This window comes from Microcoleus sp. A003_D6, from assembly GCF_036702825.1.
Taxonomy (GTDB): domain Bacteria; phylum Cyanobacteriota; class Cyanobacteriia; order Cyanobacteriales; family Microcoleaceae; genus Microcoleus.
This window is the reverse complement of record NZ_JAUBWA010000060.1, coordinates 1-43,055: the sequence shown is the minus strand read 5'-3', so window position 1 is coordinate 43,055 and position 43,055 is coordinate 1. Positions and strand designations below refer to the sequence as shown.

The following is a 43,055-nucleotide window of genomic DNA, read 5'->3' as shown; positions in this document are numbered from 1 at the left end:
GGCATACCCAAACTCTAGATAAATATTCTAGTACGCTTTTGGAGATAGACCCGCTGGGCTGTTTCTGAATTGGACTCGTCAATTGGTGGTACTCCACGGTTGAAAAGTTTAAGTATTGCCGTGAGGACAGAACATTTTAAGGTCAGTCGCTGAATTAAGAATCCCCTCGGCTTCAGCCAGGGGAGTGTCAATAGACAGTAGGTTGGGCCCGTGCAACTAAACCCAAACAAAATGTTCGTAGCAATACTTTTGAAAAGTGGTATGACTAATGATTGCTGAAGCTTTCGCTTTTATGATATACAGCACTTTTGCGCTTGTTTGTAAGGTACATAGCCCTTGTAGGGACACCGCACTCCCGCCGTGTCCCTACGGGGATCGATCTTAGTTGTACTTCATAAACTTGCAATCTGCTATATTTTTGTGAACCCGCCCCGACAAAATTTATGACTCGACGATCGAACTGCTAACTAATGACTCATGACTAATAACTAATGACTAATTCAGCCGCATAAATATTGTAGCTTTGCGAATTCCTGTTATTTCTCCGGTACTGGTGACGGTGAGCGATCGCAAGTGGTCGAACAATGGTCTTGCCGAAAGTTCAATTAACCTCAACAGCGGGATTTGTTTTTCCCAAATTGCCCTGCTGGAGGGCCAGTCTAAATAAAAATAGCCGTCGTTAGATGGCGGTAGCGGTTCGATGCTGGTTTGAAAATCTTGATTGGCAACTAAAGAGCCTGTTTCGGCTGCTTTGAGTGCTGCGTCCATCGCTTCTACTGAGGTGGTGAAAATTTCGTATTTACCAACCGTGGCTCGGACTCCTTTTGCCTCGGTTTCGATCGCACTTTTTCTATTATTTTCTGTACCATAATTCTGGTTAGTTGTCAACTGCGTCCAAGCGGTAATTTTCTGGTTTCTGAGAGTGAAGCTGCCGATGCTGTATTCTTTGCTGCGGGCAATTTCATCGAGTTTGTCGATCGCCTGTTGGGAATCGGCAGATTTTTCGGCGGCAAAAATCCAGTCAGCACGATTTGACGAATTCGGAAGCACTGCTAAAGCGTATTCTCCTTGTACCCAGTTAAATATATCCTGCGGCAGGTTGACTCCCCAACCTTGCTGAATATCTGCCAGGGTGCGATCGACTAATTTTGAGACTTCTGCATTGCTGGACACCGCCGATGACAAATCACCCCAAAAATTCCTTAAATCGGTGCTGGCGACGGCGAAAGGACTGGCTGAGGGAATGTACTGCAAGGCTTGCACAGGTTCGGAGAGTGTTGGAGAAGCTGTGTTTTCTCGCGATGTCACTAAAGCAGTTTGAGCCAGCAATCCCCGTCGGTTGACTCCGACAGCAACTGCGAGGGAATTAAGAGAAACTGGGGGATTTTGCTCGGTTGCTGATTGCGGGAGATTAACAAATGCTAAAGCTATTCTGCCTTGAGTTAACTGCTGGAAAGCTTTTTGATAGTTAGGACTATTGTTGAGATTTAGGTTGGCTGCTTCAACATTGTTAATTGCATCTCGAATCACATTTGGGCTGTTGGCAAATAAAACAAAACTGGGGTTATTTCCTGAATCAGAACTGCCGCCGATTGCCGCTGTTGCGAAGCTGGGCGGCAAACTTGAAATCGGCAGAGAAAGCGGGTTGAAAGGCGAAATTGCAGCGGATTTTGGGTTAGCTGTAAATGATTTTTTGTAAGTTAGTTGGATGCCTTTATAGAGTTCCGACTGCACTGTTTTATCGATCCGAGATTGTTTTCGCCAGTAGGAGTCGAGAAATTGTTGGCTGCGATCGGCATTTTGGGAGGAAACGGCCAGCAAAAACCCGGTTTGTTGGTCGTTTTTGCTGTCGCGATCGAAATCTATATCTGTGACGGCGAGGGTAATTTCGTCACCTATCCAAGGTTGGATATCTCGACTGTAATTCAGGCCTGTATTTGCGAGGAGGCTTTTTTTGATTTGCTCGAATTCAGCGTGCGATCGACTTCTTTCTTCGGGAGACGCAAAGACTTGCCGCAGGGCTTCGAGGCGATCGGGATTTACCAGCATTGAAGCTAACAAAGGTGCTTGTTTCGAGACAAACACAGCCGCAGCCGGAGTAGTTGTCGGCCCGCCGGCGAGCAAATTCAGGGGAGTTTGAGTTGTCAGCCAGTAAAAACCACCGGCACTCAGGGCTAAAAGTGCCAACACCCCAGCAATGAGGAAAGAAAAGAACGATCGCAACTTCATCGGCAAATGACAAATTACCACAGTCTCTTATTATACACCCAGAACCCGGACTTGTTTAAAAAGTCCGGGTTCAAGCCACATTATTAATTTTCAACTCGCTCGTTGTGACAATCTAGTTGTCAGATTGTCCAGCGATAATTCAGGCAATTCTGACAGCAGTAATGATAACTTTTCTGGAGATAAGGCGAGCAAATTGGGGATGAGATTAACCGGGAGTTCTGCTGATGGTGCTGAAGCGCTGAAACGGTTGTTTAAAACACTTGCTGCTAGCACATTGTGGACTGGTTGGCGATCGGTTTGTGCGATCGGCAGCATAGACAATTGTACTAACAACATCGTAAACTCGGCAGTAGGCAGAGCCGAGATCGGGCGCACAAAAGTGAGAGTTAGGGGGTCTAGCTCCCCAAATCTTACCTGCAAGAAATTCTCTAAAATCAACCGCTGTCCTTGTTCTCTTCCTTGTTCAATTCCTTGTTCTCTTCCTTGCTCAAGACCTTGTACAATACCTTGTACAAGACCTTGTTCTCGTGCTTCTTGTAAATGTTGTTGAAAAAGGGGTACGATCGCCATAACTAACTCCTGATCTTCATCATCCCCTGCGGGATTAGTTGGTGTATTCGCTTGCAAATTTTCCTGCAAGGTGTAAAGTAATTGTAGCGCATTAGCTCGGAGCGGATCGTTGACGGAAAATGCTGTTAATTCTGCGATCGCCCCTTGCTGCACCCTGCCCCTACCCAACATCCGCAACCACATAGTCTCTGGAGTCTTCGGTAGCTGGTGAATGGCGATTAAGCCAACTCTCCAAACCTCCGATAAAAAATAAACTCCCCTCCCCCAGCCCTCAGACTCTTCGGGAGTCCGAAAACCAAAACTATTTAATAAAGCTTCCGAAGCAGTGGGAGTGAGAATCCACAACATCAACATCGGCAATTGTCTTTCATCGAAACGTTGATTTTCTCGATTAGCCCGCCGCCCCAGTTCTGCCCTACTATTTAATAACTTAACAACACAGCTAAAAATTCCCTCAGCAGTCACAGGATTGCGAAACGGTTCAATTATCGCCGCTGTCGCAGCCATTTTACCTAACAAACCCAAACTTTGGACATATTCGCCCTCAAAAGAAGTCGGTTGAAACCAAACATCAATTTCTCTAACTTCAGCAGTGACATTTTTGCTCGTTTCTACTTCTCCAAGAGGCGACAATAACTCTTGCAGGTATTCTTTCGCAAACTGATCGTGGGGAAACTTAGTCATCCGATTTTAAATGGTATATTTTAGATTTTAGATTGGAGAATCAGCTTGTTTACCAAGGCACTCCTCGCGCATCGGAAAAATCTGCATCGAGAACCGCCCCCGCATCGAATACAGCATCAGTCAAATCAGCCTTTCTAAACGAAGTTACCGACAATTTTTCTATTTCCTCAACAGCGATAAAAAAGCCGATCGCAGTTAACCCAAGAATTACCCCAGAAACCAAAAATAAGACAATTCCCCTGATAGTATCTCCGCCAAAAAATGTCACAATACCGCTAGCCCCGATCGCAGCAGCAGCCCCAGCCACAGCCCCCGCCACAATTCCCGCCTCGCCCCGAGTCGCAGCAATCGCCGTAGCAGCCGTTCCGGCCACAGCCACAGCCCCCGCATCCGCCCCGCCAATCAGTCCAGTCAAAGCCCCAGCCGCCGTCACTGTCACCGCCGTTACCCCAGCCCTAGCAATCAAATTTCTCACCCGCCTGCGGCTTTGTCCGGTTCTGACACCCTGAAAATTTGCCCCCCTCAAAATCGCCCCGGTGAAATTGCAGCCTCGAATGTCGGAACCGCTGAAATTCGCGCCTGACAAGTCAAGCCCTTTAAAAGAACGGTTCCGCAAGTTTTGGTTAGCAAAATTGAGATTTCGAGGTAAAGTCATTCGATTTTAGATTTTAGATTTTAGATTTTAAATTAGCAAACCAAAAGCTTGGGATTATAGATTTTAGATTATAGATTGTAGATTAAGCAACCGCAGGGCATTTAGAATATAGCCTGTGGTTTATAACGAGTTTCCATGTCTCCCATCTCCGAATCCCCATTTTCCCCCGAACAAATTGCCGGTGAAAGACTCACACCTGAAGAATATGAAGAAATCGTTCAGCGTCTCGGTCGCCATCCTAATAAAGCTGAATTGGGAATGTTCGGCGTCATGTGGAGCGAACACTGCTGTTACAAAAATTCGCGGCCGCTATTAAAACAGTTTCCCACAGAGGGCGATCGAATTCTCGTCGGGCCCGGAGAAAATGCCGGCGTTGTAGACTTGGGATACGGCTTGCAACTCGCCTTCAAAATTGAATCGCACAACCACCCGTCAGCAGTCGAACCCTTCCAAGGTGCGGCAACCGGTGTCGGCGGGATTCTCCGCGATATCTTCACAATGGGTGCTCGCCCGATCGCACTTTTAAATTCCCTGCGTTTTGGCAACTTAGACGACGCTAAAACTCAGAGATTGTTCAAAGGCGTAGTATCGGGAATTTCCCATTATGGAAATTGCATCGGCGTGCCCACAGTTGGCGGCGAAGTTTACTTCGACCCCGCCTATTCCGGCAACCCATTAGTTAACGTCATGGCCTTGGGTTTAATGGAAACTCAAGAAATCGTCAAATCCGGGGCATCCGGCATCGGAAATCCCGTGCTTTATGTCGGTTCCACTACTGGCAGAGATGGCATGGGAGGAGCAAGTTTTGCCAGTGCAGAATTGACCGACAAATCAATGGACGATCGCCCCGCAGTCCAAGTAGGAGATCCGTTTTTAGAAAAATCCTTAATTGAAGCTTGTTTAGAAGCATTCAAAACCGGTGCAGTCGTCGCCGCCCAAGACATGGGTGCGGCCGGAATCACCTGTTCCACATCAGAAATGGCAGCCAAAGGCGGCGTCGGCATTGAATTCGATTTAGACAAAGTTCCCGTTCGAGAAAGCGGTATGGTTCCCTACGAATACCTGCTTTCGGAATCCCAAGAACGGATGTTGTTTGTTGCCCAAAAAGGACGCGAACAAGAATTAATCGATATTTTCCACAGATGGGGATTGCACGCGGTAGTAGCGGGGACAGTTATCGAAAAGCCGATCGTCCGAATTCTCTTTAAAGGCGAAATCGCTGCCGAAATTACCGCAACTGCTTTGGCAGATAACACGCCAATTTATCACCGAGAACTATTGACAGAGCCGCCAGAATATGCTAAAAAAGCATGGGAATGGACGGCGGATTCGCTGCCGCAATCCACAGTTACAGGTATCGAAATTAACGGTAATTTCCAAACTTGGAATCAGATTTTGCTGACGCTTTTAGATACTCCCACCATCGCTTCTAAACGCTGGGTTTATCGCCAATATGACCATCAAGTGCAAAACAATACTGTTGTTTTGCCGGGAGGCGCTGATGCTGCGGTTATCAGATTGCGTCCGCTAGAACCCTGCCAATCTTCCCTTGGTAATGGGCTAGAAGTACACCCCCTTGCTAAGGGGGATCTACTGAGAGGAAATGCTGTTTCTCTAGCTTCCGAAAGCAAACAAGAAGAAGAGGTAATTCCTCTATTTACAAAGGCACAAGGTAGGGAAACTCCAAAACTTTCTCCCCCCCTTAGCAAGAAGGAAGCGCCCCTGGGGATGATTCCTGGAGTTGCTGCAACGGTTGATTGCAATTCTCGTTATGTTTATCTCGATCCTTATGAAGGTGCAAAAGCAGTCGTAGCGGAAGCAGCGAGAAATTTAAGCTGTGTGGGGGCTGAACCTCTGGCAGTTACGGATAATTTGAATTTTGGCAGTCCCGAAAAGCCGATCGGATATTGGCAGTTAGCGTCAGCTTGTCGCGGGATTGCTGAGGCTTGTCGGGAGTTGGGAACGCCTGTTACTGGTGGCAATGTTTCTCTTTACAATGAAACGGTTGATGCTGAGGGAAATCCTCAACCAATTTATCCGACTCCAGTAATCGGAATGGTGGGGTTAATTCCCGATTTGAAGAAGATTGCTGGCCAAGCTTGGCTAAAGAAAGGTGATTTAATTTATGTGCTGGGAATGGGGCGGCACGACACGGATGATGACACTGATACACGGATAAATTTGGGTGAATCTTCGTTATCTGAAAATTCCCAAACGCACGACGACACGGATGATGACACTAATACACGGATAAATTTGGGTGAATCTTTGTTATCTGAAAGCTCAAAAATCGCAAGTTCTCCTACTTTGGGAGGTTCGGAATATTTAGCGGCAATTCACGGGATTGTAGCTGGGAAACCGCCCAGGATAGATTTTGAGTTGGAAAGAAAAGTGCAATCGGTTTGTCGCGATGGAATTCGGCAAGGTTGGGTAGGTTCTGCCCATGATTGTGCGGAAGGTGGAATGGCGATCGCCCTCGCGGAATCTTGTATTTCTGCTAAAATGGGTGCGGAAATTCATCTCAGTTGTAATTCGGCAAATGTCAGTCGCTGGGATGAAATTTTGTTTGGTGAAATGGGCAACTGCATTGTAGTTTCAGTCGCACCGAAAAATCAAAAAATTTGGGAGTCTTACCTGCAAGAACATTTGACCAAAATGTGGCAGAAAATTGGTTTAGTTTGCTGTGCTGAATCACCTTTGCGGGTTGTGAGTGCTGACAATCAAGTGTTAATTGAGGTGGCGATGGCTGATATGGGCGATCGATTCTATAATGCGATCGAGCGTCGGATTGCATCTGTCTAATTAGCCGTAGGGTGCGTCGCATCGACAATCTGCAAATAAAAGCGACAATTTCACAGCGACGCACCACACAATAGTAAGGTGCGTCGCATTAAAAATCTGCAAATTGCCTAGAAAATTCACAGCGACGCACCCTACAAATTAGGCTAATTTTTTCAATCGGCCTATCAATCGTCGATTCAATCGCCCAGTCGATCTATACAATATAAACAATATCATTCCTAAAACAAATGATTTGCTGTATCAATCCCGACTGTCAAAAACCTGAAAACCCGGACGGACAAACATATTGCATCAGTTGTGGCCTGGAACTCGTACCCATCCTGCGAAATCGTTTCCGCACGATCGAACTCCTCGGTCAAGGTGGCTTCGGCAGAACCTATTTAGCAGAAGATATTGATAAACTAAATCAACGCTGTGTGGTTAAACAATTAGCCCCAAATGTCCAGGGAACTTGGGCGATTAACAAAGCGGTAGAATTATTTCAGCAAGAAGCCAGACAACTGCAACAGCTAGGACAACATCCCCAAATTCCATCACTAGATGCGTACTTTGAACAAGACAAATATTTGTATCTCGTACAGCAGTTTGTGGATGGAGATAATTTGTTGATGCTTTTCCACAATCAGGGAATTTGGCAAGAAAACCAAGTTAAGCAACTCTTACTCGAACTTCTACCTGTTCTCAAGTTTATTCACGAACAAAAAATTATTCACCGAGATATCAAGCCTGAGAATATTATGCGCCGTCGCAGCGACGGTTTGTTAATGCTGATTGATTTCGGAGTTTCCAAACAGTTGTCGGGAACAGTGATATCGCGACAGGGAACGCAAATTGGTTCGCATGGTTATGCACCGCTTGAACAAATGCAAGGGGGTGAAGCTTATGCAGCCAGCGATTTGTTTAGCTTGGGGGCGACGGCTTTTCATCTACTGACGGGGGTACATCCTTATGGTTTGTGGACGGAACACGGTTATAGCTGGACTGGAAATTGGCAGCAACATTTGAAAAAGCCCATTGACAAGAGATTGGAGTTGATTTTATCTAAGTTGTTGGCAAAAGATATCCAGCAGCGCTATCAATCAGCAGAGGAAGTTTTAATAGATTTTCAACGTCAGTCAATACCCAATCCCGCACCGATATCAAATCCGACAATTCCTGTGATTCCACAACACAGTTTGCCGTTACCGACTAACACAACAAGGCGAGGTTTATTGCAATTAGCGGGTTTTGCTGGGGGAGGATTTGCATTAGCTTTGCTGGGTCAAAGTTTGTTGAACAACAAATCTTCTTCAACTTCACCAAATCTTCCACCTTCATCCAACAAGGCGACCCCATCTCCTAAATCATCAGCTCAAAAATCATCTCCAAAAACTACAGCCAAAAGTTCATCGCCAAAACCATCTCCACAATCTGTAGCAGAAAGTCCATCGCCAAAACTATCTCCAAAACCATCTCCAAAACCCGCACCAGAAACTCCAAAACCTCAGCCATATTCCAATGCTTTAAAAAGCTTGACTTTTGAAACAGTGACAGTCAACTCAACGGGGCAAATTGCCAACCGCAGTCAAGGAAAAGCCCAGGCTTTTATAGAAAATATTGGGAATGGTATTACTCTAGATATGGTAGCAATTCCTGGCGGCAGTTTTGTGATGGGTTCCCCCGATACGGAAGCCGGACGAAGTAGTTATGAAGGGCCGCAGCGTACGGTGAATATCCCGGCTTTTTTTATGGGTAAATATGAGATAACTCAAGAACAATACCAAGCGGTGATGGGAAATAACCCTTCGGAGTTCAAAGGTGCGAAACTTCCTGTTGAAAAAGTAAGCTGGAATGATGCTGTGGAATTCTGCAAGCGGCTTTCTAAAAAAACAGGCAAGATTTATCGCTTACCTTCAGAAGCGGAATGGGAATATGCTTGCCGCGCCGGAACTAAAACACCTTTCTATTTTGGTGAAACAATTACCCCGGATTTAGTTAATTATAATGGCAATAATCCCTACGCTGGGGCATCGAAGGGACTTTTCCGCAAACAAACAACGGATGTCGGGAATTTTTCACCCAATGCTTTTGGACTTTATGATATGCACGGGAATGTTTGGGAATGGTGCAGCGATCCCGACAACAATCGCAACGATCGCCCGGTGCGGTGTGGCGGTTCATGGAACCACAGTGCGGTGAATTGTCGCAGTGCGTATCGTCTTAGCAATTCGGCGGGCGATCGTTTCTCGGACATCGGTTTTCGCGTGGCTGTGGTGTCCGGGTAGTAGTAGTAGTAGGGTGCGTCGCCCGAAACAATCTGCAAATCAAATCGACAATCTCGCAGCGACGCACCGCGAGAGTAAGTCAGGTGCGTCGCCATCTCAAACCTGCAAATTTTATCAAAAATCTCACAGCGACGCACCCTACAAAAACTGCGGCGCGGCGGTTCGTGGCTCAACATTCCGTGGCTTTGCCGATCGGCTATTCGCTACTACGTTGCGGCGGACAATGACTACATCAGCGTCGGTTTTCGTGTTGTGTGTGTGGCTGCGTGGGCTCCTTAGCCCTTGACATTTTTGTCCTTTTGTGCTATGCACTTCTTTTCTTTACACTTGGGTTGTCGCCTCTGACAACTCGATTTATTTTCAATTAAATAAATGTTGAGACTGCTAATTTATCGCCCACATTCCGCACCTCCCACTGGCACATAATACATCTTGTAATTATATTATAGTGACAGAAGCAATGAATTTAGCATCTCAGCAGTTGCCTGATTTAACGGCAAAAAATAAGTCAGAAGCACTAGAAACTATAGCAGACAGGGGCTTTGTCTTCAAAACTAAAACAGAGGGTGGATATGAAACATTCGAGCATCCTGATGGCAGTTTAATTCATATTAGACCCGCTGGTGAAATTGTCCGAACCGGGCCTAAAATAAAAAACGATCGCGGTAAAAGTTACCGCCCCCGATACGACCAGTTTGGCAATCATATTCAATTCATGCCAGGTTCAAACACCCACAGTACCGGAGAAAATATAATTATATGACTCTTACAGCCGATCGCCCTTTAAAACATTTTTGCATAGAAGACTTGAAAAGTGCCGACCTCGCAGGCATTACCCTAATCCCCCAACCTTTAACCTTGCGCTTAGACTTTACATTCGGAACCGGGATTTATGACACTTCCATCGAATTCTATCAACTCGTTCATCAGGTAATCTCTCAACCAGTCAACTCCGACTCCGAAGAGTCTTGTTTCTGGGTGGGTAACGCAGAATTAAGACAATTGACAGAAGATAAGAGTCAAATTTTATCTACTTTGTCCTATCCTTTTCAAAATCAAGCAGGTTTGGTTGAGACAGGTTCGTCGCCCCTTTTCTACTTTCGACTGGAAGGGGATATTTGTATCGAAGTAGTTTGCGGTAGTTACAAAATTTTTCAAGAATTGGAATCGGCGGTTTAAACCGCGTCTACACCAACGAAAACGTGATGGTGCGCGGGTTGAATCAGTAGGGTGCGTCGCCATCTACAATCTCCAAGTAAGATCCCAAATCTTATAGCGACGCACCTACAAAATACGACATTACTTAATACTCGATCGCGCCCAAGATGACTTTATATGGGACTTTACATGGCCGCACAGATTCCCATGATGGTATAGTAGGTCAATTACCTGAAAAAGTCAAGCTCGATCGCCCTTAAATCCTAATATTTGAAAAAGCCCATCAAGCAAGTTTATAATTTATTTTCTATTGCACGATCGCCGATCTCTTCAGTCTCGCGTTGCGCGGACTTCGTTTGACAATCGCTGCATCCCTCGCCACATCCCTCGACAAATCCCTCGCCCGTCCTTAATCAAGGTTAGTATAGGATGTGGGGGCGATCGATACTACAATGCCATTAAACGCCCCATCGCTTCTGTCTGAAATGCTACACGAGTTGAAAATAATGACAGATCCGTGGCAAGATTAAGGGAATGTTAAGTTATGCGACGCTTTCGCAAACAAGATTTCCCGCTGAAACTGTCCCCCTAACCCACCATCCCCATTAGGAACCCACCCATCTATGATTCCCAACCATTCCTTCGCGGCTGACGAGCATTCTAGCAAACCCGACAAGCCCGAGGAAGCTTGTGGCGTTTTCGGTATCTACGCACCGGGTGAAGATGTCGCCAAATTGACCTACTTCGGTTTGTATGCTTTGCAGCACCGCGGTCAGGAATCAGCAGGGATTGCTACCTTTGACGGTAACAAAGTACACCTGCACAAAGATATGGGACTGGTTTCCCAAGTCTTCAACGAATCGAGTTTAGGTCACTTGCCCGGTAACTTAGCCGTAGGCCACACTCGCTACTCTACTACCGGCTCGTCGCGCGCGGTCAACGCTCAGCCTGTGGTTGTCGAAACTCGTTTGGGAAGTCTGGCTTTAGCACATAACGGGAATCTTGTCAATACAAAACAATTGCGAGAAGAATTGCTGTCTCGGAAGTGCGAGTTTGTCAGCACGACGGATTCAGAGGCGATCGCGGTGGCGATCGGTTCCGAGGTAGACAAGGGCAAAGACTGGCTAGAAGGAGCGATCAGTGCCTTTGGTATGTGCCAAGGAGCCTTTAGTTTGACGATCGCCACCCCCCAAGGCGTGATGGGAGTCCGAGACCCGCACGGCGTCCGACCGCTGGTAATTGGCATCCTTCCCACAACTCCGGTACGATACGTTTTAGCATCGGAAACTTGCGGCTTGGATATAATCGGTGCTGAATTTTTGCGGGACGTAGAACCGGGAGAATTAGTTTGGATTACAGAGGAAGGTATGGCTTCCTTCCACTGGAGTCAGCAGCAGAAGCGGAAACTTTGCATCTTTGAAATGATCTATTTTGCTCGGCCAGACAGCCAGATGGAAGGTGAAAGTTTGTACAGCTACCGACTGCGGATCGGGCGTTTGTTGGCAGCAGAATCTCCGGCTGATGCTGATATAGTCATCGGCGTTCCCGATTCTGGAATCCCGGCGGCGATCGGCTTTTCTCAAGCTTCCGGCATTCCTTACGCCGAAGGATTGATTAAAAACCGCTACGTCGGGCGCACTTTTATTCAACCGACTCAGACAATGCGGGAGTCAGGAATTCGCATGAAACTCAACCCTCTCAAAGATGTGTTGGAAGGAAAGCGAGTAATTATTATCGACGATTCGATCGTGCGCGGCACTACCAGCCGCAAAATCGTCAAAGCCTTGCGGGATGCGGGCGCAACCGCAGTTCACATGAGAATTTCCTCGCCGCCGGTGACACATCCTTGTTTCTACGGGATCGACACCGACAATCAAGATCAGTTGATTGCTGCTACTAAGTCAGTCGCAGAAATCGGCGCCCAAATTGGGGTAGATTCTTTGGCTTTCTTGAGTTGGGATGGAATGCTGAAGGCGACTAACGAAGACCCGATGAGTTTTTGTTCGGCCTGTTTCACCGGTGATTATCCGATCGACGTTCCAGAAGTGGTAAAACGGTCTAAGCTCATATTAGAAAAGGCTGCCACCTAGAAAATCAAAAAGCGAGAAAGCGATCGCCCATCACTTTCCGCGATTTAGGGATTTTAAAAATTTTCTGGTAAGTCATTGCCAGAATGTGTGTAGAAATGTTACATTAACTTAGCTTTAGCAATTCTTGCAGAATTTGTGAACTGTAGTGAACAATCGGTTGGGTAGAACTTGCGTGAAACCCAACACTCCGATTTGAGATTTGAGATTTGTGCTTGAATCTAAAATCGATGGGTTTTTCCCTACACTGTCGTTCACAATTCCTGCTCGAAACGCTGTATGCTACTTGCAGACTGGAGGTAGTTCCTCCAGATTTCCAGTCTCAGATTGAAGTCGCATTTCGCACCAACAACGGGCACATGAGATTTTTTCAGATAACAGGGTCGATCGCACTAAATTTTCCCACACAAGTATTCCACAAGCCAACTTGCTTGAGAATCGAGGACGGGCTGTTCATGCGAACTAAAGAACTTTAGGAACCCTTGCAAAGTAAAAAACATGGCTCCTTGCGGGCCGAAAGTGACTGTTAAAAGGCGGAATGCGGTTTCTCAAGTCACCTTAAATCGGAAACTTCGTGCAATCAAATACTGTTCTCAATCACCCGATCGATCGAGGCTCGTCCTCTCGTACAGCAGAGTTACCTTTTACTCTTCAAGATATCAAGGCAGCCATTCCAGCCCACTGTTTTGAACCCTCGCCCTGGAAATCTCTGGCTTACTTCTTTTTAGATATTGGCATCATCGCAGGTTTGTATGCGATCGCCTATACCCTCGATTCCTGGCTTTTTTACCCAATCTTTTGGTTGATGCAGGGAACCATGTTTTGGGCATTGTTTGTAGTCGGCCACGACTGCGGGCACGGTTCATTTTCTAAGAGCAAATGGCTCAACAACCTGATCGGACACCTCTCCCACGCTCCAATTCTCGTGCCCTTCCACGGTTGGCGGATCAGTCACAGAACCCACCACGCCAATACAGGCAGCTTAGATAACGATGAAAGCTGGTATCCCGTGTCGGAGAGTCATTACGAACAAATGCGCTGGTACGAAAAGCTGGGACGCTTCTATTTGATGTTATTTGCCTACCCAATTTATCTGTTTCGCGGATCGGGCGATCGGGTAAGTTCTCACTTCATGCCCGGTAACCCGCTTTTCCGTCCTTCCGAAAAATGGGATGTGTTGACGAGTTCCGCATCCTTGGTACTGATGGTAGGCTTTTTAGGCGCGCTAACCTATCAGTTTGGTTGGCTGTTTTTGCTGAAATTCTACTTAGTTCCCTACGTCGTGTTCGTGATGTGGTTGGATTTGGTAACATTTATGCACCACACAGAAGCCGATATTCCTTGGTATCGCGGTAATGATTGGTATTTCTTGAAAGGTGCATTGTCTACGATCGATCGCGACTACGGAATCATCAATTCCATCCATCACGACATCGGTACTCACGTAGCCCACCACATTTTCTCGACCATGCCGCACTATCACTTGAAGGAAGCAACGGAAGCCATCAAGCCAGTATTGGGCGATTATTATCGCAAGTCAACCGATCCAATTTGGAAGAGCTTTATTCGCTCTTACTGGGATTGTCATTTTGTCTCCGATACAGGCTCTAAAGTGTACTACGAATCGCCTCGCAGCCGGCGATCTGCTGAAGTTAAGTAGCTTAAATAAACAATAGAATATGCAAAAACCCGGCTTCTTAAAGAAACCGGGTTTTTCATTATTTTTGCGCGTGTTTCATCAGATGTTCCACATCTGGAGGGGTGACAAGCCGCCCCAAACCCAGAGGTCTCTTCTTTGTGGAACAGGCATCTTGCCTGTCCCGAAAAAATATATCAGCCACTGCTTTTTACCCCAAACATCCGGGATAGCCGACAGTTTTTTAATTTAAGGCTGCGATTTTTCCAAAGCTTGTATTACTACTTCAGCCTTTGCAGTCCAACCAATAATACCGCCTTGGGCGCGAATCATATCGATCGCGCTCTGTTTAAACTGTGGAAAGTAGCTAGCTGTAGCATCCTCAACGAGTAAACATTCAAACCCCCGATCGTTAGCCTCGCGCATAGTTGTTTGAACGCAAACCTCAGTCGTGACTCCAGTAAAAATTAGGTGAGTAATCGCTTTTTCACGGAGTATTAATTCCAAATTAGTGTGATAAAAAGCGCCCTTACCTGGTTTATTAATTACTATTTCATCAGGCTTAGGTGTCAATTCTGAGATAATTGAATTGCCCGGTTCACCCAAAATTAAAATTCGTCCCATTGGGCCTCGATCGCCAATTTTCAGTTTACTTTGACCCCGCTTTTGCTTAGATGGAGGACAATCAGAAAGGTCGGGTTGATGACCTTCAATAGTGTGAACAATCGGGAGATGGCGATCGCGAAATACCTCTAACAACTGCTTTACCGTTGGCACGATCGCCTGTAGTTGGCTGACATCATTGCCTAAAGCTTCACCAAATCCCCCAAGCTCCAAAAAATCTCGCTGCATATCGATGATAACCAAAGCCACACCGCCAGATACTGGCAGTTCATAATCATAAGGTTGGGCAGATATTAAGACCATAGCGATATCGGTTTTTCCCAAATTACTAGAACTATGCAACCAGCTTGACTGACTACACTGTGGTTACTGTTAGGCAGGTTAATGACAAAGGTTCCGGCTTGGTGTTCGCCATTCTGGTCAGTTTGCGATCCACTGAGTACATAAATATGTTCAAAACCAGTATGCGTGTGCCTTGGGACACTCGCTCCCGGCTCATACCGCAGTAGAGCAGCAGCCGATCCACTTTCGTTATCACCATAAAGTCGGTAGATTTCCACCCCATCGCGAAATGGTTGCCAAGCCAACTCATTCTGCCACGCCGCGATATTAGGTAAATCCTTAAGGAGCAAAGTTTGCTTCAGTAATTCAGTCATTCGATTTTAGATTTGAGATTTGAGATTTTGGAGGCGACCCCACGGATAAATGCGGGGGCTTGAGGATTTTAGATTTGAGATTTTGGATTGATTCCACGGATAAATCACGTGGCGGGTACCATCAAGAAATTATTGGTCAAAGGTATTCCAAAATTGATTAGTGTCCTGCCATACTCTTACCGATTTGAACAAAATCTGCATCTGCGATCGCACTTTCATAAGTAAAATTCCCGCCACTGATTACCAAAACCCGATCGGACAATTTCAGCAGTTCATCCAAATCTTCGCTCACCAGCAACACAGCTACCCCTCGGTTGCGAGCCTCAACAATCTGACCGTGAATGTACTCCACAGCAGCAAAATCAAGACCAAAGCAAGGATTCGCGGCAATTAGTAACTTAATATGTTCGGCGGAGAGTTCCCGCGCTAGCACTGTGCGCTGTACATTTCCCCCCGACAGATTGCCTATAGGGGTATCTGGCGAAGGCGTTTTAATTTTGAAAGTATTAATTAAGCTCTTAGCCGCCTGCCTAATTTCTTTCAGGATCAGTAAGATACTTGCTTTAGCTTGAGGAGGGCGGTCAAACGTCCGCAGGGCTAAATTTTCTGCCACACTCATGTGTGGTACGCAAGCATTGTGAAGGGGTTCTTCTGGTAGTGCAAAAACCTGATGTTTAAACATTTCGGCTCGTGTTGCCGTATAAACTTCGCCATTGACCAGCACATCTCCACCTGTAGCAGAACGCTGACCTGCCAACACCTCCACCAGTTCCCGCTGACCGTTGCCTGAGATACCTGCAATCCCAACAATTTCGCCGCTGTGAACTGTCAGGTTTACTCCTGTCAATACCTCCATACCGTTGTCTTTATTGGCATGAAGGTCTTTAACTTCAAGGACAGGAATAGTCGTTGGGGGGGCTGTCTTTTCAACTTGTTTTGGCTCGCGCCTTTCACCCATCATCATTTCCGACATATCCGAGACAGTCAGATCCTTTACCAAACCCTGACCTGCAAACTTCCCTTTACGCAGCACCGTGATGCTATCGCAAAACGCCATCACTTCCCGGAATTTGTGGCTGATAATTAACACGCTTAATCTTCCGGCAGTAACTTCTGCGCGCAGTAAACCTAAAACCTCATCGGCTTCCTGCGGAGTAAGCACAGAAGTGGGTTCGTCCAGAATCAAGATCCGACTCTGAAGATATATCTGTTTGAGAATTTCTAGCTTTTGTTTTTCCCCCGCAGCTAATTGAAAGATCGGGGTATCTAGAGGAACTTGGAAAGGAGCAGTTTTCATAAAAGCCTTTAACAGCTCGTACTCGGCTTTCCAGTTAATCAAATTGGGGCTATCAAAGCGGGACAAAACCAGATTTTCCGCTACAGTCATCGCAGGCACAGAGGTAAAGTGCTGGTAAACCATGCCAATGCCGTACTTATGAGCGTCGCGAGGACTTGCGATCGCACTTTCCTGTCCATCAATCAAGACTTTGCCGGAAGTAGGAGTATAGAAACCCATCACACATTTAACCAGGGTACTTTTGCCGGCTCCGTTCTCACCCAGCAAAGCATGAAACGTCCCTGATTTCAACGTCATTGAGACGCTATCAAGAGCAGTCATGGTGCCAAACCGCTTAGTCATGTTAACCACCTTTAGTTCTGGTGGTTGAAGAATGTTTTGAGTTTGGGATTTTGAGTTGTGAGTTTCCAGTGCTGATTTTCGATCTATAGAATCAGTTACTTCCGTCATGTTTTTGTCTCCCCTGTAAAGTTTCCAGCTTATCGGCTACTTATGAGATTTAAACTTTTAGTTAGAGCGCAGGGCTCATTTCAATCTTTGAAGTATTAATCTCACCTCTGGTAATATCTGCCTTCTTATCTGCGTTCATCTGCGTTAATCTGTTTTTATCTGCGGTTAAAATTTAACCCCTGATTCCTACAGATAAATTTTCACATCACTCTTACACTACCCATGCAACCCGACACTATCTAACTTAACTTTTTCCTCAAAATTCATCATTTAAAGCTTTGATAAATGCTTCTGAATCAGCAACAGTTCCAAACACTCCTCCCTGCATCTGGATCATCTTAAGTGCCGCCAGATGGTTGCCATAATCTGTTGCGCCCGTACAGTCAGACAAAAGCAAACATTCATAACCGCGATCGTTTGCATCTCGCATTGTGGTATGCACGCAGACATCGGTTGTAATGCCAGCCAAGACAATATTTTGAATGCCTTTGCGTTTCAGTAACAGGTCTAGATCCGTAGCATAAAACGAACCTTTTCCCGGCTTGTCAATCACTGCTTCTCCAGGCAAAGGCGCGAGTTCTGGAATGATTTCCCACCCTGCTTCACCTCGAACTAAAATTCTGCCGCAGGGGCCGGGATCGCCAATTCCGGCGTTAATTTGGCGCGATCGCCACTGCTTGTTTTCTGGTAAATCTGCCAAGTCGGGGCGGTGTCCTTCGCGGGTGTGCATGATATGGAAGTGCTTCGCCCGCGCGACTTCTAAGACTCGCTCGATCGGCTCAATAGGAGCGCGAGTCAGTGACAAATCGTAGCCCATCTTATCAACATATCCACCAATGCCGCAGAAATCAATTTGCATATCAATTATCAGCAACACCGTATTTTCTGGCCGCAAATCGCCATTGTAAGGATAAGGATATGGTTCAGCTTCTACAAAACGTCCCATGTTGATCTTCCTTGCGATAAATTCCTGTTTTACGTGTTAGTTCCTAAAGATCCAGGCGCGCCTGTCAAAGTTCGTTTCGGCGAACAAGTAATAATCATGATCGCCAGCGTCAGGATGTAGGGCGAAGCATTGAATAAGTAGTAATAGGAATCTACTCCTACTGATTGCAAAGCGGGGCCGATCGCCTGCGCTCCCCCAAAGAGCAACGAGGCGTATAAGCACTGAACTGGATTCCAACGGGCGAAAATTACCAGCGCTACCGCCATTAGTCCTTGACCGCTAGAGATGCGTTCTGTCCAACTACCGGGATAGTAAAGAGATAAATAAGCACCACCAATTCCAGCTAAGAAACTGCCTGCGATAATGCAGAGCATCCGAACTTTATTAATGGAGATTCCCATTGCTTTTGCAGCATCGGGACTATCCCCAACTGCACGAATAAATAACCCCCAGCGAGTTGATTTAAAAAACCACTGCATTAAAGGGGCGATCGCTACACCTAACAAAAATAGGGGACAAATTTGTAGCGCTGATTGCACCGGAGGCAGATGACTCCAAGCACCCAGAGGTAAACTAGGCAACTGGGGGGCACTTGGTTGAATAAAAGGTTTGCCAAAAAAGAAAGCAATGCCGCTACCAAAAATAATCATGGCGATGCCTACGGCAACGTCGTTTACTTTTGGTTGTACGCACAGCCAAGCGTGGATACAACCTAGTACCATGCCAGCTATACCAGCGGCTAAAACACCTAACCAAGGCGATCCAGTCAGATAAGAAATAGCATAGGCACTCATCGCACCCGTTAACAGTGTCCCTTCTAATCCCAAATTAATCTTGCCGCTTTTTTCAGTCAGGCATTCGCCCAAACTTACGAACAGAAACGGAGCGCTACCCCGCAAAGTTCCTGCTAAAATACCTAAAGGTACTCCCCACCAACCTAATACTTCTGCTGCCATTGTGGACTCCTCCGATTTGAGATTTTGGCTTAACGTATTGCTTAGTTAGACAGTGGCTACTGATGGCTGCTCGCTAGAAGGTGGCTGCTGAGGGCGATCGGTTGACCGTTCTTTGAAAAATGGCAAACGTCCGTAGAGCGATTCGCTAAACAGAACTACCAAAAAGACCAACCCTTGGAACACTAAAACCGTTGCATCCGGCAGTCCGTGTGCCCGTTGCAAGATGCCGCCACTAGCAAGAATGCCGCCAAGCAGAATTGCCACAATAGTGGCAGCAAGAGGGTTGTGTCGAGCAATGAATGCGACTAAGATACCGCTGTAGCCATAGTTAGCATTAAGTGATTCGTTAGCTCGACCGTGCACGGCGGCGACTTCCACCATGCCTGCCAAACCCGCACAAGAGCCAGCTAGGAAACAGATTGCCATTGTCAACTTGCCTACAGGAAGTCCGGCAATTCGAGCAGCGCGGATGTTACCTCCTGCGGTTCTAGCTGCAAAGCCAAAGGTAGTGCGCTGGATCAGGAAGTAGGCGATCGCACAAGCCACCAACCCATAAATTAGACCGTAGTGAACGCGGGTTCCTGGAATATTTCCCAACATATTCACATCAGGAATCGGGTAACTAGAAATTTTATTGACGCTGCTGGGGTCGCGCATCACGCCGCCGACTAAATGATTCAGCAGGGCGATCGCAATATAGTTCAACAACAAGCTGCTAATTGTCTCATTCACTGCCCGGTAATAGCGCAAAGCTCCCACTGCACCAATCCACACACCTCCACAGACAATTCCTGCGATCGCCATTGCAATTTGAACTAACGTCGGCGGTGCAGAAGATAAAGCCAGTCCAGCGGCTACAGCCCCCAGACCCCCAACTACTAAAGCGCCTTCGTTGCCGATAATCATTAACCCCAAACGGGCAGGCAAAGCCGTGCACAAGGAACTCAACATCAACGGTGCAGCCCTGATCAGGGTGTTTTGGAAGGAATGCCAACTGCCAAACGCTGCTTTGTAGATTGAGGCATAGACACCAAAGGGATTAGATCCCGCTGCCGCACAAAAAATTCCAAACAATGCCAATGAGAAGACGATGGCGGCGATCGGGATACAAACCGCTTCCAAAGTTGTACGCCAGTTTTGACGGTTAATCATCTTTCTTCCCCCTTGGAAACCCCCACCATATCTGTACCCAGATTGGTGGTGGGAGGAAAAGGGGGGCGGGGTCTAGGCAACATAAGCGTAGCCATCCTTTTTGTGAATGTGTATGCAGTATTTGTGACTAATTCCTTGAACTAGCCCATCGGTTGTTGAGATGTTGAAACTTCCAGTGGCACGAGTAGCTACTCGACCCACGTAAGTCCCAACCTTCTTCCCAGAGGTAACATTGGCTTTTACAATGTCACCTGTCTGAAAACCTTTGTGGAATTTGGTTCGAGAACAATAACGAACTGGAAAACCAAACTTGTCTGTGCGGCATTGCTGACGGGTTCCATGCCCTTTAGCTGCAATCAGTAAGGGCTTGACGACCTTTGTGATTAACCGTTCTGGAGTAGATGCTCCCACGCAAGCCGCGTCCCAGTAATGCGTCTTGTCTAAACCTCGAATCGTGCGGTTGTACTTTGTGCGACCCCCTGTGCCAACTTCAACAGGTAAGCCTGTTTTTTTGAGGTTTTCGTACAGATTCCATCGGGTCGCATTAACGGCTGCCGTATCAGCCAAGGGTTTTTTAGCTTGTGCCAAGATTCGTTTGAGCAAGTCAGGTTTACCTTTGAGAAAGTCTTTGATATCCTGATTACCCTTTTTCTGATTACAAGGGACACAGGCTAAACACAGGTTGCTGACTCGGTTTGAACCTCCTTTTGACCGAGGTTGAATATGTTCAATCTCAAGTCGGGTGTCTTTTACACCGCAGTAAGCACAAGTTCTGTTCAACTTGGAAAGAAGAAACTCACGAATTTCGTATCCGGCTAAAGTTCCTTGTTGATAACCAACCCCGCTAATTTCGGAGCTTTCCATCTGTTGTGTGTCAAATCTGACCAATTCTTGAGAAATGGCAGTAATTCGACACAGTGCAGATAGTCGTTTAACCCAAGTCAAAATATTAGCAACGCGACTGTTTAAAGAGGGTGGTAGCCAACCCTTTAGTCTAGTGCGGTTGAGAAAGCGTGGTTTGCGATATCGCGTCTTACGGTTACGGCGTGACCGTCGTAATTGACGGCGTGAAGTTAAAGCATCCCGAATTTGGAAGCCACGATGTTGTAGTTCAGCTATCCAAACAACTTCGCCTGTGGTCTCGTTGACCAGCGCTATTCCAGTGGTTTTGGCACCCGGATCGATCTTTATTTGGAGTGGTTCAACTTGAGAATTTAACACCTCCTCTTTCAGTATTAGTGTGAAGGGATAGCGGCGAAGTACAGCAGCTTTCCCTTGAGCTAACAGCATTCTCGCTCTACCTGGATGAATAGGATTGAGAGGCTGTTTGTTGGTGTCCAGAACGAAAACTTTACTCACGAGTGAGTCTCCTTGCGGGTAATGTTAGCCTTGACAATGTTTTAGAAGTTTGTCGCGTCAACGACACTGACTTCGACCCGATATGTCTGTTTAATCGTTGACCACAGAGCTACAGACTGGCTTCGTATCCGTAGGTGTGATGGCTTCTAAAACGAAGTACACAAGGTACTTAGTCGGGTAAACTCTGGGCTTCTCTTAAAAGCCCCCGCTAGATTCGGTACTCCGAATTAGCGGCGGGTAGTTTACCAGAATAAAAGATGAATTACTAAGAAAATAATCAGTGTTGAATTAAAAACTTCCTTGTATAGCGGTTGCCGACAGGCGTGAAATACTTTCTTAGCGAAAGGAAGGGGTTTGTAGGGGCAAACCTGCTCGCCCCTACTAAGCTAATCAGCGTTTAAGTTGTCCGCTAGACAATTTTGAATTGAATGCACATCAGCTAATTAACTCGTAACTTTGCCGATGACGCCTGATGCCAGCCAATTCATCTTTTCTAGTTCTGCGTCTTGCTGCTTGTAATCCTTACCTTGAGCAATCACAACTTTCCCGGTGTTATCTTTTATTTCCCCCTTATAAATGACCATGCTGCCATCTTGAAACTTACTCTTAGCAGCATCAGCATCCTTTTTCGCTTCTGCCGTTACGGCGCTACCGTAGGGCGACAGCTTCAAAAAACCATCCTTCAAACCACCGCGTACTAAATGGGGAATGCCTCCGTTCATTAGCGTCTTGCCAGCATTAAGCATTTCAGCATACTTAGAATAGACATTCGTCCAGTCCCACTCCGCACCTGTTAAATATCCTTTGGGCGCAAGTTGGGCTTGACTCGCATGGTAGCCAGTACAGAAAATGCCTCGTTTCTCAGCCGTTTCCATCACTACTTTGGGGCTATCTACGTGACAGGTAATTACATCAATACCCTGGTCAGCCATACTATTAGCAGCATCAGCTTCTTTAACAGGCAAAGACCAATCTCCTGTAAAAATCACCTGAGTTGTAACTTCTGGCTTAATGCTACGTGCCCCCAAGGTAAAGCTATTGATATTGCGTAATACTTGCGGTATGGGTTTAGCAGCAATAAATCCTAATTTTCCGGTTTTGGAAGCGTGGGCGGCAACAATGCCTGCTACGTACTCACCCTCATCTATGTAGCCAAAATAGCTGCCAACGTTATTTGGATGTTTACCTTCTTGATAAAGTCCACCGCAGTGGAAGAATTGTACCTCCGGGTAATCCTTTGCCAGTTTCAGAATATGCGGGTCAAAGTACCCGAAGGACGTAGGGAACAGCACCGTTGCCCCATCCTGTTCGATCATGTTCCTCATGGTTTCTTGTACCGCCGTAGTTTCAGGAACATTTGCTTCCTCTACGGTTTTTACCCAGGCTAATTTTGAAACCCCAGCGTTCCCTTCGGCTTGGGCTTGATTGTAGCCGTAGTCATCTTTGGGGCCAACATAAATAAATCCCATCACAATTGGCTTATCTTTGCCAGCCGAGTTTGCTTGAACCTCTTTAGCAGGAGTACATCCAGTCCAAAGGCGCGATGTGACTGCAAACGCTGTAGTAGATAAAATCCCGCGAATTACTTGACGCCGAGGTATAAACAATGACTTTTTGGTACTCATTCTCTATGTTCTCACTAAAAGTCTTTAAGAGGAATTCCTAGCTAAGCTTTAACGCTTATACTTGCTGGTAATTGCTATATCTTCACGCTAAATTTCTCAGCTTTTAGTCTAGCTATTCAACAATGAGATTAAATGCGCCAATAACTATTTACATTCCAATTACATCTTGAATTGAATGTAAAAGATACATGATAAAAGCCAACTAATTCTAATATAAAATTAGTTTTTGCTGGAAATTTTGTGTTTGGGAAGTCTAATACCCTAAAATCAATGCTGTTTATTTTAGCCCAATTACTTTTAGCAGTATGTTTTTTTATAAAAACTTAATATTTTTAGCAAAATTGCCTCCCAAAAAGTTCGATACAAACAAAATTCAACAATAATGTTCACCACAAACAAAAAATATTTTTTTAGTTCTGGCACGCAACTAGCTTTTCAGTCTTGGACGCAACGTAAAAATAAGTCGAGGCTGAATCAAAAACAATAGAAATCGATGTTACAAAATCCGAAAAACAGTCATTGATTTCTAATAAAAGTCAATAATCCGAGCAAGTTTTATGAGGACTGAAGTCTTCACTACCAACTCTATAACGGTTATTAGACCTCTTGCAAAAGTCCTTTTAATCAAATTTTGGAACGGGCTCTCCGGCCCATTCCACAAGAAAAAAAATTTTGTGGGATGGGCCGGAGAGCCCGTCCTAGTTATTTTTGCAAGAGGTCTATTGTACCGGAGATGTTGCACCATTCTCAATAAGCTTTTTACGAACTGGCTTTCCGGTCTGTGAAGCGAAGAGTGAATTTTCTCGCTTCACAAGCCGGAAAGCCTGTTAAGGGAGAATGGTGCAAGATGTGAGTTGTACCGGAGATAATATTACAGATTGCCTTTGAGCCCGATCGCATTTACAATCGTCCACGCATCCACCAACAGCAGAAGCAGCGTACAGAAGAGCAAAATAAGATACATCCAAGGCTGCGACAAAGGGCGAACATCTCTAGTATCAATACCTGTTTTTGCTTCCACCAAACTGACTAATTTAGCAAATCCAGCCACCCGCATTGGCAACAAATAACCTTCACCCGAATGACTCAAAAAATAGTAAACTAAACCTCCTTGACCGGTCGATCGAGGTTTGAGAGCTTTTACCTCAGTCCAAGGTAGCGACCAACCCTTGCGAAACAAACGCGGAAACCAGTTGGGATATGTGACTTGAATCCCTTCCTCGCTCAAAATTACCCTTTCACCTAGCACGCCGTACAGGCCCACAGCGCCGACAACAATTGCCGCCCAGAGTGCGGCGGGGGGAACCGGTGCTTTGGTTGCTGCCGACAAAAACGGTAACGGAACTGTCAGGGCTGCGTACAAGCTCAACAGCGTGATTCTAATCAGGGGAGAAAGCCGGAATACCGCCGGCTCAAATACTGGGGCCGAAGATGGGTTCATTCAGTTGACAGTTGACAGTTGACAGTTGACAGCACTTGACAAAAGAAGGAAGAGGATTGGAGTCATGAATCGTCTTCTTTTAATTTCTCCCGATCGGGGTTCCGGCTTTAAACCAATTCTTTCTGGTAAGTGCGATCGGTTGTGCTGACATGGCTGAAATTCGAGAAGCTGTTTAAGGATATTTTTGCACAGTTGTCGAACCCGCCAACAAAACTCAGGGAAATAGGAAAAACCGGACAATCTTTGCAGTCGGGAGTTTCGATCTAAAATTTATTTCAGAAACTTTGATTCTTAACTGTTGAGTTTTTAACGCTTTGCTGAAGTTGGAATTTTGAGCGCGGAGTTATCAATTTACTGACAATTTATAACTCAAAACTCACAACTTCGATTAATCGACGGCCGTTAGTGCCGGTACAGTCAAAGGTTCTGATATTTCTCGGGATTTGGGGCGACCGGCCGTTGCTGTTCGATCGCCCTGAACTTCCCCTCGGGATCTGCTAGGATTGACGTTTGAATAGGGGCCTTCGTTAATCTGCAAGCGATCGCAAGGAATGGTATCCGACAAAATTGCACTAGCCATCATCCCGGTGTGAATTTCCAATGCGGAGGCCGGCATCGCTTCAAACACTAAGCGCTGTCCGGGAAACACCACTCGTTCAAAATACCAGTTAGGAATGTTGGAGATGCGAGCAATCTGAATCTGGCTGGTGGCGTTGACGTAGCAGCACAGAATCTTGCTGTCGGTGTCTGAGGGTAGGGGGTCAAGAATTTGAGCCATAACTGCTGAGGGAGCCTTGCCTAAAAGTTTTAGTTATCTTCTCAGGCTAACACTAGGCGATCCCAGCCTACTGTAAAGCCGACTACCAACTCCCTAACACATTAGAGACCGATCGCGCGAAAATTTCAATTTAGCCGGATAAATATCGGCTTTTTGACTTCCAGCTTGGATTTTAAGTCAAAATATGCTGTATTTACTTAAAAATTAACTTTTTTCTGCTGCTGTCGCCGATCTAAACCAAAATGCTAGGCTTTTAGCCTGTTTTAAAAATTTTAAGAAGATTTAATGTCAAATTGCGAAAATTAGATGGATTGTAAAGTTATATTAAAAGAATATTAACATAGTAGAAAAAGTTCCAGTTTAGGATATAGCAATCATGGAAAGCCGAGAAAACCGAGTCCTGTACGTTCGCCTCCCTTGCAATCCGATTTTCCCGATCGGAGTTGTGTATCTTTCGGATCACGTACACAAGCTGTTTCCCGATGTCGAACAGCGCATTTTCGATTTAGGTGCAGTGCCGCCCCTAGATTTCGCTAAAGCTTTGGATGCCAGCATAGACGAGTTTAAGCCGACGCTGCTGGTTTTCTCTTGGCGGGACATTCAAATTTACGCACCCGTGGGCGGCCGGGGCGGCAACCCGCTGCAAAATGCCTTTGAATTTTATTACGCCAACAATCCCCTAATAAAAATGCGGGGAGCATTTGGAGGACTGCGTTTAGCCGCGTCTTACTATACCGAACTCTGGCGCAATTTGGGACTGGTTAAGCGCGGATTGAAGCGGGCCCGGAAATACCGCCCGGAAGCTCGTGCAGTGGTCGGTGGCGGTGCTGTGAGCGTGTTTTACGAGCAGTTGGGACGCAGTTTGCCGGCGGGAACAGTGGTTTCCGTGGGGGAAGGCGAAGCTTTGCTGGAGAAGTTGATTAAAGGCGAAGATTTGGCCGAGGAAAGATGTTATGTGGTGGGAGAAACTGTGCCGCGGGCGAGGCTAATTCACGAAAAGCCAGGCAACATCGAGAAAACTGCCTGCGATTACAACTACATCGAAACGATTTGGCCGGAATTTTCCTATTATCTACAGGATATGGACTTCTACGTCGGAGTCCAAACCAAACGCGGCTGTCCTCACAATTGCTGTTACTGCATTTATACGGTGATTGAAGGGAAGCAAGTGCGGATCAACCCGGCGGATGAGGTGGTGGCGGAGATCCGGCAATTGTACGATCGAGGTATCCGCAATTTCTGGTTTACCGACGCTCAATTTATCCCAGCACGCAAATTCATCGACGACGCGATCGAATTATTGCAAAAAATCATCGCCGCCGGCATGACAGACATACACTGGGCCGCTTACATCCGTGCGGATAATCTCACACCAGAGTTGTGCGATTTGATGGTAAAAACGGGGATGAATTACTTTGAAATCGGCATCACCAGCGGTTCCCAGGAACTGGTTCGGAAAATGCGGATGGGCTACAACTTGCGAGTAGTTTTGGAAAATTGCCGCGATTTAAAAGCAGCCGGTTACAACGATTTAGTTTCCGTCAATTACTCGTTTAACGTCATTGACGAAACCTTTGAAACCATCCGGCAAACTATTGCTTATCACCGAGAATTAGAGCGGATTTTCGGAGTCGATAAAGTAGAACCAGCTATTTTCTTTATCGGGTTGCAGCCGCACACTATTTTAGAAGAATACGCCTTTAAAAAGGAGATTCTGCAACCCGGTTACGATCCCATGAGTTTGATGCCTTGGACAGCGCGCAAATTGCTGTGGAATCCCGAGCCTTTGGGTTCATTTTTCGGACAAATTTGTTTAGAAGCTTGGCAGCGGAATTCCAATGATTTCGGCCGCGAAGTGATGGCAATTTTGGAGGAAAAGCTAGGCTGTGCGGATTTGGAAGAGGCATTAACCGCGCCTGTGGAAATCAAAGACAAACAGTTAGCAGCAGTTAATTAATTACCAGGTTCGCACTAAGGATTTGAATCTAAAAAAAGGGGAATGGGAGGGAGAATGTATCGGATCTTCCCTTTTTATTCAAAAATCTCAATCCCAGAAACTAGACTTGAATTGCAAAAATAATTAGGACGGGCTAGAAGCCCATCCCACATTTTTTCTTGTGGGATGGGCTTCTAGCCCGTCCTAAAATTTGATTAAAATGACTTTAGCAATTCAAGTCTACTCTTACTACAATCATCAATCTTAGACCAATCATTAGACCGATCGCCAAACTAGACAACAATCTTCAAATTATCTGCGTTCATCTGTGTTTATCTGCCTGACATCTGCGGTTGACCTATTTATCAAAAATTTAGGCAATAAGTCTATGAAAAATCGCAGCTCAAGCAAATATCGCTTAAGATGTAATTATATAGGTAAAACCAGGAGTGACAAGATGTTTTATAAAAATAGAGTTAAGGGCATTAAAGGATTAGGTCTAGTTATGGCTGGGATTAGTGCGATCTGCTTTTTGACCGCCTCAGCAGAAGCAACAGCACTAAATCAACCCGCATTTTCGAGTTTGCCGCCTTCAGCGCCGCTGCAAATTGCTCAAGTTGAGGGATGTCCGAGGGCCGAAATGGTGCAATCTTTCGCAACGGCCAACTTTTCTATATATATTTGCAAAACCCAGGAAGGCGATATTTTTTACCGCGGCCTCAGCAAAATAAATGGCAGCCAAATCAATGTCATGCAAGTAACAACAGGTGACGACGGAACTTATGAAGCGACTAACGGCAATATTATCTATTCGATTAACCCCCAACGCCTGCAAGTGCGACAGAATGGTAAGGTAATTTTGACCGAAGCTGTCATCAAGTAGCACGAACTGTTATGCAACAATCGATCGGATTAATTCAGGGTGTATTTTATTAGCTGAGCTCAAAAAAATTGTATGTTCTTTCTAATTCAGGCATAATTATAAGAATAAAAGTCTGTATTACCAAAAAATATATCAGATTATGCCTTACAGTCAATTCACAATTACTAGAGCTAAAAAAGATTTTCAGTTAACTATTGTGGAGGGAACTCGCTTTTTTCCAGAGGTAGAATCAATTAATCCCAGTCCGAGATTGAGTAGCGAATTAGAAGATTTGCCTTGGACGATCGCAGTTAATTCAGAAAAAGCCAGATCGGAAGCCATTGTCTACCCAGTTTTGCAAGAAGTCCGGCGCTTGATGAAGCGCCAAATCAGTTTATTTTCGGGACTGGAATTCAATGTTGACCCCAGTTGCGATCTCACCGGATACGTCGATTTTTTAATTAGCCGATCGCCCCAACAGCTTACAGTAGAAGCGCCCGCGATCGTAGTTGTGGAAGCAAAAAAAGCCGATTTGAACGAAGGGATCGGTCAATGTATTGCTGAAATGGTAGCGGTACAGCGCTTTAATGAAGCAGCAGAACACCCGATCGCAACTATCTACGGTTGTATCAGCAGCGGCACTCAATGGCGTTTTCTCAAGCTTTCAGGAACCACAGTGACGATCGACCTCACCGATTATCCATTGCTTCCTGTGGAAACAATTTTAGGATTTTTGGTTTGGATGGTTCAACAAGATTAGCTAGATTTAACTGATTTAGTAAAAAATAGGATTTCGCACGAAACCCAAAGTTTTTAGAACTTGCTTGAAAACCTCGCTGTCAACTGTCAACTGTCAACTGTCAACTGTTTGTTCAAATATCTTTCAATTAGGACGATCGCCACTATATCATCTACAGGCCGCGGCGGAGTCCGCATCCCCTGGGGAATCAAGCGAGAAAGACCCGTCGGAGGGTACATTTCCCAGTAACGATCCTTCGCTTCCAAACTGCTGAATCTCTCGTCAACCCGAACAATTTCGATCTCCGGCGACAAACTCTGACTGAGTTTTTGTTTCCAACTTTTAGAAGTTGTTTGGTCTCCCATGACTAATAACTCAATCGGAAACTGTTTGCACAAAGATTGAATCGTAGATATTGCTTCGTCGGACAGCACAACTTGATGGTAGCAGAGGTTCTTATCTCTACCCATCACGGCGATGCCGCACTTGTCTTTACCCGGATCGAAACCTAAAATCATATTTATTAGTTCTGAGTTAATAAGTTTGTAGTTGGGCTTGAGCGCCAGCCAACTCAATCGCCAACCTATATCTAATCTGATACTTGCATTCTTGACTGTCTCAAAATCTTTGCGGGCGATCGTACTTATTTTACTTGACTTTTTTGCAGAATTGACATATTATATCATCATGGGAATCCGTGCGGCCATATAATGCCTAAAATCAGAAAGCGAGTTTTTGCCACAATCTTTGCTTTCCCGTTTTAATTTATCGAAAAAACCCGGTTTCTTTGGCCTCGCGCATAAATCAGAAACCGGGTTTTTGCCACAATATTTGCTTCCCAGTTTTAATTTATCGAAAAAACCCGGTTTCTTTGACCCCCGCGCAAAAATCAGAAACCGGGTTTTTGTCACAATCTTTGCTTCCCAGTTTTGATTTATCGAAAAAACCCGGTTTCTTTGACCCCCCGCAAAAATCAGAAACCGGGTTTTTGGCAAAGTATTTGCTTCCAGTTTTGATTTATCGAAAAAACCCGGTTTCTTTCACCCCGCGCAAAAACCCGGTTTCTCTCACCCCTGTGCAGGCGGTGCGTCGCTGTGAGATTGTCGATTTGATTTGCAAATTGCTGATGGCGACGCACCCTACTATCTTGAATCTGGTGCAAAGATGACTTCCCCAAAAAAAATTAAATCGCGCGCAAAAGGGGAAAGATGAAATACTGCAAAGGGAAAAAGGGAAACAGGATAAAGGGCAAAGAAGAGTCCTCACAGGGAAGAGGAGAAAACCGGAATCCGCAGCAAAGCAGCAACGCGAAAACCCAAATTCTTGTTCCACGAGTAGCCCGCAAGAGTGTAGGAGCGGTTGGCAGCACGGCAATCGACTGCATCGTAGTCCCACGAACCTCCACGACGCACTTGATTAGGAGAACCGCTTGTGTCCCAAGCGCTGCCGAAAGAGGGTGCGCCATTGTAGTTATCATGCCAGTAATCCTTACACAATTCCCAAACATTGCCGTGCATATCGTACAAGCCAAACCCATTTGGGGGAAAACTTCCCACCGGAGTAGTTTCTCGGCGGTCAATTCCTTTCGGCGCCGAAGCGTAAGGATAATAGCCCTGATAATTCACTAAATCTGGAGTAATAGTTTCCCCGAAGTGAAAAGCTGTTGTCGTACCGGCCCGACAAGCATATTCCCATTCGGCCTCACTCGGCAAGTTATAGTTTTTCCCTGTTTTTTCCGACAACTTCTGACAGAAAGAGCGCACAGCCCCCCAACTTACTTTTTCTACAGGTCGTTTCGCACCTCGAAATTTCGATGGGTTATGTCCCATCACCGCTTCCCACTGTTCTTGAGTGATGGGGTATTTTCCTACATAAAAAGTTGGTATAGTTACTTGATGCTGCGGACGTTCGTGATGCCCGCTACCTGCCTCTGTTTCTGGCGAACCCATCATAAACGTGCCGCCGGGAATGTAAACCATTTCGAGCACAACTCCATTACCTAAGTCTTCTCTGAGGTAATGAGCAGAAGACTTTCTACGACTGTTTTCTTTTCCACAGGCATCGACTGTGATGACATCAAATTCAAATATAGGGAGATAGTCTTGAAACGGAGGTTTAGTCTTTAAGTCATCTCTATCTTTCAGGAGTAAATAGGCAGCGAATTTCACCTGCATCGATTCATCGTGCAATGCTTGAATTATCAAATCTAAACCTGCTTCTCCATATTTCAGTGCTTCAGAGAGGGCGGCGATTCTCACTTCGACAATGGGTGAGACTAAGCGGCTTTTAACACCGGGTATGCCTCCGAGTACCGCAGCATCTATGGGAGGAGGATTTTGACGGCCAAGGACGGCATCGTATTCTCTGGGTTCATTTTGATTCTCTGACATTACGCCTTAGCTCCTGCATTTTAACAGTTGGCAGTTGACAGTTGATGGTTGGCAGTTGGCAGTTGGCAGCCGTATTCCGTAGGGTGTGTCGCTACTAAAAATCTCTGCACAAAAATCTATAATCTCATAGCGACGCACCATTCGCGCCAAATTGTACGATCGACAAACTCAACAATATACTGTTACAATAATTATTACAAATGCTATGAATTGAGCAAAACTTTGTTCTGTGATGTCAATATCTCAGGGTTCGATTCTTAGTTTCTTTCTTTGCCTTCTTAGCGGTGCGGTGCGTCGCTGTGAGATTGTTGGTGGTACTTCCAGATTTTTTGTGGCGACGCACCCTACGATTGCTATATATATGGCGGCACGGATTCCCATTATTTAATGATATGTCAAGGGCGCGAAAATGTCAAGCAAAATTGTAATTTTATAGCACAAAATTTTGCTAGAATTCGATAGATAGATCGCACTTATTACTGAACTTTCAAATCTCCGCCGCCCGGTGGTTGTTGTCCGGTGCGGAAAACAACGGCTCCGTTTGAGAGGGCAACTAAATCTATTTTAAGCGGGCCGGCAATGTAAGTGACATCTGCGGCGATCGCCTGAACGTCCAGCGGTTTCTCGTACTGCTGCAATCGATCGATAAAACCAGCTAAAGTTTCAATCTGACTGTCGGCAACTTGGACTCTACCGCCGACAACGCCGATCAGGCGAGCGCGAAATTGACAAGCTTCTATCAATTGCAGCAACTGCTGCCGCACCTGTTCGTCGGTTAAAGTCACCGGATCGACAGCAACCCCTGCAATCACATCTCCAGCGCGGAACACAACTCGATTGATTTCTGCTTCTGCAAATACCTTAATTAGCTTTTCTTCCCGCAGGTAATTAGCGCCGGCGACAATTCGCACCACGTAGTCTTCACCGTCTTTAATCTGACTGATTAGTTGATCGATTTCCGCTTTAGTAATTTGAATAACCTGGTCTCTAACCTTCTTATTTTCCGGCTGCATCAGTCCGACGGTGGTTTTATTTGCTTCTTGCAAGAGCCGATCGATCGCGCGACTTGCCGTACCGGGTTCTTGTATGCGAACAACGCCAGCAGCTAAAATTTGACCGCGCCTGATGGCAACTGTACCCTCGCGAATTGCTTGAAAATCGCGTTCCAAAATTTGCACTTGCTGCTGCAAGACAGTTTGTTGCTGTTCGAGTTGAGTTTGTTGCTGTGCCAGGGTTTCTAACAGTGCTTCCCTCTCGGCAATTACTTTGTCGCGATCGACAATTATTCGATCGCGATCGGCGAGATTTTGCACCCGCTGGGCAATTTCCTTGTCCCGCTGGGCAATTAGTTCGTTGCGATCGACAATTTCTGTGTCTCGCTTGGCAATTTCTGCGTTTCGCTTGGCAATTTCTGCGTCTCGCTGGGCAATTTGAGTTTTTACCTGCTCTCGCTGCTGGATTAACTGTTGGCGTTCCTCTTGCAGTTGGGCGATTTCCGAGCCTAAAGTCGTTTTTTGATCGGAAACTGTTTTCAATTGGTTCTCGGTGCGATCGAGCTGAGCTTTTGTACTCGATCGGGCCGTTTCAACCAGTTGCAATTGTTCTTCGGTGCGGGATTTAGCCGCTTGCACGCTGCTGAGCTGTTCTTCTGTCTCGGATTTAGCCGCTTCTACCTGACTTAACTGCTGTTCAGTTTTAGACTTGGCTGCTTGCACGCTGTTGAGCTGATCCCGCAGCGAGTTTAATTTTGTTTGCGTCCGAGCTTGCTCGGCATTAGCTGCTTGGAGCGATTGATTAATTTGCTCTAAATTGGCTCTAGCTTGCGCTTGAGCGGCTCTGGCTTGAGCTAATTCAGTTTCAACTCGATTTTTTTCTTGAGTGGCCTGGTTGATTTCTCTGCGGGCGTTGTTGAGCCTTTTTTGAATCTCGTCTATTCTAAAAACTCCGGTTCGCAGCGGCTTGCTAGTCGCAAACAAAATGCCCAGAGTCACTGCTGACAAGATGCTGCCGGCCATCACTGTCACAACAACAGCAGTATCGCGGGGGCGAAGTTTGAACAAACTCAACCTTGCCTTGCCGACTTTCGTCCCAAGGCGATCGCTGACAGTGGCGATCACACCCCCCAACACTAAAATTACAAATACCAGGATGTATCCAGCAGTCATTCCGATTTTAGATTTTGGATTTTGGATTTTGGATTGAATCTAAAATCCAAAATCCAAAATCCTATACTTTCTCGGCATCAAGTGAATTGCTGGCTTAAAGCCACCGGGTTGTGAACTGTGATCTTTTTCTTGTGGATCGAGATCATGGTTTCTTGTCTGAGATCCCCCAGCAAACGAGTCACCGTTACCCGTGTCGAGCCGATCGCTTCGGCGATCGCCTGGTGGGACAGCTTCAAATCTATCGTAATCCCCTCTGTACCGGGCACGCCAAAATCCCGGCACAGAATCAGCAAAAAGCTGACGAGTCTCGAACCCATGTCTCGGTGGGCCAGCGTTTCGATCATCATCTCGGTTTGCAAAATCCGAGACGACAGTCCCCGCAGCATCACCATCGACAGTTCCGGGTCTTCCTTGAGCGCTTTCTCGACTTGTTCGATCGGCAGCGAGATCAATTCCACCGGGGTAAAGGCTACCGCGTGGTAAAACCTGTCCGATCGGTGTCCCGTAATTAGAGACAGCACCCCAAATACGCTGTTTTCGCGCAGGAGGGCCACTGTAATTTCCTCCCCTGCTTCGTACACCCTGGAGAGCTTCACAGCACCTCTAATGAGAACGTAGACGCGCTCAGCCGGGTCTCCAGGGAAAAAAATTGTCTTGCCCCGTTCAAAGGTTTCCACAATGGGTGGAAACGCCCCGCCGCTGATTTGGCGGAACACGGCTGCTAGCGGTCTATCATGCGTCACGACTAGATCCTTTGTACTAATCAATAGTTTGTAACTTGCCTATTAAGCTTATTGAGTAAATATACTTCCCAACCTCCTGTATCCAGGGATTCTGTTACTTCCATTCAATGTTAAGGTAAGCACGCACTGTATGATTAAATCTAGCCCTTCTCTTAACTTTTTCAACTCCGCCCCCCTATAGCTCCACAGCAAAATTAATATCAATTGTGTCTCAATTGTGTCTCACTTGTGTCTCAATTGTGTCTGAATCAGTTAAATCTGAATCAGTTGTGTCTAAACTGGCGGGGTTGTCGCATAGAGCCAATGAGAACGGTGCTAGTTGCTTTTAGATAAACTACAGGTCAGTAACCCCGGTCTAAAGACACGGAGCTTGTAAGAGAAATCTGGCAAGCCATACTGACCAGACTAAGGCTTAATTGCCTACGTTTTGAGAGTCACGACACCCTGTGGATGCGTAGCTAGTCAAGAGCTCTGTCATCTGCAATTAAACAGTTCTAAGGTCACTGGAACAGTGTTGCAGGTCTAACAAGCTCTCGAAACATTGTCGAAGCTAACGTTACCCCAGAAATGGGAGGCACAACCCGTGCAAAATACTATGCGTACAGGGTTGGGAAGTTTGAGGCGGTAATTGTCCCGTTGAAAGTGCAACACAAAAGCACACCGAGCCAACCAGTCCCAAGGCGGTAGTAATCAAAAAAAAGACAATATAAAGCCGTCCTAGAAGGACGGGGTTTCTACCCATTTTTCTGATGATAGATTTGACCGGAAAAAATGCTCTTGTTACGGGCATTGCCAACAATCGCTCGATCGCCTGGGGCATCGCTCAGCAGATCCACAAAGCTGGGGCCAATCTCGGCATAACTTATTTGAAGGACGAGAAAGGCAAGCACGAGCGTAAAGTCGCTGAACTGGTGGAACCGCTCAATCCCAGTCTGTATTTGCCCTGCAATGTCCAAGACGAGAGCGAAATTGAGTCTACTTTTCAAACGATCGCCGACAAGTGGGGCAAGTTAGATATTCTGGTTCACTGTCTGGCTTTTGCCGGTAAGGACGAACTTTCGGGAGATTTCACCAACACCTCGCGCCAAGGTTTTTCCAACGCTTTGGATATTAGCGCTTACTCGCTGGTGCGGCTTTGTGCTGCTGCTAAACCGCTAATGGCTGAAGGTGGCAGTATTGTGACCTTGACTTATTTGGGCGGAGTCAGGGTAGTTCCTAATTATAATGTGATGGGCATTGCTAAGGCGGCTTTGGAAATGAATGTTCGCTATCTGGCTGCTGAACTCGGCCCGTTAAATATTCGGGTAAATGCGATCTCTTCTGGCCCGATCAGAACTTTGGCTTCGTCAGCAGTTGGCGGTATTCTGGACATGATCCACCACGTTGAGGAAGTGGCGCCGCTGCGGCGGACGGTGACTCAGCAGGAAGTGGGAAATGCTGCGGCTTTTCTGTGCAGCAATCTCGCTAGCGGGATTACGGGTCAAGTTTTGTATGTCGATGCCGGTTACGAAATCATGGGAATGTGACAGTTGGCAGTTGGCAGTTGGCAGTTGACAGTTGGCAGTTGACAGTTGGCAGTTGGCAGTTGACAGTTGAAAGCGAAGTTTTTAGACAGTTAACATTTGACAGCAAGATTTGCAAACAGTCAACTGTCAATAACTGTCCGTTGTCCGCTACAAAAGTGTTAATCCAAAATTACTAATTAATTCTAATGAATGACCAATTGCGAATTATGGAGATAATCGATCGCCCTTCTCTTCCTCCTACAAATTCAGTTCAACCAGCTAGGGCCGCCTTGGTGAAACGCACGACACTGGAAACGGATGTCACCGCCAGCCTCAATCTCGACGGTGTGGGAACTTGCAAGGCGTCTACGGGGATTCCGTTTTTAGACCATATGTTGCACCAGATTGCTTCTCACGGATTGATCGATTTGGACGTGCAGGCGATCGGGGATTTGGAGATTGACGACCACCACACGAACGAAGATGTGGGAATTACGTTAGGTCAAGCGTTGGCAAAAGCTGTTGGAGATCGATCGGGCATTTCTCGTTTCGGACATTTCATCGCACCTTTGGATGAAGCTTTAATAGAAGTAGTGCTAGACTTTTCGGGACGGCCTCACTTAAGCTACAATTTGCAGATTCCCAACCAGCGAATCGGCACTTACGATACCGAATTAGTGAGAGAGTTTTTTTCGGCGGTAGTGAACCACACTCAGATGACGCTGCACGTTAGACAGTTGCAGGGGGGAAATTCTCATCACATTGTAGAAGCGGCATTTAAGGCCTTTGCGCGAGCTCTGCGAATGGCGGTAGAAATCGACCCGCGGCGCGCCAGTCGGATTCCGAGTTCTAAAGGAGTTTTGTAGTTTGCGATTGGTAGTAGCGTTTGGGCGCTACTACGAATCTGTAAATCAAAATAGCCATATCACTCTCTAATTTTTGAGCATTACTCAGTTAATATCTTTCGCATTGATGAGGTAAAGCTACAAATATTTCTGAAAGTAACGGCTCCTCGAACACCTATAAAAGGCTTCACAACGCTATGTCTAGAATTAGCTAAAGGTAGCATAAAATTCACAATAGCATACTTTTCATTGTCTGAGGTAATATCTGTTTCTAAAGTATGCAATTGAAAAATGCTACTATTCAAAATTTGAAAAGGGCTTTCTAAAGCTGCCAAGTCTTGGTCAGAAAGCTCAATGTATTGTTCAAAGGTTTTGATAAGATCGCATAAATCTTCAACCTCAATTGGTTTTGGCACAGAACTAATGGAAAATTCAACAAGCTGAGTCGTATCAATGCTTAAGACGATAAATAGATTAACAACCTTTTGAGTAGACAGAAGTTTTCTTATATAAAAAGTAATCAGGTATCCGTCAGCCTCAAGACAACATTTATTCGCCTCCTTTAGTTTCGGTAGATTTGAAGGAGAGGGCATATATGAAGCTCTTCTGGCTTCCTGAAGAGCTTCCATCTCTTTTGTCACATTACACACCCACTCTAAAAGTTCTTTTGCTTCTTCTTTAGACTTCCCTAATTTTATTTCAAAATCATTGATGACTATCGCGTTACAAGCTTCATTCAGTAAGTTCTGCAATAGACACATTTCCTGAAACAAAAAGCTAATATTCATCAAGCTTTCACCGGACTGTTTAATATCTTGAAGAATAGATTCAAAAAAACCTCTAGCTTGTCTGGGAGAGGTATTCACTCTTGTTGTAAAACTATTTGGTATTACCTGTTGCACTTCCTGAACAAGTTTCCGGAAAAATTCTACTTCTTCGCTCGACAACTGAATCGCAACCTTGTTATATGCTATTGTAGCAACTTTCATCATAATTTTTTCTATATTGAATTGACTAGACTTGTTGGAAAAGTGGAATAGGTTTGTAGTAAAGACTTTAGTTCTTAGTGATGAGTTGGCAAAGAAAGGACTGAAGTCCTTACTACAAATAAGTTAATCAAGACTTTTACTAACCACCCGCACTCAATCTATCCAAACTTCGTCAAAAACCGGAAAGCATCGAGTACGTGACTCGCGCAAACGTAGGGCGAAGTATTGTAAAAAGCTTGCCAAGCCGCCGCTTTATCTTCGTCGTACTTATCCGCTCTTTCCGGGTGTTTTCCTTGCCAATTAAGCCGCACTGCGTGACCGATTAATACATCTAAAACGATGTATTCTTCTACTTGCAATTCAGGGTTGCGCTGGGCGATCGCAGATAACTCCATCAGCGCCTCAATATTCACTTGTCGGTATTCCGGCGCCCCAATTTTATTCAGCAAATGCTCGATTTGCAGCGCGAAATTCTTTTCCCCAGGCGTCATTTCTGATAAAATAATATCGCTGTCCAACCGATTTCGCCGCTCTAATTTGTCACCAATAATCAAGCCTTTGCAGTGCCGCAGCAGTCCCCAGACATTCGGATAAAAATCCTTCGGTACGCGGTTGACTGCGCCTTCCATTTGCCGCTTCCGCCGCCATCCTCCCGCAGGCATTTGCGGTTCTTCAAAAACTGGCCCGACTACCCATTCTATCTCTGTTTCCGATTGTTTGACGCGCAGGGATTCTTGCTGTTTGAGGATTTGGTTCATTTCCTCGTATTCTGTCAAAACTTGATGCAGGCGATTTTTGATTTCAAAGGGACTTAGCTGCATTAATTGTTCGTAAGCTTCATTTTGCGTCACCCCCAATTCGCGGGCCAATTCGCTAGTTAACAGCAGAATAAAGTAGCTAACTCTCAGCGTCAGCAACCCTTTAAATAACTGGGGTTCGGCTTTAATTAGCAGGCCGAGGTAGATCAGAATTTCTTGGGTGAGGACTCGATCGCGAATATCCTCTCCGCAGAATTGGCGGATTTTGTCCATCACTTCGGTGTAGGAACCGGGGCGCGAAATTACTGAATCTTCGCTGTAAGCTTTTCCCACAGCAATCTGCTTTTGTCGCACCAAAATATCGGTAACAGCATCCGACAAGCTAATATCAACTTTATCCAGCAAACCGGCGGCGTGGCGGATCACAGCCCACTGGATTTTGGATTGCGAACTTTCTCCAGCTTTAGTATAAACTTCGTTGAGTAAATCCGCTACTTTAACTGTTTCTCCCCAACCTCCAAATCCAGTATCAAAATTCATTCCTTGGAGGCGAATTAGCGTGTGCAGCAACTCAATTTGTTCGTACAAGTTTTCGGAACCTCGCAGGCTTTCAAGCAAGAATTGAGTATTAGTTTCACACTCTAGTCTGAATTCTTGGCTGTGACCCAAAGACCTAGTTTTCTCAGGGTTATAAGTCAGGTAGTTGCGCACTTCCACTGCACCTGTTACCGGAGATTCGGTGAATTCAAATTCGTGCAGAAAATCAATTTTTTCTATCCCAGCAGTCAGCATTAGCTGATTGAGATTTCCGAGTTTGATTGGCGTATGATTGCAGTGTCCGTCGCGGAGTTCCTTCATCAATTCCAGCAGCGCTTCCCGCCCAGTTTCCAGCATTGTGTGAGTCAGCATCAGGGTGACGGTAGGGCGTCCCAATTGATACCAGTGGCGTTGAATGTGAGCTAATTCGCTTTTGATTTTAGATACGAGAAAATGGTAATCTAGAGTTAGGTAAAACTCTTGTCTGTCCAAAAAAGATGGCAGAAATACGATCGCCTCTCCGCGAATTTTAAACACCCGAGAAGTTGTTAAACTCCGCAGCCGCCGCACGGGGCGGCCTGTTAAGCCTAATTGGTCGTTGCGTCCAATTTGCGTGTAAACAGCCGACAGTTCTTTTGTCTGGCGGACTTGGATTGGTTCTACTTGTTTTGGTGTTTGTGTGGCAATTCCGTTAGCGGCTAATTCTGCTTGCAAATCTTCGTCTTCAGCTAACAGTGCAATTTGCACGCTTGCTTCTTTGTGCCGGCCGACTGACAGGTGGCGTCCCAGCGGGTCGATATCGCCAACTGCTATTAATCCTTCGTTCAACAATTGACCGAGAAAATACAAACTTTGCGCCCAAACTAGGGGAATATTTTCATTGGGTAAGCGCTGCTGGCTGCGGGGATTTAGCTTTTCTGCTTCTATGTTTTCGGCGGGGACGTAGTACAATTCGGGTAGCAGCGGCAAACCAGAGCGATCGACTGCTAGAGATTCCAAACGCTGCTGGTACTCCTGCACTTGGGCTGGATTTCCCTGAAATATGCCGTCCAAGAATAAATAAGTGAAAAATAGCGGCCACTCGCATTCAATGTGCTCGAACTGCTTTAATTCTGTGGGTTCGTAGTGCAGGCGATCGGCATTTTCTAGAACTGTTTGATGCCCGTCCCGCAGAAACCGCTTGCAGCCGTATTTTCCCTGCAATTTGTCAATAATTTTATTTCTCGTGCGTTCAACTAATTCTTTGTCTTCAACAGCAAAAGCCGGAAAACCGATCGCGCTTAATAAAGCGGCGTCTACTTCTTTTGAACTAGATTCGCGAGGCAAAAGCGATTCCAAAGTTACGCGGCTTCTGGCAATTTCATCCGGCAAAACGTGAATGACAGAGGCTTGAGAACCGTTAACTCCGAACAAATCCAACCCATTTATTGCTTCCAGCGCTGCTTTAGCCATGCCGACGGAACTGGCATTTAATTCTGCATTGCCGCGGTTAATTTTATGGCCTCTTTCCCAAATTCCGTAATCGGGAGTGCGATAGGTTCTACCAATGTAGTAGACTAAGTTTTGCACGAAATTGACTTCATCAATTGTAAAAATTATATGCAATCCCGAAGCCGTCATTTGAGCAAGAATTAACAAAAATATAGATGTAGCGTCTAACTGTAAATGTCCCCACTTGTCATCGCCGACAACAATACTTCCAGTCTGGGTATTGTATTTAGCGTGCAGGGCATCTAGGGGCGACTGAGTATTTTTAAAATCTTCGACTTTTGGTGCTTGCTGCATCATCGCAAACAGCAAGCCGCGCATCAGTTTGACTGTGCTGTGTTCGAGTTCAAATGTTCTGCCGCGATCGCCGTCAATTTTGCGGTAAGCTAAACCCAAACCCCAAACTGCGAGAATGCTGTACACGTTATCGCGCACCCAGGCATCGGTGTAGTCGCCGTGAGCGTTAACGGCGGTACTCGCCGGCAGCAAACCGGTAATTGGGTTCTGGCGCTTGAGGATGACGGTTTTGATTTGCTGGTAGTAACAATCTAACCTGGTTTGCCGCTGGGTTGTTGCGATCGCCATTTCGTTTTCCTTTTTTTTCCTGATGCGAGCTGACTTGCGGTGAATAGATTTTTAAATATATCAGAAATTAGAGCATTTTGTCAATTTCTAGAAACATAAGGAGGTCATCGCGATGTCTTATTGTTGTAACAATAATAACAAAAGTGTTCCTTTCGTGAAAATTGTCTACTCTAAAGTTAAAATTAACGGTAAAATTGAGTTAGTACCGATGCAATGGTACGCCGACGGCTCGGTTAAAAAGTGTGGATAGTTTATCAGTTGACAGTTGACCGTGAGATTTTTAGGATGGGAATTTAAATAGTTGGCAGTGAACACTGAACAATTGACAATGGACAATTGTTAACTGTTCACTTTTTAAATCTCCACTCCACCAGAAAGTTAATTTTTTGTGGAACAGGCATCTTGCCTGTTCTTGAGGATGTGCAATAATTGCCCCTAATTAAATTTTGGGGTGGTTAGATAAACCATAGCATTGACTGCTAATAAGCTGTGTTGCATCTAGATTGCCTATGGTATTAGAGAGGGAGAGGGGGAGAAGGGGAGAGGGGGAGAGGATTTGACGATTGTTCGATCGGGACTCGAAATATACAATTTAAATGCACAACAGCTTATAAGCTAATTTAAAGAACTAGGTGTGTAGGAACCTCAAATAAAAAAATATGGATCGCCCGCAATTTTCCGTGCTGGGACTACCAGTTCACATATTAGATGATTATGCAGGTTGGCTGATGCAGCGCCTGCATCAAGGGTTGGGAAGTCACGTCGTGACGCTGAATGCTGAAATGGCGATGCAAGCCGAGCAAAATCCGGCTTTAGCAGATGTAATCCGCAAAGCGGAACTGGTGATTCCCGACGGTTCGGGAGTGGTGCTGTACTTGCGAATGCGCGGCAAACCGGCGCAGCGCTATCCGGGGATTGAATTAGCAGAATCGCTGCTGCAAGAAGCCGGAAAATTGCCTGATTCGGAACCACTCTTTTTCTTTGGAGGTTCCCCCGGAGTGGCGGCTGCGGCGGCAGAAACTTGGCAGCAAAAAGTTAAGGGATTGTCAATTGCTTCTCAACACGGTTATCTTTCCGCAGATGAAGAGAAAGACTTCCGTGAAAGCCTCAAAAAAATGCAGCCAAAACTGATTTTTGTAGGCTTGGGAGTGCCGCGCCAAGAATTTTGGATTGCCGAACACCGACACCTTTGTCCTGATTCGATTTGGGTGGGAGTTGGCGGCAGTTTTGATATTTGGGCGGGAACAAAAACTCGCGCACCGGCTTGGTTTTGCGACAATCATTTAGAATGGCTGTATCGGCTTTATCAAGAACCTTGGCGCTGGCGACGGATGTTAGCTTTGCCGCAATTTGCCTTGAAGGCTTTGGGGGATTTGCGAGGGTAAATTAGTGTAAGCAGGACAGTGATTTTGAGACGGAGCACTACACTGATTTTGACACGGATACACGGATGAATTGAATCATCTTACTATTTGCCACTGATTAGCGCAATCTTGCTCTAAAACGGAGTCTCTTCTTGACTTCGTTTTTGAGCTTGCAGCCAGTCCGGGACAAATATCCACTGATGGTTGTCGCGAAACTCAGTAGCTTGAGGTGAGGGAAATACACGTCGCGATAGCAGTCTTCGGTCACCAAAATTCATTAATAAACCAATTGGTAAAGCCGTGTGATTCAGGTAAGTAATGACTTGTCCCAAATACTTTTTATGAAGTGTAGCGAAGGCTTTGATTTCCAGAATAACTTTGTTTTCAATAATAAAATCTGGAATGTACAGACCAAGTAACTGCTCGTTGTAGTAAACGGGAAGGTTTTTTTGTGGCTCAAAACCGATCCCCTCTTTTGTCAGTTGTTGTTCGAGTTTTTCCTGATAAATGGCTTCTTTGTAACCCGGCCCAAGCTGTCTGTGAACGGCCATACCTGCACCTATGATCCGATAAGTTAGGTCTTCATGTGGAGCCTGAATCTTTTCGCTCATTTTTTCTGTCCAATTGTTGAGATGCTTTTTTCCTTATTTTGGCATAGCACCCAAAAAATTCACCCAGACAGAAAAATTTTTTCTCTGGAAAGCACAGCACTACACGGATTTTGACACGGATACACGGATGGTTTGACTCGTCTGAGGTTTAGCTAATTGGCTACTTTGG

33 protein-coding genes are annotated in these 43,055 nt (G+C 45.8%); 13 read left to right on the top strand and 20 right to left on the bottom strand.

Features of this window, described 5'->3' with window-relative positions; genetic code table 11:
* Positions 1-495: 495 nt before the first annotated feature.
* The 3 genes from QUB70_RS17765 to QUB70_RS17755 form a co-directional block, all read right to left on the bottom strand.
* Complete coding sequence (locus QUB70_RS17765; protein ID WP_332982317.1) at positions 496-2,250, bottom strand: DUF3352 domain-containing protein; 1,755 nt, start codon at positions 2,248-2,250, stop codon at positions 496-498.
* 69 nt (positions 2,251-2,319) lie between these two features.
* Positions 2,320-3,483: a flagellar assembly protein H gene (locus QUB70_RS17760; protein ID WP_332982315.1), complete on the bottom strand. Its 1,164-nt coding sequence runs from the start codon at positions 3,481-3,483 to the stop codon at positions 2,320-2,322.
* A 49-nt stretch (positions 3,484-3,532) separates the two neighbouring features.
* Complete coding sequence (locus tag QUB70_RS17755) at positions 3,533-4,138, bottom strand: pentapeptide repeat-containing protein (protein WP_332982313.1); 606 nt, start codon at positions 4,136-4,138, stop codon at positions 3,533-3,535.
* Between the two features lie 135 nt (positions 4,139-4,273).
* Here QUB70_RS17755 and purL point away from each other — a divergent pair, with 135 nt between their 5' ends.
* From purL to QUB70_RS17725, 6 genes are all read left to right on the top strand, one after another.
* Positions 4,274-6,940 carry a phosphoribosylformylglycinamidine synthase subunit PurL gene (gene purL, locus QUB70_RS17750; protein WP_332982311.1) on the top strand — a complete coding sequence of 889 codons (2,667 nt, stop codon included), beginning with the start codon at positions 4,274-4,276 and terminating at the stop codon, positions 6,938-6,940.
* 227 nt (positions 6,941-7,167) lie between these two features.
* Complete coding sequence (locus QUB70_RS17745; protein ID WP_332982310.1) at positions 7,168-9,204, top strand: bifunctional serine/threonine-protein kinase/formylglycine-generating enzyme family protein; 2,037 nt, start codon at positions 7,168-7,170, stop codon at positions 9,202-9,204.
* Between the two features lie 460 nt (positions 9,205-9,664).
* The gene (locus QUB70_RS17740; RefSeq protein ID WP_332982307.1) at positions 9,665-9,967 is read left to right on the top strand and encodes a hypothetical protein; all 303 of its coding nucleotides are present in this window, start codon (positions 9,665-9,667) and stop codon (positions 9,965-9,967) included.
* Positions 9,964-10,383, top strand: a complete 420-nt coding sequence (locus QUB70_RS17735) for a hypothetical protein (protein ID WP_332982305.1) — start codon at positions 9,964-9,966, stop codon at positions 10,381-10,383. The genes QUB70_RS17740 and QUB70_RS17735 overlap by 4 nt, the downstream gene beginning before the upstream one ends.
* A gap of 602 nt (positions 10,384-10,985) precedes the next feature.
* Positions 10,986-12,452, top strand: coding sequence for an amidophosphoribosyltransferase (gene purF, locus QUB70_RS17730; RefSeq protein ID WP_332982304.1), 1,467 nt, complete (start codon positions 10,986-10,988; stop codon positions 12,450-12,452).
* A gap of 571 nt (positions 12,453-13,023) precedes the next feature.
* Entirely contained in the window at positions 13,024-14,109 is a 1,086-nt protein-coding gene (locus tag QUB70_RS17725) for a DUF3474 domain-containing protein (RefSeq protein ID WP_332982303.1), read from the top strand.
* Positions 14,110-14,334: 225 nt separating this feature from the next.
* Here the strand turns inward: QUB70_RS17725 and QUB70_RS17720 are convergent, their stop codons facing one another.
* The 10 genes from QUB70_RS17720 to QUB70_RS17675 form a co-directional block, all read right to left on the bottom strand.
* Positions 14,335-15,012: a cysteine hydrolase family protein gene (locus QUB70_RS17720; RefSeq protein ID WP_332982300.1), complete on the bottom strand. Its 678-nt coding sequence runs from the start codon at positions 15,010-15,012 to the stop codon at positions 14,335-14,337.
* Positions 15,003-15,365, bottom strand: a complete 363-nt coding sequence (locus QUB70_RS17715; RefSeq protein ID WP_332982298.1) for a cupin domain-containing protein — start codon at positions 15,363-15,365, stop codon at positions 15,003-15,005. Before QUB70_RS17715 ends, QUB70_RS17720 begins: the two co-directional genes overlap by 10 nt.
* 157 nt (positions 15,366-15,522) lie before the next feature.
* Entirely contained in the window at positions 15,523-17,112 is a 1,590-nt protein-coding gene (locus tag QUB70_RS17710; protein ID WP_332982296.1) for an ABC transporter ATP-binding protein, read from the bottom strand.
* A 256-nt stretch (positions 17,113-17,368) separates the two neighbouring features.
* Positions 17,369-18,058, bottom strand: coding sequence for a biuret amidohydrolase (gene biuH, locus QUB70_RS17705; RefSeq protein WP_332982294.1), 690 nt, complete (start codon positions 18,056-18,058; stop codon positions 17,369-17,371).
* A 29-nt stretch (positions 18,059-18,087) separates the two neighbouring features.
* Positions 18,088-19,014, bottom strand: a complete 927-nt coding sequence (locus QUB70_RS17700; protein ID WP_332982292.1) for an ABC transporter permease — start codon at positions 19,012-19,014, stop codon at positions 18,088-18,090.
* 45 nt (positions 19,015-19,059) lie between these two features.
* A complete protein-coding gene (locus QUB70_RS17695; protein ID WP_332982291.1) occupies positions 19,060-20,166 on the bottom strand; it encodes an ABC transporter permease in 1,107 nt (368 codons plus the stop codon).
* A gap of 72 nt (positions 20,167-20,238) precedes the next feature.
* Positions 20,239-21,525 (bottom strand): RNA-guided endonuclease IscB, encoded by a 1,287-nt coding sequence (iscB, locus tag QUB70_RS17690; RefSeq protein ID WP_332982288.1) that lies wholly within the window; start codon positions 21,523-21,525, stop codon positions 20,239-20,241.
* A gap of 443 nt (positions 21,526-21,968) precedes the next feature.
* On the bottom strand, positions 21,969-23,150 hold the full coding sequence (locus QUB70_RS17685) for a BMP family ABC transporter substrate-binding protein (RefSeq protein WP_332982287.1): 1,182 nt from the start codon (positions 23,148-23,150) through the stop codon (positions 21,969-21,971).
* A gap of 871 nt (positions 23,151-24,021) precedes the next feature.
* Complete coding sequence (locus QUB70_RS17680) at positions 24,022-24,591, bottom strand: hypothetical protein (protein ID WP_332982285.1); 570 nt, start codon at positions 24,589-24,591, stop codon at positions 24,022-24,024.
* Between the two features lie 388 nt (positions 24,592-24,979).
* Positions 24,980-25,369 carry a DUF1830 domain-containing protein gene (locus QUB70_RS17675; RefSeq protein WP_332982283.1) on the bottom strand — a complete coding sequence of 130 codons (390 nt, stop codon included), beginning with the start codon at positions 25,367-25,369 and terminating at the stop codon, positions 24,980-24,982.
* Positions 25,370-25,745: 376 nt separating this feature from the next.
* Here QUB70_RS17675 and QUB70_RS17670 point away from each other — a divergent pair, with 376 nt between their 5' ends.
* From QUB70_RS17670 to QUB70_RS17660, 3 genes are all read left to right on the top strand, one after another.
* Positions 25,746-27,326, top strand: coding sequence for a photosystem II high light acclimation radical SAM protein (locus QUB70_RS17670; protein ID WP_332982280.1), 1,581 nt, complete (start codon positions 25,746-25,748; stop codon positions 27,324-27,326).
* A 436-nt stretch (positions 27,327-27,762) separates the two neighbouring features.
* The gene (locus QUB70_RS17665) at positions 27,763-28,188 is read left to right on the top strand and encodes a hypothetical protein (protein ID WP_332982279.1); all 426 of its coding nucleotides are present in this window, start codon (positions 27,763-27,765) and stop codon (positions 28,186-28,188) included.
* Positions 28,189-28,327: 139 nt separating this feature from the next.
* Entirely contained in the window at positions 28,328-28,927 is a 600-nt protein-coding gene (locus QUB70_RS17660) for a hypothetical protein (protein ID WP_332982278.1), read from the top strand.
* An 86-nt stretch (positions 28,928-29,013) separates the two neighbouring features.
* Here QUB70_RS17660 and QUB70_RS17655 read toward each other — a convergent pair whose 3' ends face one another.
* The 4 genes from QUB70_RS17655 to ntcA all read right to left on the bottom strand — a co-directional run bounded on the left by QUB70_RS17655 (position 29,014) and on the right by ntcA (position 34,204).
* The gene (locus QUB70_RS17655) at positions 29,014-29,424 is read right to left on the bottom strand and encodes a pre-16S rRNA-processing nuclease YqgF (RefSeq protein WP_332982276.1); all 411 of its coding nucleotides are present in this window, start codon (positions 29,422-29,424) and stop codon (positions 29,014-29,016) included.
* A gap of 744 nt (positions 29,425-30,168) precedes the next feature.
* Positions 30,169-31,296 (bottom strand): formylglycine-generating enzyme family protein, encoded by a 1,128-nt coding sequence (locus tag QUB70_RS17650; protein ID WP_332982274.1) that lies wholly within the window; start codon positions 31,294-31,296, stop codon positions 30,169-30,171.
* 476 nt (positions 31,297-31,772) lie between these two features.
* Entirely contained in the window at positions 31,773-33,461 is a 1,689-nt protein-coding gene (locus QUB70_RS17645; RefSeq protein WP_332982271.1) for a DUF3084 domain-containing protein, read from the bottom strand.
* 77 nt (positions 33,462-33,538) lie between these two features.
* Positions 33,539-34,204 carry a global nitrogen regulator NtcA gene (gene ntcA / locus QUB70_RS17640; RefSeq protein WP_006634020.1) on the bottom strand — a complete coding sequence of 222 codons (666 nt, stop codon included), beginning with the start codon at positions 34,202-34,204 and terminating at the stop codon, positions 33,539-33,541.
* A 749-nt stretch (positions 34,205-34,953) separates the two neighbouring features.
* Between ntcA and fabI the strand changes: the two genes are divergently transcribed.
* Genes fabI through hisB form a run of 3 tightly spaced genes read left to right on the top strand, consistent with a single transcriptional unit; the run spans position 34,954 to position 36,575 of the window.
* Positions 34,954-35,730, top strand: a complete 777-nt coding sequence (gene fabI, locus QUB70_RS17635) for an enoyl-ACP reductase FabI (RefSeq protein WP_332982268.1) — start codon at positions 34,954-34,956, stop codon at positions 35,728-35,730.
* Positions 35,727-35,906 carry a hypothetical protein gene (locus QUB70_RS17630; protein WP_332982267.1) on the top strand — a complete coding sequence of 60 codons (180 nt, stop codon included), beginning with the start codon at positions 35,727-35,729 and terminating at the stop codon, positions 35,904-35,906. The genes fabI and QUB70_RS17630 overlap by 4 nt, the downstream gene beginning before the upstream one ends.
* 30 nt (positions 35,907-35,936) lie before the next feature.
* Positions 35,937-36,575 (top strand): imidazoleglycerol-phosphate dehydratase HisB, encoded by a 639-nt coding sequence (gene hisB / locus QUB70_RS17625; protein WP_442927794.1) that lies wholly within the window; start codon positions 35,937-35,939, stop codon positions 36,573-36,575.
* Between the two features lie 80 nt (positions 36,576-36,655).
* Here hisB and QUB70_RS17620 read toward each other — a convergent pair whose 3' ends face one another.
* Both QUB70_RS17620 and QUB70_RS17615 read right to left on the bottom strand, forming a co-directional pair.
* The gene (locus QUB70_RS17620) at positions 36,656-37,546 is read right to left on the bottom strand and encodes a hypothetical protein (RefSeq protein ID WP_332982264.1); all 891 of its coding nucleotides are present in this window, start codon (positions 37,544-37,546) and stop codon (positions 36,656-36,658) included.
* 155 nt (positions 37,547-37,701) lie between these two features.
* Positions 37,702-40,911: a glycoside hydrolase family 15 protein gene (locus QUB70_RS17615; protein WP_332982262.1), complete on the bottom strand. Its 3,210-nt coding sequence runs from the start codon at positions 40,909-40,911 to the stop codon at positions 37,702-37,704.
* Positions 40,912-41,570: 659 nt separating this feature from the next.
* Here QUB70_RS17615 and QUB70_RS17610 point away from each other — a divergent pair.
* A complete protein-coding gene (locus QUB70_RS17610) occupies positions 41,571-42,296 on the top strand; it encodes a WecB/TagA/CpsF family glycosyltransferase (protein ID WP_332982261.1) in 726 nt (241 codons plus the stop codon).
* Between the two features lie 113 nt (positions 42,297-42,409).
* Here QUB70_RS17610 and QUB70_RS17605 read toward each other — a convergent pair whose 3' ends face one another.
* Positions 42,410-42,886, bottom strand: coding sequence for a GxxExxY protein (locus tag QUB70_RS17605; RefSeq protein WP_332982260.1), 477 nt, complete (start codon positions 42,884-42,886; stop codon positions 42,410-42,412).
* Positions 42,887-43,055 lie beyond the last annotated feature (169 nt).

What these genes read in the sequence shown, in the direction of transcription:
- fabI (WP_332982268.1), top strand. Translation starts at nt 34,954, where the DNA reads ATGATAGATTTGACCGGAAAAAATGCTCTTGTTACGGGCATTGCCAAC.
- QUB70_RS17665 (WP_332982279.1), top strand. Translation starts at nt 27,763, where the DNA reads ATGTTTTATAAAAATAGAGTTAAGGGCATTAAAGGATTAGGTCTAGTT.
- purF (WP_332982304.1), top strand. Translation starts at nt 10,986, where the DNA reads ATGATTCCCAACCATTCCTTCGCGGCTGACGAGCATTCTAGCAAACCC.
- QUB70_RS17670 (WP_332982280.1), top strand. Translation starts at nt 25,746, where the DNA reads ATGGAAAGCCGAGAAAACCGAGTCCTGTACGTTCGCCTCCCTTGCAAT.
- QUB70_RS17740 (WP_332982307.1), top strand. Translation starts at nt 9,665, where the DNA reads ATGAATTTAGCATCTCAGCAGTTGCCTGATTTAACGGCAAAAAATAAG.
- QUB70_RS17680 (WP_332982285.1), bottom strand. Translation starts at nt 24,591, where the DNA reads ATGAACCCATCTTCGGCCCCAGTATTTGAGCCGGCGGTATTCCGGCTT.
- biuH (WP_332982294.1), bottom strand. Translation starts at nt 18,058, where the DNA reads ATGGGACGTTTTGTAGAAGCTGAACCATATCCTTATCCTTACAATGGC.
- hisB (WP_442927794.1), top strand. Translation starts at nt 35,937, where the DNA reads ATGGAGATAATCGATCGCCCTTCTCTTCCTCCTACAAATTCAGTTCAA.
- QUB70_RS17660 (WP_332982278.1), top strand. Translation starts at nt 28,328, where the DNA reads ATGCCTTACAGTCAATTCACAATTACTAGAGCTAAAAAAGATTTTCAG.
- purL (WP_332982311.1), top strand. Translation starts at nt 4,274, where the DNA reads ATGTCTCCCATCTCCGAATCCCCATTTTCCCCCGAACAAATTGCCGGT.
- QUB70_RS17610 (WP_332982261.1), top strand. Translation starts at nt 41,571, where the DNA reads ATGGATCGCCCGCAATTTTCCGTGCTGGGACTACCAGTTCACATATTA.
- QUB70_RS17715 (WP_332982298.1), bottom strand. Translation starts at nt 15,365, where the DNA reads ATGACTGAATTACTGAAGCAAACTTTGCTCCTTAAGGATTTACCTAAT.
- QUB70_RS17685 (WP_332982287.1), bottom strand. Translation starts at nt 23,150, where the DNA reads ATGAGTACCAAAAAGTCATTGTTTATACCTCGGCGTCAAGTAATTCGC.
- QUB70_RS17710 (WP_332982296.1), bottom strand. Translation starts at nt 17,112, where the DNA reads ATGACGGAAGTAACTGATTCTATAGATCGAAAATCAGCACTGGAAACT.
- QUB70_RS17745 (WP_332982310.1), top strand. Translation starts at nt 7,168, where the DNA reads ATGATTTGCTGTATCAATCCCGACTGTCAAAAACCTGAAAACCCGGAC.
- QUB70_RS17755 (WP_332982313.1), bottom strand. Translation starts at nt 4,138, where the DNA reads ATGACTTTACCTCGAAATCTCAATTTTGCTAACCAAAACTTGCGGAAC.
- QUB70_RS17675 (WP_332982283.1), bottom strand. Translation starts at nt 25,369, where the DNA reads ATGGCTCAAATTCTTGACCCCCTACCCTCAGACACCGACAGCAAGATT.
- QUB70_RS17735 (WP_332982305.1), top strand. Translation starts at nt 9,964, where the DNA reads ATGACTCTTACAGCCGATCGCCCTTTAAAACATTTTTGCATAGAAGAC.
- QUB70_RS17695 (WP_332982291.1), bottom strand. Translation starts at nt 20,166, where the DNA reads ATGATTAACCGTCAAAACTGGCGTACAACTTTGGAAGCGGTTTGTATC.
- QUB70_RS17620 (WP_332982264.1), bottom strand. Translation starts at nt 37,546, where the DNA reads ATGATGAAAGTTGCTACAATAGCATATAACAAGGTTGCGATTCAGTTG.
- QUB70_RS17720 (WP_332982300.1), bottom strand. Translation starts at nt 15,012, where the DNA reads ATGGTCTTAATATCTGCCCAACCTTATGATTATGAACTGCCAGTATCT.
- QUB70_RS17655 (WP_332982276.1), bottom strand. Translation starts at nt 29,424, where the DNA reads ATGATTTTAGGTTTCGATCCGGGTAAAGACAAGTGCGGCATCGCCGTG.
- QUB70_RS17760 (WP_332982315.1), bottom strand. Translation starts at nt 3,483, where the DNA reads ATGACTAAGTTTCCCCACGATCAGTTTGCGAAAGAATACCTGCAAGAG.
- QUB70_RS17615 (WP_332982262.1), bottom strand. Translation starts at nt 40,911, where the DNA reads ATGGCGATCGCAACAACCCAGCGGCAAACCAGGTTAGATTGTTACTAC.
- QUB70_RS17650 (WP_332982274.1), bottom strand. Translation starts at nt 31,296, where the DNA reads ATGTCAGAGAATCAAAATGAACCCAGAGAATACGATGCCGTCCTTGGC.
- QUB70_RS17645 (WP_332982271.1), bottom strand. Translation starts at nt 33,461, where the DNA reads ATGACTGCTGGATACATCCTGGTATTTGTAATTTTAGTGTTGGGGGGT.
- QUB70_RS17605 (WP_332982260.1), bottom strand. Translation starts at nt 42,886, where the DNA reads ATGAGCGAAAAGATTCAGGCTCCACATGAAGACCTAACTTATCGGATC.
- QUB70_RS17700 (WP_332982292.1), bottom strand. Translation starts at nt 19,014, where the DNA reads ATGGCAGCAGAAGTATTAGGTTGGTGGGGAGTACCTTTAGGTATTTTA.